General features: G+C 45.1%; 48 protein-coding genes and 3 pseudogenes (2 of these 51 only partly in view). 25 read left to right on the top strand and 26 right to left on the bottom strand.

Features of this window, described 5'->3' with window-relative positions; translation table 11 throughout:
* From L3V36_RS05380 to L3V36_RS05355, 6 genes are all read right to left on the bottom strand, one after another.
* On the bottom strand, nt 1-513 hold the 5' portion of the coding sequence (locus L3V36_RS05380; protein WP_102575705.1) for an ATP-binding protein. 1,461 nt of this gene lie to the left of the window's left edge; the window shows 513 of its 1,974 coding nt (coding positions 1-513); its start codon is at nt 511-513; its stop codon lies beyond the left edge, outside the window.
* 382 nt (nt 514-895) lie between these two features.
* Nucleotides 896-1,882, bottom strand: a complete 987-nt coding sequence (gene dgcA, locus L3V36_RS05375) for an N-acetyl-D-Glu racemase DgcA (RefSeq protein ID WP_102575704.1) — start codon at nt 1,880-1,882, stop codon at nt 896-898.
* Nucleotides 1,883-1,939: 57 nt separating this feature from the next.
* The gene (gene dgcN, locus L3V36_RS05370; protein WP_102575703.1) at nt 1,940-2,947 is read right to left on the bottom strand and encodes an N-acetyltransferase DgcN; all 1,008 of its coding nucleotides are present in this window, start codon (nt 2,945-2,947) and stop codon (nt 1,940-1,942) included.
* Between the two features lie 91 nt (nt 2,948-3,038).
* Complete coding sequence (locus L3V36_RS05365) at nt 3,039-3,944, bottom strand: LysR family transcriptional regulator (RefSeq protein ID WP_102575702.1); 906 nt, start codon at nt 3,942-3,944, stop codon at nt 3,039-3,041.
* 103 nt (nt 3,945-4,047) lie between these two features.
* The gene (locus L3V36_RS05360) at nt 4,048-4,884 is read right to left on the bottom strand and encodes an SGNH/GDSL hydrolase family protein (protein WP_208774313.1); all 837 of its coding nucleotides are present in this window, start codon (nt 4,882-4,884) and stop codon (nt 4,048-4,050) included.
* An 87-nt stretch (nt 4,885-4,971) separates the two neighbouring features.
* Complete coding sequence (locus tag L3V36_RS05355) at nt 4,972-5,484, bottom strand: RNA methyltransferase (RefSeq protein ID WP_017076901.1); 513 nt, start codon at nt 5,482-5,484, stop codon at nt 4,972-4,974.
* A gap of 275 nt (nt 5,485-5,759) precedes the next feature.
* Here L3V36_RS05355 and L3V36_RS05350 point away from each other — a divergent pair, with 275 nt between their 5' ends.
* A complete protein-coding gene (locus L3V36_RS05350) occupies nt 5,760-7,421 on the top strand; it encodes a methyl-accepting chemotaxis protein (protein WP_017088291.1) in 1,662 nt (553 codons plus the stop codon).
* A gap of 194 nt (nt 7,422-7,615) precedes the next feature.
* Here L3V36_RS05350 and L3V36_RS05345 read toward each other — a convergent pair whose 3' ends face one another.
* Nucleotides 7,616-8,293, bottom strand: coding sequence for an endonuclease (locus L3V36_RS05345; protein WP_108189430.1), 678 nt, complete (start codon nt 8,291-8,293; stop codon nt 7,616-7,618).
* A gap of 4 nt (nt 8,294-8,297) precedes the next feature.
* Nucleotides 8,298-9,167, bottom strand: coding sequence for a LysR family transcriptional regulator (locus L3V36_RS05340; RefSeq protein WP_017076903.1), 870 nt, complete (start codon nt 9,165-9,167; stop codon nt 8,298-8,300).
* Nucleotides 9,168-9,429: 262 nt separating this feature from the next.
* Between L3V36_RS05340 and L3V36_RS05335 the strand changes: the two genes are divergently transcribed.
* Nucleotides 9,430-9,777 carry a DUF3316 domain-containing protein gene (locus L3V36_RS05335; protein ID WP_017076504.1) on the top strand — a complete coding sequence of 116 codons (348 nt, stop codon included), beginning with the start codon at nt 9,430-9,432 and terminating at the stop codon, nt 9,775-9,777.
* A 191-nt stretch (nt 9,778-9,968) separates the two neighbouring features.
* Here L3V36_RS05335 and L3V36_RS05330 read toward each other — a convergent pair whose 3' ends face one another.
* On the bottom strand, nt 9,969-11,606 hold the full coding sequence (locus L3V36_RS05330; RefSeq protein WP_102547584.1) for a methyl-accepting chemotaxis protein: 1,638 nt from the start codon (nt 11,604-11,606) through the stop codon (nt 9,969-9,971).
* Nucleotides 11,607-11,867: 261 nt separating this feature from the next.
* Between L3V36_RS05330 and L3V36_RS05325 the strand changes: the two genes are divergently transcribed.
* On the top strand, nt 11,868-12,293 hold the full coding sequence (locus L3V36_RS05325) for a DUF3010 family protein (protein ID WP_010432976.1): 426 nt from the start codon (nt 11,868-11,870) through the stop codon (nt 12,291-12,293).
* Nucleotides 12,294-12,399: 106 nt separating this feature from the next.
* Here the strand turns inward: L3V36_RS05325 and L3V36_RS05320 are convergent, their stop codons facing one another.
* The gene (locus L3V36_RS05320) at nt 12,400-13,299 is read right to left on the bottom strand and encodes a DMT family transporter (protein ID WP_102547583.1); all 900 of its coding nucleotides are present in this window, start codon (nt 13,297-13,299) and stop codon (nt 12,400-12,402) included.
* 124 nt (nt 13,300-13,423) lie between these two features.
* Here L3V36_RS05320 and L3V36_RS05315 point away from each other — a divergent pair, with 124 nt between their 5' ends.
* Nucleotides 13,424-14,851, top strand: coding sequence for a PLP-dependent aminotransferase family protein (locus tag L3V36_RS05315; protein WP_108116908.1), 1,428 nt, complete (start codon nt 13,424-13,426; stop codon nt 14,849-14,851).
* Nucleotides 14,852-14,941: 90 nt separating this feature from the next.
* Here L3V36_RS05315 and L3V36_RS05310 read toward each other — a convergent pair whose 3' ends face one another.
* The 3 genes from L3V36_RS05310 to L3V36_RS05300 form a co-directional block, all read right to left on the bottom strand.
* A complete protein-coding gene (locus L3V36_RS05310) occupies nt 14,942-15,490 on the bottom strand; it encodes a carboxymuconolactone decarboxylase family protein (protein WP_004732957.1) in 549 nt (182 codons plus the stop codon).
* Between the two features lie 332 nt (nt 15,491-15,822).
* Nucleotides 15,823-16,791, bottom strand: a complete 969-nt coding sequence (yidZ, locus tag L3V36_RS05305) for an HTH-type transcriptional regulator YidZ (protein ID WP_004732954.1) — start codon at nt 16,789-16,791, stop codon at nt 15,823-15,825.
* Nucleotides 16,766-18,004, bottom strand: coding sequence for an MFS transporter (locus L3V36_RS05300; RefSeq protein WP_108161053.1), 1,239 nt, complete (start codon nt 18,002-18,004; stop codon nt 16,766-16,768). Before L3V36_RS05300 ends, yidZ begins: the two co-directional genes overlap by 26 nt.
* A 480-nt stretch (nt 18,005-18,484) precedes the next feature.
* Here L3V36_RS05300 and L3V36_RS05295 point away from each other — a divergent pair, with 480 nt between their 5' ends.
* Nucleotides 18,485-19,648, top strand: coding sequence for an aromatic amino acid transport family protein (locus L3V36_RS05295; RefSeq protein WP_017087078.1), 1,164 nt, complete (start codon nt 18,485-18,487; stop codon nt 19,646-19,648).
* Between the two features lie 156 nt (nt 19,649-19,804).
* On the opposite strand, the gene L3V36_RS05290 is transcribed toward L3V36_RS05295, so the two are convergent.
* Entirely contained in the window at nt 19,805-20,242 is a 438-nt protein-coding gene (locus L3V36_RS05290; protein WP_102450450.1) for a MarR family transcriptional regulator, read from the bottom strand.
* A 128-nt stretch (nt 20,243-20,370) separates the two neighbouring features.
* Here L3V36_RS05290 and L3V36_RS05285 point away from each other — a divergent pair, with 128 nt between their 5' ends.
* From L3V36_RS05285 to L3V36_RS05270, 4 genes are all read left to right on the top strand, one after another.
* Entirely contained in the window at nt 20,371-20,793 is a 423-nt protein-coding gene (locus L3V36_RS05285; protein ID WP_065681095.1) for an organic hydroperoxide resistance protein, read from the top strand.
* A 285-nt stretch (nt 20,794-21,078) separates the two neighbouring features.
* Nucleotides 21,079-21,387, top strand: coding sequence for a helix-turn-helix transcriptional regulator (locus L3V36_RS05280; RefSeq protein WP_004732945.1), 309 nt, complete (start codon nt 21,079-21,081; stop codon nt 21,385-21,387).
* Nucleotides 21,388-21,572: 185 nt separating this feature from the next.
* Entirely contained in the window at nt 21,573-22,913 is a 1,341-nt protein-coding gene (locus L3V36_RS05275; RefSeq protein WP_208774316.1) for an aldehyde dehydrogenase family protein, read from the top strand.
* Nucleotides 22,914-22,922: 9 nt separating this feature from the next.
* A complete protein-coding gene (locus L3V36_RS05270) occupies nt 22,923-23,702 on the top strand; it encodes a 2OG-Fe(II) oxygenase (RefSeq protein ID WP_102499931.1) in 780 nt (259 codons plus the stop codon).
* A 92-nt stretch (nt 23,703-23,794) separates the two neighbouring features.
* Here L3V36_RS05270 and L3V36_RS05265 read toward each other — a convergent pair whose 3' ends face one another.
* Entirely contained in the window at nt 23,795-25,774 is a 1,980-nt protein-coding gene (locus L3V36_RS05265; protein ID WP_054541504.1) for a methyl-accepting chemotaxis protein, read from the bottom strand.
* Between the two features lie 497 nt (nt 25,775-26,271).
* On the opposite strand from L3V36_RS05265, the gene L3V36_RS05260 reads away from it, so the two are divergent.
* A complete protein-coding gene (locus L3V36_RS05260; RefSeq protein ID WP_004732938.1) occupies nt 26,272-26,445 on the top strand; it encodes a hypothetical protein in 174 nt (57 codons plus the stop codon).
* On the opposite strand, the gene L3V36_RS05255 is transcribed toward L3V36_RS05260, so the two are convergent.
* The gene (locus tag L3V36_RS05255; RefSeq protein ID WP_208774318.1) at nt 26,442-27,326 is read right to left on the bottom strand and encodes an SDR family oxidoreductase; all 885 of its coding nucleotides are present in this window, start codon (nt 27,324-27,326) and stop codon (nt 26,442-26,444) included. The genes L3V36_RS05260 and L3V36_RS05255 overlap by 4 nt on opposite strands.
* Nucleotides 27,327-27,345: 19 nt before the next feature.
* A complete protein-coding gene (locus L3V36_RS05250) occupies nt 27,346-27,945 on the bottom strand; it encodes a hypothetical protein (protein ID WP_017090440.1) in 600 nt (199 codons plus the stop codon).
* Nucleotides 27,946-28,142: 197 nt separating this feature from the next.
* Here L3V36_RS05250 and L3V36_RS05245 point away from each other — a divergent pair, with 197 nt between their 5' ends.
* Complete coding sequence (locus L3V36_RS05245; protein WP_029405971.1) at nt 28,143-28,691, top strand: TetR/AcrR family transcriptional regulator; 549 nt, start codon at nt 28,143-28,145, stop codon at nt 28,689-28,691.
* A gap of 163 nt (nt 28,692-28,854) precedes the next feature.
* Complete coding sequence (locus L3V36_RS05240; RefSeq protein WP_017090438.1) at nt 28,855-29,439, top strand: TetR/AcrR family transcriptional regulator; 585 nt, start codon at nt 28,855-28,857, stop codon at nt 29,437-29,439.
* 124 nt (nt 29,440-29,563) lie between these two features.
* On the opposite strand, the gene L3V36_RS05235 is transcribed toward L3V36_RS05240, so the two are convergent.
* A complete protein-coding gene (locus L3V36_RS05235; RefSeq protein ID WP_208774320.1) occupies nt 29,564-31,429 on the bottom strand; it encodes a fructose-specific PTS transporter subunit EIIC in 1,866 nt (621 codons plus the stop codon).
* Between the two features lie 342 nt (nt 31,430-31,771).
* On the opposite strand from L3V36_RS05235, the gene L3V36_RS05230 reads away from it, so the two are divergent.
* Nucleotides 31,772-32,074 carry a PTS fructose transporter subunit IIB gene (locus L3V36_RS05230; protein ID WP_017070485.1) on the top strand — a complete coding sequence of 101 codons (303 nt, stop codon included), beginning with the start codon at nt 31,772-31,774 and terminating at the stop codon, nt 32,072-32,074.
* Nucleotides 32,075-32,081: 7 nt separating this feature from the next.
* Complete coding sequence (locus L3V36_RS05225; RefSeq protein WP_102447039.1) at nt 32,082-32,855, top strand: PTS sugar transporter subunit IIA; 774 nt, start codon at nt 32,082-32,084, stop codon at nt 32,853-32,855.
* A gap of 149 nt (nt 32,856-33,004) precedes the next feature.
* Here L3V36_RS05225 and L3V36_RS05220 read toward each other — a convergent pair.
* A pseudogene (locus tag L3V36_RS05220) lies at nt 33,005-33,859 on the bottom strand (transporter); the annotation flags it as partial.
* A 13-nt stretch (nt 33,860-33,872) separates the two neighbouring features.
* Nucleotides 33,873-34,712 carry an AraC family transcriptional regulator gene (locus L3V36_RS05215; protein ID WP_102447038.1) on the bottom strand — a complete coding sequence of 280 codons (840 nt, stop codon included), beginning with the start codon at nt 34,710-34,712 and terminating at the stop codon, nt 33,873-33,875.
* Nucleotides 34,713-35,090: 378 nt separating this feature from the next.
* Between L3V36_RS05215 and L3V36_RS05210 the strand changes: the two genes are divergently transcribed.
* From L3V36_RS05210 to L3V36_RS05195, 4 genes and pseudogenes are all read left to right on the top strand, one after another.
* A complete protein-coding gene (locus L3V36_RS05210) occupies nt 35,091-36,995 on the top strand; it encodes a fructose-specific PTS transporter subunit EIIC (protein WP_208774322.1) in 1,905 nt (634 codons plus the stop codon).
* Nucleotides 36,996-37,105: 110 nt separating this feature from the next.
* Nucleotides 37,106-38,323, top strand: a complete 1,218-nt coding sequence (gene manA / locus L3V36_RS05205) for a mannose-6-phosphate isomerase, class I (protein WP_208774324.1) — start codon at nt 37,106-37,108, stop codon at nt 38,321-38,323.
* 266 nt (nt 38,324-38,589) lie between these two features.
* Nucleotides 38,590-39,030 (top strand): annotated as a pseudogene (locus L3V36_RS05200) (PTS sugar transporter subunit IIA).
* Between the two features lie 13 nt (nt 39,031-39,043).
* A complete protein-coding gene (locus tag L3V36_RS05195; RefSeq protein ID WP_208774325.1) occupies nt 39,044-40,456 on the top strand; it encodes a fructose-specific PTS transporter subunit EIIC in 1,413 nt (470 codons plus the stop codon).
* Between the two features lie 204 nt (nt 40,457-40,660).
* Here the strand turns inward: L3V36_RS05195 and L3V36_RS05190 are convergent, their stop codons facing one another.
* Nucleotides 40,661-42,166 carry a GGDEF domain-containing phosphodiesterase gene (locus L3V36_RS05190; protein WP_017095116.1) on the bottom strand — a complete coding sequence of 502 codons (1,506 nt, stop codon included), beginning with the start codon at nt 42,164-42,166 and terminating at the stop codon, nt 40,661-40,663.
* 239 nt (nt 42,167-42,405) lie between these two features.
* On the opposite strand from L3V36_RS05190, the pseudogene L3V36_RS05185 reads away from it, so the two are divergent.
* Nucleotides 42,406-42,755, top strand: a pseudogene (locus L3V36_RS05185) (transposase); the annotation flags it as partial.
* 420 nt (nt 42,756-43,175) lie between these two features.
* On the opposite strand, the gene L3V36_RS05180 reads toward L3V36_RS05185, so the two are convergent.
* Nucleotides 43,176-44,801 (bottom strand): ABC transporter substrate-binding protein, encoded by a 1,626-nt coding sequence (locus tag L3V36_RS05180; protein ID WP_208774327.1) that lies wholly within the window; start codon nt 44,799-44,801, stop codon nt 43,176-43,178.
* Nucleotides 44,802-44,974: 173 nt separating this feature from the next.
* On the opposite strand from L3V36_RS05180, the gene mpaA reads away from it, so the two are divergent.
* Entirely contained in the window at nt 44,975-45,682 is a 708-nt protein-coding gene (mpaA, locus tag L3V36_RS05175; RefSeq protein WP_102447033.1) for a murein tripeptide amidase MpaA, read from the top strand.
* Between the two features lie 339 nt (nt 45,683-46,021).
* On the opposite strand, the gene L3V36_RS23920 is transcribed toward mpaA, so the two are convergent.
* The 3 genes from L3V36_RS23920 to L3V36_RS05135 all read right to left on the bottom strand — a co-directional run bounded on the left by L3V36_RS23920 (nt 46,022) and on the right by L3V36_RS05135 (nt 52,034).
* A complete protein-coding gene (locus tag L3V36_RS23920) occupies nt 46,022-48,850 on the bottom strand; it encodes a tetratricopeptide repeat protein (RefSeq protein WP_208774329.1) in 2,829 nt (942 codons plus the stop codon).
* 458 nt (nt 48,851-49,308) lie between these two features.
* Nucleotides 49,309-49,653 carry an SMR family transporter gene (locus tag L3V36_RS05140; RefSeq protein ID WP_208774331.1) on the bottom strand — a complete coding sequence of 115 codons (345 nt, stop codon included), beginning with the start codon at nt 49,651-49,653 and terminating at the stop codon, nt 49,309-49,311.
* Between the two features lie 209 nt (nt 49,654-49,862).
* Entirely contained in the window at nt 49,863-52,034 is a 2,172-nt protein-coding gene (locus L3V36_RS05135) for a metallophosphoesterase (RefSeq protein WP_102448168.1), read from the bottom strand.
* Between the two features lie 510 nt (nt 52,035-52,544).
* On the opposite strand from L3V36_RS05135, the gene L3V36_RS05130 reads away from it, so the two are divergent.
* From L3V36_RS05130 to L3V36_RS05110, 5 genes are all read left to right on the top strand, one after another.
* Nucleotides 52,545-53,693 (top strand): S-(hydroxymethyl)glutathione dehydrogenase/class III alcohol dehydrogenase, encoded by a 1,149-nt coding sequence (locus L3V36_RS05130; protein ID WP_102448167.1) that lies wholly within the window; start codon nt 52,545-52,547, stop codon nt 53,691-53,693.
* Nucleotides 53,694-54,009: 316 nt separating this feature from the next.
* The gene (gene fghA, locus L3V36_RS05125; protein ID WP_102448166.1) at nt 54,010-54,849 is read left to right on the top strand and encodes an S-formylglutathione hydrolase; all 840 of its coding nucleotides are present in this window, start codon (nt 54,010-54,012) and stop codon (nt 54,847-54,849) included.
* Between the two features lie 160 nt (nt 54,850-55,009).
* Entirely contained in the window at nt 55,010-55,342 is a 333-nt protein-coding gene (locus L3V36_RS05120; protein ID WP_009846216.1) for a multidrug efflux SMR transporter, read from the top strand.
* 145 nt (nt 55,343-55,487) lie between these two features.
* Nucleotides 55,488-55,889, top strand: coding sequence for a hypothetical protein (locus L3V36_RS05115; protein WP_017083094.1), 402 nt, complete (start codon nt 55,488-55,490; stop codon nt 55,887-55,889).
* Nucleotides 55,890-56,107: 218 nt separating this feature from the next.
* Nucleotides 56,108-56,845, top strand: a complete 738-nt coding sequence (locus tag L3V36_RS05110; RefSeq protein WP_208774333.1) for an NUDIX domain-containing protein — start codon at nt 56,108-56,110, stop codon at nt 56,843-56,845.
* Nucleotides 56,846-56,985: 140 nt separating this feature from the next.
* On the opposite strand, the gene L3V36_RS05105 is transcribed toward L3V36_RS05110, so the two are convergent.
* Nucleotides 56,986-57,671, bottom strand: partial view of an aldehyde dehydrogenase family protein gene (locus L3V36_RS05105; protein WP_016785531.1) — the end only. Its footprint extends 835 nt past the window's final position; the window shows 686 of its 1,521 coding nt (coding positions 836-1,521); the start codon falls outside the window, past its right edge — the gene reads right to left on this strand; the stop codon is at nt 56,986-56,988.

Genomic DNA, 57,671 nt, shown 5'->3' with positions numbered 1-57,671 from the left:
TTCGAGCAAATTACGAAGCTCTTGGTTGAGCTGTTCTGACTCAATTTCACTTTGATACAACAAGCTAAGGCTGTTATTAACTTGGGCGATAAGATCTTTAAAATAGGAGTGATAATCCGGAAATTGAACCATTACGCTATTCATCACAGAAATAGCGTCTTCGATTTTTAGCATCGCCTGTTTGCGCTCTAAATTCGATTCAGCGTCACTGAGCTGAGAAGATGTTGTGATAATCACTCGCACCATATCATTAAGGCGTGCGGCATTATCTAAGGCAGGGATTTCACTCTCCTTTAGCTCAACAAGACGTTGGTTTAAATCATCGAAGGTAAAGCTAGAGACAACCGAGAGGAAGATAGTGGTCATCGATAGCATGGCCAACGCAAGCACCAAGCGCAGCTCAATACCTTTCCAACCAAACCACTTACGACGTGGAATTTTGATCGAGAACGGGCGCTCGAAACTATCCTTATTTTCTACAACCTCGGAGACATGACTACTCACTCGCCCCACCTTCTTCTCATCAAATAATCAACAGGAACTGTCAATGATTCAATCAGTTAGGGTGTGAGCCTTACTTAGGTTTGCATCGAATAGCTTTAGTGAAGCTATTAAATGAAGAGTAATCATTAACATTTCACATAAGATATCATAACAATTGTTTTATAAAGCTTGAGCTGTCTGTTTTGCGATAATAGAAAGTGACCGCACCGACAGAAACGTGATTACTTTATCAATACGCCCGTAAATCATACGAATAGCGCGCTCAATCAAGCAGTAAAAACCTTTGATTATTTAATAAGTTAAGGACTATAGATCTAAAAAATCGCACAAGCGTTCACTCATGAGATTTCATTTATGTCATGTCCATCGGCTAACCCGAGGCTCAGCGAACTTAGAGAATAATCATCCCATCTCGATAAGTCAGCGAAGGCGAAACATCTTGGCCAAGTAAGACTGGGCCATCAAGGTCGACAATTTCAGATTGAACGGCGATAGGCAAAGCTGCACGCATCGCCAAAGAAGTTCCGAGCATACAACCAGACATCAGCGTAAATCCTAGCCTTTGGGCTTCTTCTGCAAGAACCAGTGCTTCAGTCAAACCGCCCGTTTTATCGAGTTTGATGTTGACCATTTCATACTTACCCAACAGCGATGAGAGCTGTGAAGTGGTATGACAGCTTTCATCAGCACACAGTGGGATCGGGTGATTGATGTGTGCCAGTGACGCATCGTGCTGCTGTGGAAGAGGTTGTTCGATCATCGCAATATCAAATTCTGTCAGTTGATTAAACAACTCTTCGAGATTCAGCCCCGTCCACGCTTCATTGGCATCCAGTACAATCTGAACATCTGCCGCCGCTTCCCGTACCGCGCGAACACGCTCTACCACTTGCTCGCCATCAAGCTTCACTTTTAAGAGTTTTGCTCCATTTACGACATAGTCTCGAGCCTGAGTCGCCATCGCTTCTGGAGTGCCAATCGAGACGGTCATTGCTGTCACGATTTGATTCGGTAACTCAAACAGGCTATTTGGGAAGACCTGGTCATGTTGTTTGGCTTCAAGCTCCCAAAGCGCACAATCGACCGCATTTCGCGCTGCCCCTCCGGTCAATAAAGACTGAAGATGATCTCTTAGCTCTGCCGGATCGGTAACGCCTCGCTCAAACATACCTTCAAGTGCGCTAGACGCTTGTTGGATTTGCGCTAACACAGACTCCGATGACTCGCCGTATCGTGGGTAAGGGGTGCACTCTCCCTGGGCTTGTTTGCCATCATGTTCAATATAAACACGAACAACGTGACACTCAGTTCGACTGCCACGAGAGATGCGAAAAGCCGTTTGCATCGCGATAGTAATGGGTTCTGCTGTAATCTTCATAATTTCACTCGGTTGATGTTCGCTTTAACAAATGGAAACGTAGAAATGATGAAGTCGTTAAAGTGAATGTCGCAAATGATCAGTAATGTGTTGTACACCAAAACGCACAGGGTCCGTCACGGGCACTTGATAGAGTGTGGTCCATTCTTGGCATAATGTCTCAGCGTCTTCAATGCTAATTGCCGACGTGTTCAAGCAGATGCCAACCAATTTCACATCTGGATTCGTCAGTCGTGCCGCTTGTAAATTGGCTTCAATCGTCTGTTCTATGCTTGGCAATTGAGCGTGAGGAAGGTTACGAATATGTGGTCGCCCGACTTCATGGCACAACACCAAAGCATCGGCTTGTGCGCCATGTAATAACCCCAAACTCACGCCTGCAAACGAAGGGTTGAACAAAGAACCCTGCCCTTCAATGATGTCCCACTCGTGGTCGGTAAAATCAGGGCTAATCGCTTCAACCGCGCCAGAAATAAAATCCGCAACCACCGCATCAATCGAAATCCCGCTGCCTTCAATCAAAATACCGGTCTGCCCTGTCGCTTTAAACTGAGCTGATGTTCCCGCTTGTTTAAGCGATTTTTCAATTGCTAATGCCGAGAACATTTTGCCTACTGAGCAATCTGTTCCGACAGTAAGCAGGCGCTTACCCTGACGAGGCTTACCGTTACCAACCTTTAGAGAACCATCAAAATGGCGTACATCATGAAGCTTAGTCAATCCTTGTTGCTGCATGTCAGCAAGCGGTGAAAATTCACTCAATCGTTGGTGCATGCCAGATGCAATCTCAAATCCCATTTCTGCAGCGGCCATTATGGTTGACTGCCAAGAATCAGGAATGACGCCCCCCGGATTTGCGGTGCCAATCACTAGCGTTTTCGCCCCCTGCGCTTGCGCCTCTTGCAAGGTCATATCCATTAAGCCCAGTGAAACGGTATCGCCCGTTAAACGCAGCTGGCCTAAGCAGATTTCTGGTCGCCATTGGTAAATACCACGAGCTGTTTTTGCGGAGAGTGGGTCAGTAACATCCCCAAGAAAAAGAAGGTAAGGTTGAGCGATAGACATAAGTGTTCCTAATTAATAAATCCTTGTATGGATTTACTTTAATTAGGAATTAGGTAGCTGCCGAATACCTATTTATGGCGAGCCTATAACCTTAAGTTATAGGGTGGGTATGGCTCTTCAATGAAGCGATAAATTGCTTAACGGAAATCGACTGAGGGGTGAGCTCTGCGCAAAGCATCGATACCGAGAATGGGATGTCTGGTTGAAGTGGCAACACACAAACCGCATCGTCATTTTGATACTGCTCTGCCGTCCACGGGTCAACGATCGCAAACCCTGCTTGGTGCTTCACCAGTTCCGCCGCAGCGCTGTATCCACGCACCGATATAGGGTTGTGATAATGCTCATCTAGCGCCACAAGGTTTTGATTTAGCAGTAAGCCTAATGGATCGCGGAGATCGAGCCCGATGATTGGCAGCGGATAATTGATAAGATCATCTAGCGTTAATTCTGCCGGTAACTGCTCAACCGTATTGGATGGAACCAAAACCTTGAGTGATTCAGTTAATAGCGTTTCACTTAATATAGCCGGCGGCGCTTCATCGCCAAACGCGATAGCAATATCAAGCTCATGCTTTAATAGCCCAGCACACAGTTCATCACGGTTTGCTGTCAGCAACTCAAAAGAGAGCTCTTGTTTACTGGAATATTGTTCGCGAGACATTTGGGCTATTACCGGAGTCAGCAATTTAGTCGCCAGAATCGGTGGCGCGCCAATGCGTAAATGCTGATTGCCTTGCTTGACTTTGTTGGTCAAAGAACGAAATTGACCCAGTTGTTGGTAGACCTTCTCCGCTTCCGGTAACAACGTTTTCGCTTCAACCGTTGGCACTAAACGCCCTTTAACTCTTTCAAATAAACCAAAACCGAGTTGTTGCTCTGTGTGCGCCAGAATACGAGTCACATTAGGTTGTGACACATGCAGATTACGTGCGGCTCCAGATACGGTGCCGGTTTGCATGATGGCGTAAAAGACTTCCAACTGTCTTAGGTTCACATTGATGTCCTTATGGTTCGCGAAACAAATCTAGGGTTTGGCTTTTCTTGTATTAGCTAAGCTAGTTAACGGTCTAGCTAGCTTTTTAGCTTTTTGCGTGAGTCTATTTTAGTAGCTCAGCTACCGTAGGTTGAAGTACCTCAGCCCAAACTTGGTAAGCCTTCGCATTCAAATGCAAATCATCACATGAGTACTCATTCGACAAAAGCTGATTAGGTGACAATACAGAATTCACATCTAAGAACGCAATGCCTTGCTGAGAACAGTACTCGCTTATCTTGCTATTGAGCAGTTCCACTGAAGGGTTCAAACCTTGCAGTTTAGAGCCAACATAAAGCGTTGATTGCACCAAGATTCGAATATCGTTTTCTTGCCACACCTTAAGCATATCAATGTAGTTCTGGTAGATATATTCGACATCATAACCCTGAGCTAAATCGTTTACCCCTGCCATAAAACATACAAGCTTTGGTTTCACATTCAACGTGGTATCAATGCGGCGCAACATACCTGTTGTGGTATCGCCTGCTAAGCCGCGATTGACCATCGAGACATCGCGGAAAATATCCGCCCACGGAGCCCATTCAGTGATCGAGTCACCAAACATCACTAGGTCTGAATTTGGGGAAAAATGGCGGTGGTTGTCTGATGTCATGATGTAACGGCTCATGCTGTGGCCTCGTTGTTGAATCTCAGACTGAAGAGCAACCGCTTTGAGAATATCACTATCCGGCGTAGTGCCATCAAATTGAGCCAGTAACCCTTCGATGTGTGGCTTAAAAGGGCTAAGACGAGTACTCAGTTGGTGGTGTTCTTTAAGGGAAGATAACCTCTCTAATAGTGCGTATAGAGAGCTATTTTGACCAACTTCTTGGAATAACTGATACAGATCGAGGACAGGGTGTTGTTGCAGCGCGGCAAGTAATTGCTTGTCTTCCATGGTGTTATCTAACCCTTCAATTATCTAATGATGAACCAAAGATAATATCCGATTGCTTACGGGATAGATAACACTAGAAGCAGATCGTTACTTTTCTTTGATTAATAGATGATTACGATTATCACGACTTTTCTTAATCAGCTCGTTGCTCTCATCCATTTCATCTGACTTTGCAAGGCGATCATAAAGCAGCACATTCACTGTCGCAGCCAAGTTCATACAGCCAACCGTTGGTACATACACAACGTGATCAGCTCTATCCGCAACATCTTGAGAAATTGAGCCATCTTCAGGGCCAAAGATATAGATAGCATTTTCGGGGTGTTTAAAACGAGGCAGTGGTGTCGCACCTTCTGCTAGTTCTACACACACAATCTGAGTTTCCGCGTCAAGATTATCTAAAAATGACTCAGCGGCAGTAAGCGGGATCGTGCGCGCAGCACTCTTGGTATCGGTGTGAAATTTAGCGGCTTTTTCGTAGCGTTGCCCTGTGTATTTAACTTCGTCGACTTGGTAACAACCAGCCGCACGCATAACAGCGCCAACATTCGTCGGGCTCTTTGGGTTAGTTAAACCAATAATCACATGGCTTTTGTTCATGAATATTTCTCACTTAACGAATAAACATAGCAAGGTGCTACAAAGGGCCGCATTCTACCAAAACAACGTCGAATTCAAAAGCATCGATACAAACTCGCTTTTTCGCTCTTAAGCCTTTAGTTGCAAGGCTTCTCACATTAAAAACTTAACCGCCATCATGTTTATCAAACAAAAACATTCTAGGGTAACAATTAGACAACAAGCCCATTTACATTTTGAAACCACATTAATAATGTGTTGAAAATTGTATGAGAAAATCGCACAGGAAGCGTGAAATGACCCTAACCATCAAAAACCGCCTTTATATTCTCTCTTTCATTCCTTTGCTACTAATGGCAATTGGCATGATGAGCGTGACGTATATGAAGAGCACCGAGCTAACCGCACAGCAAGTAGAATCGACGCGTAGCAATATGATGGCGATGAAAGAAAAGGAACTCAAAGCGTACCTGCAAATGGCCTATTCTTCGATCAGCCCATTTTTAGATAAAGGGGCAACACTAGAAGAGGCTTTACCAACATTGAAAACCCTAGAATATGGCGAATCGGGCTATATTTTTGGTTACGACTCTAAAGGTGTCCGAGTTGTGGTTGGGCAAAGTAACGATGGTATTGGTAAAAACTACTATGACCTGCAAGACAAGCAAGGTAATTACCTAATCCGAGACCTGATCAAGAACTCAAAACTGGGTGAATTTACGACTTACTATTTCCCGAAACCGGGCCAATCTGTCGCGTTACCAAAACTTAGCTACTCAGTATTTGTTCCGCAATGGGACTTAATGCTTGGTACTGGATTCTACACCGATGACATCGACGCTGTTATTGCCGAGATGAAAGAAAGTTCGAATGTCGCGCTACAAAGTTCCCTGACTGCTATCGCGATTTTCTGCGGATTGATTGCCCTAGTGGTAGCCGTTTTCGCTGTTGCAGTGAACCGCACCATCATGCAACCTCTTGAGCAGTTCGACCGTTCAATTAGTGCCTTTGCAAGTGGCGAGGCCGATTTAACCGCTCGAATGGAAAAATTCAAAGCCCCTGAGTTCACTAAGCTCAGCGAGAACTTCAACGCCTTCGTTGCTAGCCTACAAACCATCATCCGCAGCGTGAGTGATGTTGGCCAGCAAGTCGTCGCTGAAACCAGCAGTATGTCTTCTCGCGCCGCTCAGGTTGATGAAATTGCCACTGGTCAGCGTGAAGAGACTGAACAAGTTGCAACAGCAATGACCGAAATGACAACAACAGCACAAGAAATCTCCAGTAACGCAAGCCAGGCGGCTGACTCAGCGAAGCTTGCAGAGGGTAATGCCAAAGAAGCTCAACAAATAGTGAACGCTGCTGCCAACTCTGTTGCTGGTCTTGCTAGCGAAGTATCCGAAGCCAACACAGTGGTATCTAGATTAGAAGGTGATGTACAAAACATTTCGTCGTCACTGACGGTCATTCAAGATATTGCCGAACAAACAAACTTATTAGCACTGAATGCAGCAATTGAAGCCGCTCGTGCAGGTGAGCAAGGGCGTGGATTTGCAGTGGTTGCGGACGAGGTGCGTAAACTGGCAAGCCGAACTCAAGAAAGCACTGGTGACATTCATAAAATGATTCAGCAGCTAAAAGCCGCCTCAGATGCTGCCGTGAAAGCGATGGATTCGAGCCAAAATAAAAGTGCTCAAACGGTGGAAGAAGCGAATGCCGCAGCCGCAGCACTGGCGAAAATCCAAGAGTCGATTGATACGATCATGGACATGAACTCATTGATTGCTACCGCGACAGAGCAGCAAAACATTGTTGGCCAAGAGATATCTCAACGCATTGTGGTGATTTCCGATCAAAGCTCACAATCAGCATCATTAGCGAATCAAAACCGTGCGGGTAGCCAGAACCTCAACAGCCGCGCAAATGAGCTGTACCACTTGGTGGATCGCTTCACGGTCTAGGACATTTACGGTCTATTAAATAGTAAATAAACGCTACTTATAAATAGTAAGTAAACGCTGCTTATAAATAACAAGTAAGCGCTACTTAACGTTAAGACTTTTCACAATAAATAAGAACGGGCTTCAGAATCTCTACTCTGAAGTCCGTTTTTAATTAAATGGGGCATTGATATAAGGGAGCATATTGCACGGCTCTAAGACCCAAATTCAGCCTCAACACAACTTTGATTCAGAGGACAATGTTCACACTTGGGCTTAGGGTTACAAAACTGCTGACCATGTTCGACTAGCAAACCATGATAGTGGCCGTACTTTTTAGTATCTAGAGGGATCACGCTTTCCATCAAGGTTCGAAATTTTTCATACGATTTAGGCACATCGAGCCCATTGCGAGTGAAGATCCTTCTTGCGTACGCATCAATCACAAAAGATGGCTTACCTATCGCATACACCAGAATCGCGTCAGCCGTTTCACCACCGATTCCTTTGACTTCCAATAGCTCATTTCGCAGCTTATCTTTGTCCTGTTCTCGCACCACAGACATATCGTATTGATACTTCGAAAACCACTCTGTCACGGCCTTCAACTTAATGGCTTTTTGATTGTAGTAGCCACTCGAACGAATCTTTTGGGCAAGGCCATCAAGATCCATCCCGGCTACTGAGCTTGGATCGCATTTATCGCCTAAGTTGGTGAGCGCTTTCTCTGCGTTCTTCCAGTTGGTGTTTTGAACCAGAATAGCGCCCAAAACTATCTCGTAAGGGTCTTCCCTTTGCCACCAATCAAAATAGCCATAGTGCTGCTCAAGGGTATCGAACACGCTAAGGATCAGCTCGGCTTGACCCTTTGAATTGTTGTGGCTTTGGGTCATAGAACTAATCCAATTGCTCAGACAGGAAGTCCACCAGCAAGCGAACCTTTGAAGACAGGTTACGGTTCTGAGGATAAAGCGCCCATATCCCTTCTTTGTCGTCTCGATAATCGGATAACACTTCGACCAACTCTCCCGACTCTAGATCTTCACTCACGTAATATTCTGGCAGTTGAACCAAGCCAATGCTCTGTTTAGCGGCGTCCAATAAGGCTAAGCCACTGTTACACCTAATTCGTCCATTAACACGAACCGAGCGAGGGCGTTTATTCTCTTTGAAGCGCCAATGTTCAAAGCCACCGACCAAACATTGATGGTGACTCAATTCAGAGAGCGTATGCGGCTCACCATAGCGTTCAATGTATTCAGGGCTTGCACATACATAAAGCTGTCGCTGCGATAACTTCTTTGCGACCAAGCTTGAATCTTCTAAGCGGCCAAGACGAATCGCCACATCAACACCAGAATCGATAAGATCGAGCTTTTGATTGGTCAGCATCAGCTCAAGTTCTACTTGTGGGTGAAGCTTTAAAAATTGATGAAGTATTGGAGCGAGTTGGCGTTCACCATAAGTCACAGGCGCAGTGACTTTCAGTAAGCCTTTTGGTGTGGATTGCATCTGCGTGACCGCAAGCTCAGCAATTTCTAAGCCTTCAACCAGCAACTTACACTGCTGATAATAGAGTTGCCCGGCCTCTGTTAGAGACACCTTACGCGTCGTTCGATTGAGCAGTTTCACCGCGAGTCGTTCTTCGAGGTTTGCTACTCTACGACTGATTTGAGCCACCGACGTAGCGAGCTTCTGAGCCGCACCGGTAAAGCTTTCACGCTCTGCCACTGCAACAAACTCACTTACCCCTTCCCAATTGGCCATGCTTTTACCTTATGCTAAACGATGGTTACCCAGACAGTGTATTGAAGATAGATATCAGTGTCACCTTGCTTGATATGCGCTGTTCATAAATGGTCTGCATCTACAATCGTTCAAAATCAATACAACCAACACCTGACATTTCTCCATATTCCTTACCTAATACTAACAAAATTGGCTTTTCCCCTGACACTCATCTTACCACTTCATTGGTATGTTGGTTCTGTACCGGAACACAGGTATTCCAACAAAGTAAGGTAATCCTATGAAAAAATTAATCATACTTGCATCAACTCTTGTTCTCAGCACCACAGCGTTTGCAGCAACTAAAACAACGATTCAAGAAACAACGCTAAAGTCTGATACATTTGTTACTGAAGCGGAAGCATACGATGCAGGCACAAACCTTATGGATGAGTTAAGCGCAAAAACACCTTTTGAGCTTTCAAGAGAACTGCCACAGTTCCAACAGACAACCAAATACGATTCGTTCAAGATTGATGACGCGAATATGGAAGTGAAGAAAATCACTAACATGAGCGGTGACATTCATTACCAAGCGAACGTAAAAGTTGACTACCGTTACACATACAAAGACGGTCGCAGCAGCTAACACCGAATGATTGATCAGGTCGAAAAACTGATCACGTAGTCAAAAAACTGATCACCTAGTCAAAAAGAAAGCCCGCACTCATAGAATGCGGGCTTTTTTGTCGTTCAGCTATGGTCAATGGGAACCAGAGCGAACAAGCATTATCAGATCATACTTATCTGCTTATCTGCTTATCTGCTTATCTTTAAAGATTAAACCTCAAACTGAGACACAAGGCTATCAAGCGCTTCACACTGTTCGGCCAATGCCATGCAAGCATTCTCAGCGCTGCTCGCCATTTCAACCATTTGCATGGTGCTTTCTGCGATGCGTTGAACATTCTTGTTCACTTCTTCAGACACTTGAGACTGCTGAGAAGCTGCCGTCGCGATTTGTGTGTTCATGTCATTCATCTTGCCGATTGAGTTACGAATCTCACTCAGTGAAGATGCCGCCGTTCCTGCCTGAACAATGGTTTTCTCGCCACTCACTTTGCTTTCGGTCATCACACCAACCGCATGTTTAGCACCCACTTCTAAGCGTTCAATCATTGATTGGATTTCGCCAGTGCTGTCCTGGGTTTTACTCGCCAACGCTCTTACTTCATCTGCGACTACGGCAAAACCACGGCCTTGCTCACCGGCACGAGCGGCTTCAATTGCCGCATTCAATGCAAGCAGGTTCGTTTGCTCTGCAATGCCTTTGATCACGCCAAGAATTGAAGCAATGTTCTTCACATCGGTATCCAGCTCTTGAACCACCCCACCCGCGTTCTCGATATCTCGCGCAAGGCGTTCAATAGAAGTCACGGTTAAACCCAGCGTCGTATCAGCCGATTCCACTTCATGATTGGCAACGTTACTTGCAGTTGCGGCATCCAGTGCGTTACCACTGACCACTTCGCTAGTTGCTTGCATTTCATGAACCGCTGCCGCGACGACTTCACTTTCTCTCTGTTGGTTCGATGAAAACTCAGCAACACTTTGCGTGAGTGATTTGATGTTTTCCATCTCGCCACGTACTGCGTTCGATGTGAGAATAACTTGTTCCACGGTTACATGGATCTTGCCAACAAACTGGTTAAATGCGGAGCTTAAGCGAGCAATTTCGTCGTTGCCTTCAACCTTCATTCGTTGAGACAAGTTACCGTCGCCCGATGCGATCTCATTCATCGCTTTCTCTACGTTCTGGATTGGTTGGACGATAAAACGGTTAGATAACCACATCGCGAAAAGCGCAGCGAAAACAGCAACCGCCATACCCACTTCAATGATCAACTTACTTGATTCGATAGAGTCAGCCGCTTGCTGACGAAGCTCTTTCTGCTTTTGTTCAATCAGGGTTCTGATATCACGAAGCTGAACACGAATGATTGCAAACTCAGCGTCTAATGCTGGCGAGTAATTGATGTTGTATTGGTATGCGCTGGCAGGGTCTGCAAACATTGGTTCATGCAGCGCCACCCACTTGCTCATCGCGTTCACAAGCTTTGACAACTCACCGCGAGAAGAAGGATCCAGCACGCCCGCTGTATATAAAGTTTCCACACTTTCAAAACGAGGAACCGCTTTGTAAGCGTTGTCTTTAAACTCAAATTTTTGGTACTCAATCGCCGCTTGGTCTTTCGCGAGTAGTAGACCTTGAGCAGAAGCGATAACTTGGTAAATGTCACGATACCCATCTTCCAAATTGTCTAGCACGGGCTGAACCACATTATTCAGCTCATGGTTGATCGCAGCCTGAGCATTAGATCTAATGACATTAAGCACAGTAACAGTCGAGAAAACAATCACGATCACCATTAGTGGAATCGCAATTTTACTCTTAATAGATAGGTTGTTGATACTCATAAGGGGGTTAATAACCACACAGTAAATAGGGACGCGCGCATAATATACAGTATCAATATAAAAGCTAGCTAAAAGTTTGTGAACCTAGTCGCATAGCAAACGTTACCCCTGAATCGACTGTCTATTATTCAACCAAAGGTCAACTTTAAAAAGTAGAGCCAAAGACGTTTTTGCACTTATTTACCACAGACATGCTCAAATACTGGAGAAGTAATAGAAATAGCACCATAATGTACGGCTCAAAAGTAAATAGGTATGAACATGAAAATTTGTGGTGTTGAAATCAAAGGTAACGATGCTGTCATCTGTCTTCTTTCTCTGTCAGATGGTGTATTTAATATCCCTGATTGCCGAGTTTCAAAGGTTGCGATTAGCGACGCAAACGACACGCAGAATATGAAAGACTTTCAATTCTCTTTTGCAAAGTTAATGGAAGATTACCAAGTAGACAAAGTTGTGATTCGTCAACGCCAAACTAAAGGCAAATTTGCTGGCGGTGGCTTTGGTTTCAAACTAGAAGCAGCAATTCAACTGATCGACGGCCTAGACGTAACCGTTGTATCACCGGCTGACATCAAGGAGAGCCTTAAGCGCAACCCTCTTATGATGAAGTTCAAAGAAACTGGCCTTAAGCAATACCAAGAAGCACCGTTTACAACGGCTTACGCTTGTTTAATGCAGCGCTAATCAATAGTCGCTAGCCAATATTTGATACAGAAAGAGCCTGAACATTCAGGCTCTTTTTTGTTTCTATCACTCGGCTTTAAACCCAGTTAGTTTTGATGAAATACGCTTACCGCTCTAACGCTGTTCGCCTGCGAGCCTTAATCCATTCTGGCTTCCTCACCACCAAATAAACCGCGGCGGCAGACAAGGCGAAGCCCATTGCACCATAGATGTCGAACGACTCACCAAAAATAAGCCAGGCTTGAATTGCTGTCGTCGGTGGCACCAAGTAAAACACCGACGCCACACTTGAAGATGCACCGTGCTCTACCATGTAAAGCAGCAAAAGGATGGCAACACAAGACAGAACCACCACCAGCCAGGTTAGAGTCAACGTGAATTCTACAGTCCAGTTCACTTGCATCGTTTCGTAACGCATTGCGAACGGTAGAAACAGCGCAGCAGAAGCCAAGTATTGCACCATCGCACCGCCGACCATATCTGTCCCCTGACAGAAGCGCTTCTGATACAAAGTGCCGCAGGTAATACCCACCAAAGAAACCAAACACAATAATGTTGCCAAGCCTTTTTGGTCGTCTGACTGCCATTCAATATTGCCCATCAACACCAAGCTAATACCCGCAAAACCGAGCGCTAATCCTAGCCATTGTGCGAAGTTAAACCGCTGTGAAGTACAGCTGATCATAATCAAGGCAGTCAGAATCGGTTGTAAGCCAACCAGTAGAGAACTTAACCCGGCAGGCATACCCATATCAATCGCCAGATAGGTGCCACCAAGATAAAAACCATGAATCAAGATGCCAACCACACAAGCGTGGAAGAATGCGCGACCACGAGGGATACGACGCTTAAGGATTGCAATCAAAACCAAGAACAGCGCTACATTGGCCACCATCCTCAGTGAGAGTAACGTTGCGGGTTCGGCATATTCCACACCAAGACGTGCGCCAACAAAGCCTGACGACCACAATATTACAAACACGAACGGAATCATTTTAATCAGCATTACAAACCTCTGGTCAACTCTTCATCAATGCTGTTACCTTAGTTGGGTACAGATAACTAATAAAGACACAGATATAACACTTTAAATGGTTACAGATTGAGAGTGAGCAACGAGGGAGAAAAACGTGGAAGCAGAACTCAGCGGCAATAAATATCTTGCTACCGAACAACATATTAAGGCTCAAATTGATAAAGGGCTCTTTCACCCAGACGATCGTCTTCCCTCAATCCGTCAACTAAGCGAACAGCTTGGCGTGAGTAAAAATACCGTGATTCGCGCCTATCAAGAACTCGAAGCAACGGGTTGGGTTTACTCGGTACCTAAATCTGGCTATCGCGTGAAAGCGCCCAATACCACCAGCTGGGATTCATCGAGCCAACCTCAAAAAGTGGACCTCTTATCTGTCACCAAATCGGTACTCTCTCGCCCGAAAGGTCGTCTGAAACTGTTGGCAGGTTCTGCGCACCCGAACATAAACAACCCTGCGATTCGTAGCTTGTATGCCGAGATTGGCCGCCACAGTCGATTACAAACTCAATTGCCTGGGTATTACCAATTACCTCCCGGCGACGAGCAATTAGTAAAGCAATTATTAAAGATCACCCATGATTTAGGCGTGCCTGCGGGATCGAAAGAGATTGCGATTACTCACGGAGCACAACAGGCGATCAGTTTGGCATTACGTGCGCTCACCAAGCCCGGTGACATCGTGGCGGTCGAGTCACCGTGCTATTTCGGTAATCTACTTTTACTTGAATCACTTGGCTTGCAAGCCCTTGAAATCCCAAGCAGCGTTAGCCACGGTATTGATATCCCATCACTACAGAGTGCGTTGGACAAATGGGAAGTGAAAACCTTACTGCTAACGCCAAACTTTACTAATCCAACGGGATCACGGATGCCATTGGCTAATCGAAAAGCCCTGTTGGAGATCACCGGTTCTTTACCGATTATCGAAGACGATGTGTTCGGTAGCTTAGCATTCGACACACCAATCGCTAGTCTCAAAGAACTTGATGATCAAGATAGAGTTATATACGTCAACTCACTGTCTAAAACCTTAGATTCACGCTTACGAATCGGTTGGTTACTGTCGGGGCGCTACCAACCTTTGGTCGAAAAGTACCTTTTATGCGACAACATGGGCAGTTCAAACCTCATGCAATCCGCGGTGGGTCAATTCCTCACCACAGGCAAATACCGCAGTCACTTATCCAAAATGAAACGACTCTACCAAACCAATCAAAAGCAGTTTCAAAGCTTGTTAATACAAGCATTGGACAGCTATCCTCATCTTGAAGGGCGTTATCATTTATCGAAGCCAGAAGGCTCTTTTTTAAACTGGATAACGTTGCCAGAGTCGGTCGATAGTTATGCCGTCTACCAAGATTGTTTGAAGCATAAACTCGGGATCTTACCCGGAACAGTATTTGGCACCAATGACCAATATAAACACTGCTTGCGCTTCACTGTCGCCAACATTGAAGAGAGCAAAGAGTGGAAAGAAGGGGTTGTGACATTAGCGAAGATAATCGCTAAGCATACACCTTAACCAGATTAGGCCCACATAGCCCAAACAACAAAGCCCCACTCAACTGAGCGGGGCTTTCATCATTCTGATTCTTTAATTGCTTAAAGGCGATTAGCCTTGCCAAGCGAACTGTTCAAATACTTTGTCTACTGGCGTTTTGGCAACGCGGTTTACGTAGTTGCTGATCACTTTCTGAGACAAGCCAAGAATCACTTCTAACACCTGTTGCTGACCGTAGCCCGCTTCGAAAAATGCTGCCATTTCGCTTTCAGGTACATTACCGCGGTTGCGTACCATGCTCAGCGTAAAGTCATGAAGTGCTTGCAGCTTTTCAGTGGGTAGAGCCGTGCGATTACGAAGTGCTTCGGTGATTGCAGGATCAACCTTCATTGAATGTGCGATACCTGTGTGCGCAGGAACGCAGTAGTGGCATTCGTGTTCAACGTTGATGGTTTGCCAAACAACCGTCAGCTCTTCAGCATCGAAAGATGAGTCACTAAACGCCTGATGAAGCTGAGTGTAAGCCTTAAGTGTGTTTGGAGATTCAGCCAACACACCAAATAAGCCCGGTACTCTGCCCATCTGCTTTTTAGCACCTTCAAGAATAGGTTGGCTTTGCTCTGGCGCTGATTCTACTGAATGAATTTTGAAGTTGCTCATTGTTTTATCCCTATCAATTTATGATTCTAAAGTTATTCAATCACGGAGCAATTAATGACTGTTCTCCGTTGGTGTGAAAACAATATAGATCAAATTAGAACGATCGTTCAAGCGTTATTTTGAACACTCGTTCAATTTCATTCTATTTATCGAATCAACAATTAAGAAAAAACCGATTTTATTTCAGAGGGGTTAACCCTAACCCAATGATTAAAAACAGAAAACCCACCAGGCATCAACTGACGGGCTCGCTTATAAGTCTGCATTCTTATTTCAATCAACGATCGATGCTAATGGCACAAGCCTTCAGAACATCTAATCTCATCACAAGGTTAGACACTTTTCCCTTCAAATTGGTAAAGCTCTCTGAGCGTGTCTTTTAACCATAGAACGATCGGATTGTAGGCATTGCGTTTGTGCCAAATCATGGTGAACGGGATCAGCAGCTTTTTGACATTTTCTTCATCTAAAGGGATGGGTAGACAAGTAAGATTGGGGTGGAGTTGTTCAACGTAACGTCGACAGTAATTCGGCGCAACGGTAGTCATGGTGTGATTCGATTGAGCGGTCATAAATAACGACTGCTCAAAACCAGCTAAAGTCAGTACGATATTTCGGTCTAGTTGTAGGTCAGTAAGCACTTCATCTAGCGCCCATGTTTCACTTTTCTCCCACACAATATTGATGTGGGGGTATTTAAGGAAAGCCTCTAGATTCCACTCTTCTTTCAAGGCAGGATGATCTTTTCTCAAATACACAACCGGCAAGTCGTGAAACAGAACCTCGAAGTCGATGAAATAAGGTAGTGAGTCTAGAGATTCTTTCGAACGCGGATGGCTTTCTCTCCCTGAAAATCCAATATCCGATTCGCCACGTACGATGGAATCTATCGAATCGTAGTCCCAGTTACGCATTTTGATTTTCGCGTTGGGGTAACGTTGAGACACGCTTTGCGTCAACTCGTTAAGCATGATCAGAGATAAAGGAGACTCTGCCTCTAGATTCAAACGCACATCTTTTGGCGCTTCGTCACCACGAGTCGTCAGTATTTGGCTTCCAATCTGCAGCCAGTCTTGAAGATCTTTTACCATGCTCAGTGCAAGTGGCGTTGGCGTTAATCCCCTTGGCGTTTTCACAAACAAAGGATCATCAAACCAATCTCTAAGCTTGGTCAGTGATTTACTCACCGTAGAAGGCGTGACGTTCAGCTTTTTCGCAGCTTTTGAAACACTCTGCTCCTGCAGCAGCAATTGCAGAGTGAACAACAGGTTCAGATCAAGACGGGCTAGTGGCTTCTTCATAATCACTTTTAACTTGAGAGGGACCTACCCATAGTATTAGAGCAATACTGATAACTCCACCAACAGCTAATATAAATGCCAACATATTCAATGCACTTAGTCCAATAATGCCCATAAACCAGATAAACAATGCCGACGTACATATTTGAGAAACACCAAGAATCGAACTAGCCACACCTGCCCGCTGCGAATAACTGCTCAATGCTTGGCTCATCGCGACACCAAAGCCTAACGAGAATCCGCCACACACGAAAGCGAAGCCTATTAATGTCACGTAATGTCCTAATCCACCATCCATCGAGGCTATTAGCAAAATAGCAGCCACAATGAAGCACGTTTGAGAGGTCAGCATTAAGCTTTTCTGCTTAAACACATTCAATGCAAATGGGGCTGAAAATGACACCAACATGCTCACCAAGGCGGTTAATGCCATGGTGTAAGAGTACTGACCTCTATCGAAGCCAAGCTCTGTCATAATCAACAGTGGAGAGACATTCACATAAGTGAGAATTGTGGTCACGCCGAAACTGGTCATGATCACTCGGCTAATAAACAACGGCTCTTTAAACGTTTCGATTGAAGTCAAATGAAGGGTTACAGGTTTCTCAGGTAAGCGCGATTTCTCAGAGAGAGAGGCTTTGGCTAACCCATTATCTTTGATGTTGAACTTAGTCTCTTTTAGCACGAGCACCGACAATAAGCACACCACTACACCCATGCCCGCCATGGTCGTGAACAAACTCGGCCATGGATAAACAGTCATGATTAGATGACCAATCACAGGCGCGAGTACCGGAACGATGCAAGTAATGCCATTCAACATCGACAGCACCTTGGCACGCCTTTTATCGTCTAAGACATCTCGTAAGATGGCGAACGCCACCACATAACAAGATCCAGCACCAACACCTTGGAAAAAACGCACAATAAGAAACGGCTCAGCACTGCTCACCACCCCGCCCAAGGTCGACGAGAGAGTAAAAACAATTGCACCGAAAATGGCAACGGGCTTCCTCCCGACGCTATCGGCAAATTTACCCGCGAACAACATAGTCGTTGCCATACCGGCCAGATAGATAGAAAACGCGGCATGGAGCTGAGCCTCAGAAGCATTTAAGTCCGCGGCGATTTGAGGTAACCCAACCAAATACAGATCAATGGCCGTTGGATACAAAAGCACAAGTGCGAAACTACAAAATAGAAAACGATACATAACACCCCCACATAATTGGTGTGAGGATAATAAGAGCGAAATGCAAAACTACCGAGTGGCATCTACGACAACAGGTCTTTCCATTTACGACAAACCCCCATGCTCTCTCAAGAAGTCTATTGATTGGGGCTCATCAAATAGAGTGTGCTAGATATAAAAATCCGACAGAGGTTCACTAAATAAGCAAGATTTGGACTGAGTTTTGCTGAAATAAAGGCATCTCTTAATCAGAGGTGCAGTGCGAGTTATTGAACGTCGATTAATTTACAAAGGTTATCAAAAGGCTAAAACAATTCACCTTCTGAACACCTAATTCACCCAACCATACTCCTCGCAAATTGCTTCGTAACTTTTTTAGAAAAATTCAAAATTTATTAGAAATTAACCCCTAACTTTACTGAGTAATTTGTTAGTCTTGGCAACAAATATTTACAATCCAACTAAAAATTATTTGGATACTTCGAGGTTGTTTTCTTGAATATGAAATTATTCGGCAGTTCCCTAATCCTTTCAGGGACTGCATTAGGTGCAGGCATGCTGGCCATTCCGATGGTATTGGCTCAATTTGGTTTCATGATCAGCTCAGTACTGATGCTACTTATCTTTATCGGCACCACCTACTCTGCGCTTCTACTAGCGGAAGCGTGTACAAAAACGAAAGACAACAGTGGCATGAGCAGCGTTGCTTACTTAACGCTTGGCAGTAAAGGTAAACACTTTATCAATGCACTCTTTTACCTGTTGCTGGTATGCATGCTGATCGCTTATATATTGGGTGTCGGTGACATCATTCACAAGCTACTGCTCGACGTTGGCGTCGATGTGTCTACATCGGTTGCCTATACCATTTTCAGCCTATTGATGGGTGTGATTGTGGTGGCGGGTAAGTCGTATATCGACAAATTAAATCGTGGTTTATTCATCATGATGGTGGTGATGCTGCTGATTGTTATTGCCTCTTTGTTTAGTAATATTCGTCTTGATTACCTGACTCAAACCAGCAAATACACCGCTAATGATGTGGTGCAATACAGCGCGGTTATCTTTACCAGTTTTGCCTCTATGGTGGTGATCCCGTCACTGGTTATCTACAACCGTGAAGCGACTCAAAAACAGATCCGCAATATGATTCTGCTTGGTTCAGTGATTCCATTAATTTGCTACCTCACTTGGTTGTTCGCTATTATCGGTAACCTTGGCACAGACGCGATCAGTCAGTTCCACAATATCTCTGAGTTGATCTCTGCGTTCAGCGGCCAATCTGCTTGGTTGAAAGTGGTGATTGCTCTGTTCTCTGCTCTGGCCTTGGTGACTTCTTTCCTCGGCGTGTCGATGGCGCTTTACGACCAAAACAAAGATGCCGTCACCAACAACAAAGCGTTGGCTTATGCGTTGACCTTCATCTTACCTTTGGCATTAGCAGAGCTGTTCGCTAGCCAGTTCGTCAGCATGCTGGATTACGCAGGGATGGTATTGGTGTTCCTAGCTATCTGGGGACCACTTGCAATGGTGGTTAAGGTTCGTAGACCTGACTTCCCTCACCTACAAACCGAAGGCAGCTATACTGCAGCCGGTGGCGACACAGCACTAATGGCAACATTCGGCTTTGGGGCTTTGATTTTCGTATCTTGGTTTATGGGGTAAATCCCAATTGAATAGACTATCTGTTGTCATTTAGAAGACAGCAGATACAAAAAGCCCGTTAGTCTTACTTGAATTAGCAATCGTAACTAATTAACAGTAGGAGTAACGGGCTTTTTCGTTTTCTTATTATCATTGCCGAGAGCTAAAAGGGCTTTCTCACTTGGTCAAATTACCAAGCAATTGCTCACACTGTGCTTTTAGCGATTTAAGCTCATCTTCATCCATCTTAGAAAGACACAGCATTTCAATCGGCACGGTCTGCGCTTGCTCTTTGAGCTCTACCCCTGAAGGTGTCAACGTGATCACTCGAACTCGCTCATCTTCAATACTGCGAGTTCTAAGCACATAACCTTTCACTTCCAAACGCTTGAGTAGTGGCGTCAAGGTGCCTGAATCTAAATGCGTTTTTGCGCCTAGCGCTTTGACATTTATCTCTTTTGCTTCCCAAAGCACCATCATCACAATGTATTGCAAGTAAGTAAGATCAAGTGCTTTCAGCAAAGGTTGATACGCTCTACTCATTGCATTCGACGCACTATACAGCGCGAAACACACCTGATTATCCAGCTTTAGATAGTCATCTTGGTCGCTCATGATCGCCTCACCAATAATTTAAATTGTGCACAATATACTTGCGCGCTCAAATTTTATCAATTAAGCTAGCTTTAAAATTAAGTTGCACACAATTTAATTGTACAAAATCATAATTAAGGACGAAAACAATGACAACACTCTACACAACTTCTGCAACAGCAACGGCGGGTCGTAACGGCCAAGTTTCTACTGATGACAATCTGCTTTCAGTGGCGTTGAGCTACCCTAAAGAGATGGGCGGAACAGGTGAAGCGACCAACCCTGAGCAACTGTTTGCTGCGGGCTACTCTGCGTGTTTCTCAAATGCTCTACTTCACGTTGCGAAAGAGATGAAAATTAAAATCGTATCGGCGCCAACCACTGCAACAGTGGGTATCGGACCAAATGAAAACGGTGGCTTTGCTTTAACTGTTGCTCTATCGATTGAACTGGATCTAGAGCAAGAACAAGCTGTTACGCTTGTGAAAACGGCGCACCAAGTTTGCCCTTACTCAAACGCGGTTCGTGGCAACATTGATGTGAAATTGTCGGTTAACGGACAAGCGCTTTAGTCTCAAAGTTAAACCAGAAAGATACGCTTATAGAGATGTCAGTAGACGCCTAAAATTGAGCCTTATCCCTAAGTTACTTTGCTTTGAGCGAGTAACTTGGGGATTGTTCATTAGTTAATAGCGAACAAGCTTTACCAAAACAAATCGATACTCAGATCCCGCAACGTCGGATTGGCAGACACCGTAACGCCAGATTGGCAGACACCGAAAATAGATATCGACATATTGCGATATCTTAGTTTCAAGGGTATATTTCACTTAAATCGGAAATAGCAGTCAAACACCATGTCAGACGTGAACGAAATTTTAAAATCCATCAACAACCCTGTACGCAGAGATATTCTTCATTGGCTTAAGTCGCCTCAAGAGCACTTTAACTTAGAGAAACAACTCGTTGATACCGATGTTGAGGGGGTATGCGTTAGCATTATTCAGGAGAAGAGTGGCTTATCTCAATCTACCGTTTCTTCTTACCTCTCGAACCTGCAGCGTGCGAAGTTAGTGACATCAAAACGCATTGGCTCGTGGACTTACTACAAGCGTAATGACGAATACATCGAGAAATTCCTGAAAGCGCTGTCTGATTCCCTGTAGTTGAAAAGAACAAAAATCAACAGAACAGCAGTTAGATAGCAAGATGAAAACTGGATGGAATCACGCCATCCTTTATGAAGAATATCATTTTTAAAAATTAACATATCGAGATTTTTAGATATCTAGTTATCACACTATTCAATAATAATAATGCCGATACTAAAAATGCAGCGGAGCCGACAAACATGAGCAAGTCCATTCAATCCTTTGACCCAAGTAACGGTGAACTCCTTGGCGAGGTAAACCACACTTCGGCTGAAGAAGTAACTCAAACCATCCACAAAGCAAAAGCAGCACAAAAAGCATGGCGCAAACTTTCGATGAACGAGCGAGTGCTGACCATTATCAAAGCCTATCAACAACTAGATAAGTACGAAGAGTCCCTCTCACAGTTACTTGCTCGTGAAATGGGTAAAGACATTCGTCGCGCGACCGGAGAAGCAACCGGTGCGATCTACATGGGTCAGCACTATGCAAAAGATGCTCAACGTGCACTCAACACTCGAAAATTATCCGGCTCAACAGAACTTCAATACCGTCCACTAGGTGTTGTCGGAGTTATATCTCCTTGGAACTACCCGGTGATGATGGCAAACAACCTCATTGTGCCAGCACTGGTCGCCGGCAATAGCGTGATTCTAAAACCTTCAGAAGAGACCCCTCTCATCGCTGAAGCATTCTTTGGTGAACTGCAAAAGTACTTACCAGAGAATGTCTTGACCGTGATGCAAGGTGATGGTGAAACAGGCAAAGCATTAGTCGAAGGCGACATCCAAATGATCGCGTTCACTGGCTCAAAAGCAACAGGCCAAGACATCATGCGACGTGCAGCGAGCAAGGTAAAACGCTTGGTCATGGAGCTAGGTGGCAAAGACCCAATGATTGTGATGCGAGATGCCAACCTAGAACAGGCCGCTCGCTTTGCCGTCGCAGGCAGCTTTGAGAACTCAGGGCAAATGTGTACTTCGATTGAACGTATCTATGTTGATGATCGTATCGCTGAAAAATTTGAACAACGTGTCACCGAGATCGCCAACATGTACCAGATTGGCCCGTGGGATATGCCGAACGTCAATATCGGGCCAATCATCAACGCGACACAACATGGCAAGATTGTCGACCAGCTAAAAGACGCAAAACAGAAAGGAGCCACTTTTCTTTTAGGCGGTTCTGAGCAACCCGAGCGTTATATCCGCCCTACAGTAATCACCGGAATGACAGCAGAAATGAAACTGGAAACAGAAGAGACTTTCGGTCCAGTTGTCTCGATCAGTCGCTATTCCGACATTGAAGGTGCGATTGAGCGAGCCAACGCCAGTGAGTACGGCCTAGGTGCTGTGGTCTTTGGAAACCAAGGCGTCAATGACGTTGCTGACGAACTTGACGCTGGCATGGTTGGCATTAATCAAGGACAAGGCGGCAGTGGTGATGCTCCATGGGTTGGTGCGAAACAGAGTGGCCTTGGTTACCACGGCTCGGTTGACGGGCACCGTCAGTTTGCACAAGTAAAAGTGGTTTCAAGATAGAGGTTGATAATGAATAACAATGAAAATTTTTATGTCGTTCGACGCGAGTCAGGTACCCAGCGCAGTGACCTTCCTGTTTGGGCACCAAAATCTGCAAACCCATTTGCACTTGATAAGAACGTTAACGCGATATCACGCGTTGAAGTAGACAAGGTTCCCGGTGCTTTCCAGTTGCGAGATGTGCTGCTTCCCGAAGAAGTTCAGCGCATACTGGATGAAGCCAACAAGCTTGGATTTACAGAAGATGCTGCCGTGTCTCTACCAAGAGAAGTTCGCCACAATCAGAATCTCAACTTGATCGCAGATACTGAAACTCTTGACGTCATTTGGAAGCGTTGCCAAGATCATTTCGTCGATAAGTACAATCACTTTGCTGGTGTGAAACCTCTGGGTATTAACGGTCGTTTCCGCTTTTATCGTTACGACGAAGGGGATTTCTTTAAGATGCACACCGATGGATCATGGCCTGGCAGTCAGGTGGTGAATGAACAGTTAGTCGATGACGCGTATGGTGACCGTTGGAGCATGTATACCTTCTTGATTCTATTGAGTGATGACTTCGTTGGTGGCGAAACCCAATTTATGGTTAACCGTAATGACCCGAGTAAGCCTGCTCGTCGTCAAGGGCATCATCAGGAGAACGCGAATATAGAATCGGTTAGAACACCAAGCGGCAGCGTGCTTTGTTTTCCTCACGGTACGCACCCCGCCCATTGTATTCACGGTTCTGCGCCGATACTTTCTGGGACGAAATACATTATTCGCACAGATGTACTATTCGAGCTCTAAGCGACTCTACTGGTCGTTTCAACTCTTAAAAAAATGTCCCGCACTAGGCGGGACATTTTTATATAAGATAGAAAGCTTCTAGCTCTAAGCAGCTAACTCTTAAACGTATTCGAAAGCTCTTTCAGTGATGTTGCCAGTTCAGCTTGCTCTTTGGCTGTCGCCGCAATTTGCGTTGCACCCGTCGTAGATTCTGTCGACTTCTGCTCTACCGCCACAACGTTCTGAGCGATATCCTGAGTGACGACCGCTTGCTCTTCGGTCGCAGTTGCGATCTGCTCTGTCATGCTGAATATTTCGCTCACAGCACCTGAAATATCTTGCAGTGTCTGCTCTACTCCTCGTGAATCTTCAACCGCTCTTGAAGACATCTTCTTGCTGTTATCAATCACGTTAAACGCGGTTTGCACGTCTGATTGTAGAGAGCTAATGAAGCCTTCAATTTCCAAAGTAGACTCTTGAGTACGTTGTGCCAGAGTACGAACTTCATCGGCAACGACGGCAAAGCCACGACCTTGTTCACCTGCACGAGCCGCTTCGATCGCCGCGTTTAGTGCGAGTAAGTTGGTTTGGTCAGCAACCGACTTAATCACATCAATCACGCTGTTAATGTTATTGCTACTTTCGTGTAGATGAGTGATTTTTTCAGCGAGGCCGTTAATCTCAGAAGCCAAGGTCTCAATCGATTGGTAAGAGTGCTGAACCGTGCTCAAGCCTGCTTGTGATTGCTCGTCAGCCAGTTTAGCTGAACTTGCTGTTTGCTGTGTTTTAGCCGCAACTTCGCTCACCGTTGCCGAAAGCTCTTCTGTCGCTGTTGCAATCAAGCCGATTTGGTCTTGCTGCTCAACCAAAGTATTAGAGTTATATTGGCAAGTTTGCGCTGTCTCTTCGGCTGCTGAAGCGAGTGTTAGGCTAGATTGAGACAAGCTATCAATAACCCCAGAGAACTTCTCTAGTGTTTCATTAAGCGATGACGAAATTTGACCCAATTCGCTGTTACCTTCGTAAGTCGCACGAACGGTTAGATCATTGTCATGACGGACTTTAGAAAGTACACGCGTTAGATCTTTAACTCGAGTTGTTAAATCTGTAATGGCTTTAAAGCTAATAAAGGTCGCAAACAGGGTGATCACAACAAACATCGTGATACTGCCCATCATTGCTGATTGAGCTTGCTGAGTTTTCTGATCAGTCAATGCAATAAGAGAGTCTGCCAGTTGGTTCTCTGTCTTTTTCAGCTGAACAATGCGCGCCGTTGATTGCGCGAACCAGTACACAGGGTCGACATCAAATCCGCTCATTTTCGATTCAGCCACATCACGAAGCTTCTCGACTTCCGCGACCGAGCGGTCATTCAATTGTTGTTCAAAAAAGCGAACATTGTCTGGGTTACCCAGTACTTCAAAGTTCGAGAAATAGGTATTTTGCTCGGTCACCAAAGAGATGAATTTAACCAGCATACCTGGGCCAAATTCATTTTTGGAAAAAGTGTTGTTAAGGACCGCACGTTCGATACCCGCACGCTCTTTACCTTGAAGGAAGTTATAATAAGCGATGGTTTCAGTCGTGATGGTGGCGTCAGAACTTAGCTCAGCGATTAAGGCTGATACGCTAAGTAGCTTTGCGTTAAGTTTGGTGTAGTAACCCAAAGCTTCAGAAAGCGGGATCGACTGAGAATCGACGCGATTACGAATTGAAGTAATTTGATTGAGGCTTTGGCTAATTTCAGTATTCAAACGAGAGATTTGCGGCAAGTCGATTTCTGCAGACTGCCAGTATTCGGTTCTCTGATTGCGTCTGTTATCCGCACTGGTTCTTTGTGCTCGTAGCTCACTAACAAACTTAGTACCCTGTGAGCCGATAAAACCAGCCGTCATTCCGCGCTCTTTCTGCAACTCATGCACCAATTCACTGTATACAACCGACAAGCGTGTCAGTTGATTCAATGAAGACATTTCACTGGTGGTTTCTACGCCTTTGGATATCGCAGAAACACTAAGCCATAAAAACCCTAAGATCGGTAAAGTAAGCAAAGCGATGATTTTTTGCTTAAAAGACATATCGGTTAAATTCATTTTTATTTCCCTAGCGGCTAACAAATCTTTCTCGATCATCTCACTAGGCACATTTCTAGCGAATGCGACTCAATGGTGACCGTATAATTATTCAACTTAATCAATGCATTTCAATTACCGTGCCACGCAGATCGGTAGGCGGTAAAAGTAACATTTAACCTTATAAAATACATTGGTTTATCGATAAAACTGTTAGCTATGCAACTTTAGTGAACGAAAAAAACGTGCAACAACATATTATTGACGTAAGCGACTGAAAATTGACATGTTTTTTATGATCCAAAAGGGGTAGACCTGCACCAATTATGTGCTCACAGACAGCTGTATATTCAGAAATAACTATAGATTCAACACTCGCTAGCTATTAATTCACCGCTAACCAACTCCCTATTCTTCGCCAATTAACTGTCTATTCCTCGTTAACTAAATATGTATAATGCCGAGTTGTTAAAGTAGAGATTCGCAATAAATATGCGACAACAAATGAGAGATATTTTATGGAATGCCCCGCTTGCGAAGAACATATCGGATGGGAATGGGTAGAAGAAGCCGCTATCGAACCGAATGAAGAATTCGATTGCCCAGAGTGCCAAGAAACCTTGATGTATACCATCGATGAAGGCACCTATTACGGCGCGCAACATAAAACCGTAGAAGTAGTCGATCACTAACCTTTATTGGACTCCTTATTAAGCTGGGAAAAGTGATCACTTAAGTGATGCTTTCCTACACAAGGTGCAACGGCATCCCCTTCCATTGCACTCAAGAAAAACTCCGCAGGCCCAACTCGATTTTCCGGTAGTCGTCTTATCACGCTTAGAGCCAACTTTCTCACGCAATCGGGAATGTAAGTGATCCGCGTCATTTTACCCTGAGACTGAAACGCAAGTGCTGCGATTTGTGTAGCACTAAGGGCATCAGGACCGCCCACATCCAATTCTTTTTCGGCATTAGGCAATGATGCCAAAATAAAGTCTGCCAAATCTGCGCCATGAATCGGATTCAAACGCACATCACCCGAACCAAACAAGTACACCCTTCCCGACTGAGCCATGTTGTAGAACTCTTCGATATCTGCAAAAAATCCATTGGGACGAACCACACAAGGTGCTAACTGTTCAGATACCAATAAGCGGCATGCAAACCGTTCTTTGGCCTCGAGTAAGCGAACACTTTTGATGACATTGGCCCTAAACGCCGAGACATAAACAAACTTTTTAACGCCTGCTCGTTCAGCTTCTTCCAATAGGTTTAGGTTGGCTTGATAGTCGACATCCATGTAACTCAGTCCCTCTTTCTGACGTGTGATTCCAACACAAGAGATGACGATATCCACTCCATCGCAGCAACCTTTTAGGCTATAGGAATCGGTCACTTGTGCGATTTGAATTTGAGAGTCGTTTAGGCCGAGATCCTTCAATTTGTCAGCACTGCGAGCCTGCGCTTTGAAATCAGCATCACACGCTTGGAGCGCTTCAATAAGATGACGACCTAAGTATCCTGTCGCCCCTGCCAGCAAAATTCGGCTTTTGAGCTCATTCGTTACGTTCATTTATAGATAGCCTCATTGATTAGATAGCTTCGTTTTCCGGACGATAAGGTTCTTCTCGTAGAATATGGCTGATCAATAGCTTTAGATAAAACACTGGTAAGAACCACTCTAAGCCGACAGGTGATTCGACGACATAAAGCGATATGATTAAGCTAAGCGTGTATAGAGTCAAAGCAACTGGGCGCTGAAGGTAAAGCTCGGTTTTCAGTACCAAGGCACACGCCAACATCATGTAGCCACCCGTCACTGCTACCCACATTAGATTTAAATCCAAGAACAGCCAACTGAATACCGTTAACTGAATGAAGTGAATAGCGATAAAGGTCATGTGTTGCTCAAAGCCTTCCCCTTCTCTGTGAAACCAACGTTTAGCGCTTGATGTCGCATTGGTGATCACGCCACCTAGCATATCAATCGTTAACAAAACCGCTGCCAAGTATTGACCCCAAGACCAGCCCAACTCTGCGTGATTAGCATAAGCTGCAATAAGCGCACCCGCTATGAACGGAATGTACAGTTGCAGGTTCTTCTCTGCTGATGTGGCACCGGGGCCAATAAACTTATCAAGTCCGCCTAAGAAGCCCGCTCTGAATGAGGGTAGGTTCCAATCAATTCTCATAGTTACCTCGAATAGTCGTCTCATTTTTATTTGGAACACTTGGTCTTTTAAAATTAGATCAAAGTTTAACCACTGTAAAGAATTATTTTTGACCACTTGGACTAATTTAAACTAAGATGACATTCATCAGCTACATTAAGCTATTGATGATGCCTAAATTGACTGAACCTTCAACTATTGAATTCCGAGGAAGACTCATGCCAAAGATCGTCGATCATGACCAAAGACGCGAAGAGATCGCACTGAAAGCCGCTGGTGTGTTTTTGGAGTTTGGTTATAAAGAGTTGGGAATGAGACAACTCTGCTCACATCTCAACATGAGCAAGAGTGCGGTCTATCACTATTACAAAAGTAAAGACGAACTATTTAAGGCAGCAACCGAAGCCATTGTGCGACACGATGGTGGAAACCTCGCAGAACTGCCACTTGCAGTTGAGGCAACTACAGAACAGAAAATTGAAAACTTCGTTCAGATCTTCCAAGCGATAGAGTCGCGTCACTTCCAAGAAATGAAATTAGTTTTTGATTACATTGATGTGATCGGTCAGGACGCTGTCGCCCAGGATCCGAGCATGGCCATTGCCAACGAAAAGTATCAGCAATTGATTGCTCGATACGTTGATGAAAAGAACGCGCTACCGCTGTTCTCCATTCTTATCGGACTGCTCACTCACCAAACGCTGTGTGGTGGTACATTAGAAACCGATCACGTTCGCTCTGTGGTGAGAAAGCAAATAGACAAATAAGAACTTGAGCGCAAAGCCATTTAATCAATGAGTTTCAACCAATTAATGGGGATTTCATCCATATTGGTTTACCTTGGTTTGAGCGACAATAAACACACCTTTACTAGAACGGGCGTTCAGCATAAAATATTGAACATATGTTCAGATTAATGAAGTAGATGTTATGGCCAAGACAGCGAAGTTCGATAGACAAGATGTAGTAGATAAAGCAACGAACCTGTATTGGGAAAAGGGCTTTCATGCGACTTCTATGCGTAACCTGCAAGACGTGATTGATATGCGTCCGGGCAGCATCTACGCGACTTTTGGTAGCAAAGAAGGCTTGTTTAAAGAAACATTGGCTCGCTATACCGAACTTGGCATCCTTAATCTGAACCGCTTCCGCAGCGAAACGGATTCTCCAATCAAAGCGCTCGAAAATTTCGTAAAACGTGCGGTTGTCGAATCAAAACAAAGTTCGCCAAATGGCATGTGTATGCTGGCTAAAACGGTCGCTGAACTGACTGATGAGCACGCAGAGTTATTAGCAGAAGCGAAGAAGTCACTCAAGATAATGGAAGGTGAATTCGCCAAGCTGATTGCAGAATCACAAGAATTGGGTGAGATCAGCAAAGAGCGCGAGCCGACTCAACTTGCTCGTCATGTTCAGGTTCAGATCGCAGGCCTGCGTACTTACGCCAAAACCTGTGACGATATCGATTTGCTCAACTCAATGGTTGAAGACGTATTTAAGTACCACCCTTTTTAGCGTCTGACCTTATAGATTGGGAACAATACAAAAAGACTCCACTTTCGCCTTAACAGGTCTGAGCGGAGTCTTTTTAGTTTTGATCTAGTTAACTTTATAGATGATAAACTTTGCGGTTTAAGGATTACACCTTTCTCATGATCAACGCTTGTGCATTAAGCATCGCTTCCTTAGTACTGACATCTAAGGTTTTCACGTTCGCAAAGCGTTCTACTTCTTTAATCGCCACGTCGTGAGCAAAGATCACCAGCCTCGCCCTTTCAATATCTTTCTGCGTGATACGATTGCCTATTCCGTTGGCACCCTGCGTTTCGACTTTAATCCGAACCCCAAGATGATGCGCCGCCTTTTCTAAGGATTTCGCTGCTAAGAAAGTGTGGGCAACGCCTGACGGACAAGAAGTGATCGCCAATACCTCCGCTTGCCCTTCTTCCGTTACTGAGCCTCCCGTGAACTGATTAGAATTCGCTTCGCCTTCGACCACGTTCTTTTTCAGCAGTATCACAATTAAAGCCGTGGTAAGAGCCCCTGCCAGTGTGCCGACGATATAGCCAATCTTGCCATCAACCACAGGCAACACAATCCAGCCGCCCCATGGTGCATGATTCACTACATGGAACATAAAGCCGACCACGTTCCCGACAATACCACCAGCAACAACCGCAGGCAGAACACGTGCAGGGTCGGCTGCTGCAAATGGAATCGCACCTTCACTAATGCCGATCATTCCCATGATCCCTGCTGCTTTTCCAGCTTCGCGTTCGTCGCGTTTAAACTTCTTCGGCGATAGGAAAGTCGCCAATGCCATACCCAATGGTGGCGTACAAATCGCAATTCCCACACCACCCATCAGCCAAGGTTGGGTATTCACCTGCGTTTGAGCAAACAGTGTAGCGACCTTGTTGATTGGGCCACCCATATCAAAGGCTGTCATCGCGCCTAAAATACTACCGAGCACCATTTTTCCGGAGCCCGCCATACCCGTCAGCATTTGGTTCATCTCAAGCATTACTTGGGCTATCGGAGAGCCAATCACCCACATCACAGCGCCACAAGTGACGAAGGTGCCGACGAGTGGATAGATGAAGATAGAGCTCAACGAGATCATGCTGTCTGGCAGTTTGATCTTCTTGAGCAGATTCACCACAAAGCCAGCAAAGAAGCCGACCACAATCGCGCCAAGAAAGCCGGTGTTGTATTGATTCACCGCCACCCAAGAACCAATCATGCCCGGTGCTAAACCCGGTTTGTCGGCCATTGAATACGCGATGTAACCACCCAGCACGGCGGTAAACAGGGTTAACCCTGCGATGCCCATTTGTGCGATGTCAGCCAAAACGCCACTCTCAGGCACTGCGCCATGACCCGACATCATTACCGACAAAGACAAAAGCACACCACCCGCGACCACGAATGGAATCATGTGTGAGGTGCCGTATAACAAGTGTTCTTTAAGACGATTAAGAGATTGTGCCCAAGGGCTTAGTGGTTCGACATACACTTCATGATGGCTAGAGGCGTAACTATCGAACGATTCTAAATTGGCTTCGAGAAATAGCTCTTGAGCTTCCTCGACCGACTCCACCGCCTTTAATTTTGTAACAAAGCCATCTTCGATAAGTCTGGTCGAAATCTGAGCTAGTACCTCGATATGGTGGTCGTCGTGGTTGTCTGGCGAAGCGAGCATGAAGAACACGTCCGACAGTTCGCCGCCGTCTGCACCATAATCGATACCAGACCTGCTGATACCTACCGCCACAGCAGGTTTAGCTACGGCAGTACTTTTCGCGTGTGGAATCGCAATACCATCGTCAAAACCTGTATTACCGATGGCTTCACGCTTCCAGATATCATCAAGGAATTCACGTTTATTGGAGAGCTTACCGGCACGGTCGAGCAGTTCAACAAGCTCTTCAAATACCGCCTGTTTTGAGTCTGCTTGTAAATCCAAACAGATAATCTCGGGCTCGATAATGTTGGTGATATCCATATGCTGCTCTGCCTCGCCTGATTTCAGACTGAAGTAATTACGTAAGTGATAAGGTTAATAAGATGAAAAGATTAACGGTGTGAAGGCACTCAATATATAGGACGAAAGGTGCATTAACTGGATTATTGTAACCAAGAACTCAGAGTGTGACTTTCACCTTGGAATAAAAAACGCCAATTCATAAAATCCACAGAACCCATAACAATATCGTCCCTCTGTCATGCGAGCTTTCCATACTGAAGTTCCCATGCAAGATAGCTTTTCCAAGGTAGCTTCTGAAAGGTAGCTTCTGAAAGGTAGCTTTTGTAACGTAACAGGGACGAGATTAAGCCGAGAATAATAATGAGAATTGTAGCGGTAACTGCGTGCCCTACAGGCATTGCGCATACTTATATGGCAGCTGATGCTTTAAATAAAACAGCCCCTAAGTTCAACGTTTCAATCAAGGTTGAGACGCAAGGCGCTATGGGTATTGAAAACTTACTGACCGCCCAAGATATTACCCTCGCAGACAAAGTGTTGATCGTCTCTGATATCGACATCGAACAACCAAGCCGATTTGACCCAGCTAAAACCGTATTTGTTCCAATGGAAGAGGTACTGTTGAGTGTCGATAAAGTCTTTATTAAGCATTGTCGAACTTAAACTTTTCATGAACGAATACCAGATCACCTTCTTCGTTAACGATCCTTCCGCGAACTCACATGTCGCGCAGCCGCTGACTCGCTTAGCGAAGAAGTTCAAAAGCAACATCCGCATTATCAACATCACTCAGAATCGAACCGCCGATCTCTCCAAATCCGTCGCGATGCTGCAAGTAGGTTTACTTCGTGGTGATTTGTGTCAGATAACCGCGGTTGGTATTGATGCGGAGCTGGCCTGTTTCGTTCTCAAAGACGTCATTGCCGAGCATTACGACATGGTTGGGTCACAAGTGAACCATGAATTCTCTAAAGATTTAATCCAGCGAATGCCACAAATATGCCCGCCTTGTGACATCAAATGGCACCACGCTAAGGCGCAAACTCAACTGACCAAATTTGAGTGCTTGAAAGGCCTCGCTCACCTTGTTTATCCAGAAGACCCAGATGAACTAATTCTGGCATTCATTAAACGAGAAGAACGCTCTTCAACATGCGTGTCGCCAGGTATCGCACTGCCGCATGTGATGTTTGAATCGACCCAAGATCTCTCGATTGCGGTTATTGTCAGTGACGACCCGATTGACTGGGCATCACGTATCGGCGAAGTACATTTAGCCATTGCTCTTGTTCTGCCAACCAAGCCACAGCGAGAGCACATTGTGGCGGCGACCAACCTAACTCGAAACCTGCTTCACGATCAGGTCAATGAACGTCTGCAAAAGACTCGAAGCAGTGTCGACCTGCAAGCTCTGTTGATGTATATCTCTTCACGTCTGATTTAATTCATCTCACCCTTTTAAGTTCAATTTCTTAATCAGCTAAGTTACTCACTCCATTGGTTATAATCCCAATTGCTCACACAATAAAAAACGGCTGAGCAATTACGCTCAGCCGTTCTATTCTAAATGGCTTATCTTGTAGGTTTAGTTACTTAAGCTGTTGTTTTTGCTTGTTTCGTATCCTCAACCGAATCGTCTACAGCTTTCACTAACAGTAGACCAACGATAAACACGATACCGCCACACAGTACGAACATCATTCTTCCCCAGAATGGGTTTGGTAGAGCAAACATCGCCATCACAGCTACACCAGACACTGCGATCAATGAACCCAGCATGTGACGTTGTTTGTTATCCAGTTTCTTCTGCGCGGTTGATTCAGAGACCAAAGGCGTCGCAAGGTTAGTGAAGAAGGTATCAACATCTTTCTGACGAGACGCTTCCAGTGGTTTATAGAACAAAGTCGAAAGAATAAAGAAGCCGCCTGTAAACGTTAAGTGAGCAATCAGGCCTACCGCTACTTTCAAATCAGACCATTCACGACCTGTTAGCGGCTCTAGGTTGAACCAATTTTGTAGCATTTCAGCGGTAATCACGAAGCCTACGATGTAAGACACAATCGCGCCAACCACTAACGTGCCCCAACCTGCCCAGTCCGGAGTCTTCTTAATGAAGAAGCCACAGAATGCTGGAATCGTCATTGGGAAACCGATTAATGCACCGACGTACATCATGGTGTCGAACAGACTCAAGCCTTTCAGTGAATTGATAAACAGTGCGATAAGGATGATAGCGACACCGAAAACCGAAGACATCAACTTAGACACAACCATCAACTCTTTCTCTGTCGCGTTTGGACGAAGAATCGGTTGGTAGAAGTTGATTACAAAGATACCTGAGTTACGGTTTAAGCCTGAGTCCATAGAAGACATGGTTGCCGCAAACATCGCTGCGATTAGAAGCCCCACCATACCCGCAGGCATGTATTGCTCTACGAAGGAAAGGTAATTTGAAGGGGGATTAGATTGATCCACGATATTCGGTCGGCGTTCTACCGGTGCGATTCTTAAACACGCGGCAGAAGTAGTTCACATCTTTAAAGCCACAACGTAGTGCCACTTCATTGAGTTTGAAGTTGTACTTCTTAAGCATAAACTTAGCGCGATCGACCCGCACGCGGGTAATGTACTCTGCTAGCGTCATGTGGCCTTGCTGACGGAACATTCGCGACAAGTGATTGGATGAGATGCTAAAGCGTGAGGCAATGCTGTCTCGGGTGATTTGGCGGTGGAAGTTCTCTTGAATGTAGATACAAATCCCCTGATACACATCCTGCACTCGGCTGTGAGATTTTTCGACAGGCGCTTCCAACATGGTTTTACTGTATTGCAGTAGAGCTTGCAGCAATAACTCATCCATCGGCTGCTTGTTACTCTCTCTCGCTAACGAGCTGAGCGCCTCCAAGATGTTATCAATCGCAAACCCAGAGCGAGTCTGAATACTGTGCTTTTGAATATCGTAAAAGCTCTCTTCCCCTTTGCGCTTACTCACCAAACTTAAACCCAGCTGACGACGACCAAACAACATACTCAACACCGAGCAGTCAGTATCCCAGTTAGGTTTATTCCAGCAGTTGGGTGGGATGAAAATAGCGTCTCCGGCTTTGGCAATAACGTTAGTGATCTTGCGATCATGACTCTCCATTTCATTAATATACTCTCCGTCTAGCACCAGCTCTAAGCGCGGAAAGTTCACCTGATAACTGCACGCTGAAGGTGTATGAAAATCTCCAGCAAACCAGATGTTATGAAACGGTCCTCGCTCATTTAACACCGACGAGATTAAGTCATGAAATATCATTATTCGAACTCTTATAAGCAGCAATAAGGCTACCGGAATAGATATACCTGTAACTGAAACATAGCGCTATTGAGCAAAATCACAATTTGAGATCTAGGTTACAAAAATCCAGTCTTAGAAATAAATCTCCAGTGGAGAAATCGATTAGGCACGTAATTTCCCAGATAACAAAACACGCTGTAGCCCTTATAAATAAAAGCTTTAAAGCACGACAAATCTTGTCAACACAGGGCTAAAAACGCCCGTTCGACCGATCAAAATCACACTCCACTTATAACGCAACAATCATCCAGTAAATGCATTTTTTCTTCACTACAGAAGGCAAGCCGTAGATTCCAGAATACCCCTAACAAAATAAAAACAGAGTAGGGGTTCATTATGATCACGACATTGATCAATCAAGATTTGATTAAGCTTTCGCTTAGCGCTAATTCAAAAGAAGACGTATTTAAAGAGCTGATAGACGTGCTTTACGCACAAGGTAGAATCTCAGACAAAGCACAGTTTCTTGCCGACATTAAGGCTCGTGAAGAACAAGGTAATACCGGATTTGAAGAAGGTATTGCTCTGCCACACGCGAAAAGCAGCGCGGTGATCAAACCCGCGGTTGTTATCGGTGTCCATCAACAGGGTATCGAGTACGGCGCCGATGACGGCCAGCCATCAAAACTATTTTTCATGATTGCCTCTCCTGATGGCGGCGATAATCACCACATCGAAGTACTGGCAGAGCTTTCTTCAAAACTGATTGAAGAAGGCTTTATCGAAAGCTTCATGAATGCTGAATCTCAACAAGGCGCATTGGAGCTACTACTTCAGAAGCCTGAGCCATCAGAAACTGAAACCAACGCTGAGAAACAAGGTTTCATCATTGGTGTGACTGGCTGCCCAGCTGGCGTTGCACACACTTATTTAGCAGCTGAAGCGCTAGAGAAAGGCGCGGCGGCTCTTGGCTACGACATCAAGGTCGAAACCAACGGCTCTATCGGCGTAAAGAACAGCCCGACTCAAGAAGAGATCGAACGCGCAGATGCGATTGTCGTGGCTTGTGACAAACAGGTCGACATGGTTCGCTTTGCCGGAAAACGCGTTATCAGCACCAACGTGAAAGCGCCAATCAAAGACGCGCAAGGCTTGATTAAGCAGGCACTCAACGCGCCAAGCTATCAAGCAGAACAAGCACCGACCAACCAATCTGTTGCAGAGAAAGCCTCACAAGCACGTTCAGACCTTTATCGTTACTTGATGAATGGCGTATCTCACATGATCCCATTCGTGGTGACTGGCGGTCTTTTGATTGCGCTAGCACTGGCGATTGGCGGCGAGCCAAGTGAATCAGGCATGGCGATTCCTGCAGGCAGCATGTGGAACCAAATTCTAGAAGTCGGTGTGGTTGCGTTCACGCTGATGATCCCAATCTTGGCTGGCTACATTGCTTACGCGATTGCTGACCGCCCTGCTCTAACCCCAGGTTTGATTGGCGGCTGGATTGCCAACAACGGTTCTTTCTATGGCGCTGACGCAGGTACAGGCTTCATCGGCGCAATCATTGCCGGTCTATTAGTGGGTTACTTCGTTAAATGGATTACTTCTTTTAACTACCACAAGTTCGTTCAACCGCTTGTGCCTATCATGATCGCTCCGATCACTGGTTCTTTGTTCATCGCGGGTCTGTTCATCTTTGTTATCGGCGCACCTATCGCTGGGCTGATGGACGCTCTTACTGCACTACTAACGAGCATGAGCACAGGCAACGTGGTTCTGCTTGGCATCGTCCTTGGTGGTATGGCTGGTTTCGATATGGGCGGTCCATTCAACAAGGTGGCGTTCCTTTTCTCGGTCGGCATGATCGCCAGCGGTCAAACTCAATTCATGGGTGCGATGGCGTGTGCTATTCCTGTGGCTCCACTGGGTATGGCTATCGCAACCAGACTTGGCCGCAAGTTCGACCTGTTCGAATCTTCTGAAATTGAAGCAGGTAAAGCAGCAGGTGCGATGGGCTTGGTGGGTATCTCTGAAGGTGCGATTCCTTTCGCGGCTCAAGACCCGATGTCGGTTATCCCTGCCAACGTACTGGGTTCAATGACTGCAGCGGTTATGGCGTTCTCGTTTGGTATTACCAACAGTGTTGCTCACGGTGGTCCAGTGGTCGCTCTGCTCGGCGCAATGAACTACCCAATGCTGGCGCTGCTGTGCATGGCGTCTGGTGCGGGTGTGACGGCGGTTACATGTATCGCGCTTAAAAATCTACGCAAAGCCAAGCTAACTGCAGCAGCGGCTTAAGCCATTTCAACTCCAATGGCTTGAGCCCCTCTACCCTACTGTTTTTAGTAGCTAATAGTTTTTTAGGAACGAATAGAGCTCAAGCCATGTTTCCCTTCATGGTGATTTCGATGTCTGATTTTTCTTTAGCGAACGACTCGTTCGTACAACGCTTTTTCTACCCTATGACCAACGTGATTCAAAACTACGCATGGGGTAGCCCTTCTTCGTTCAGCCAACTGTTTGGTATTGATAACCAATCTGGTGAGCCACAAGCTGAGATCTGGATGGGTGCTCACCCTAATGGTTGTTCGATGGTGACCGACAATGGTCAGCAGACCACATTGTCTAGCTTGATTTCTAAGAACCTAAACCTGTTTTTAAGCGAGAAAGTCGCAAGTCGCTTTGGCGAACTGCCTTACCTTTTCAAGGTATTAGCGGCTGAGAAAGCGCTCTCGGTTCAAGTTCACCCAAACAAGCAACAAGCGGAATCTGGCTATGCGCTTGAAGAGCAGCAAGGCATTCCGATGACAGCTGGCAACCGCAACTACAAGGATCCCAATCACAAGCCAGAACTGGTGTATGCCCTAACCGACTACACCGCTATGAATGGTTTTAGATCTATCAGCGAGATCCTTGAGCACTTCTATTACCTTGATATTCCCGAACTGCATTCGATGGTTAATGACCTAGCGGGCGACCAAACGCCTAATGGATTAGCGAGCTTCTTCGCGAGCTTATTGTCTTTGCAAGGAGAACAAAAAGGCATGGCGCTGACCATGTTGCTGATGAAGGCCAAGCTTTCAGATGCCCCTGTGTTCCAGTTGATTTCAGAGTTGGAAGCTCAATACCCAGGAGATGTCGGCTTGTTCGCTCCGCTGCTATTGAACGTGATTACCTTAAAGCCGGGTCAAGCCATGTATCTGGATGCCGAGACACCGCACGCTTACATCAAAGGCACGGGCTTAGAAGTCATGGCGAATTCAGACAATGTACTCCGCGCAGGGTTGACGCCTAAGTACATGGATATCAATGAATTAGTCTCTTGTACTCAATTCAATGAAAAGCCTGCCGATAGATTGCTGCTAAGCCCGATAGAGCTAGGTGATGTGATGGAATACCAAATTCCAGTCGAGGATTTTAAGTTCTCTATCGTGCAGAATTCACATCAGAGAAAGATCACCACCGAAGGCGCCGAGATCCTACTACCACTCGACGAGTCCATGGTGCTCACTCATCAATGCGGTGAAACCTGCGTAATTGAGAAAGGCCAATCGGTGTTCATTCCCGCTTACGCTGAGAGTTACAAACTGGATTGCATTGGACGCGTGGCGCGTGCTTACAACTAGCTCTATCAAGTAAATCTAGCTCTCCCGAGTAGATACAAACACTGATCATGCCCTGCTTTGCGGGGCATTTTTCTTCCTACAGAAAGTTATTTCAACCCCGAAGTACACCATCAAATATGACTCATCTCACACTGGATGAATGATACAAATCACACTTAATTTTGCTTGGTACAAATGTACAGTGGAGGGCTTTTATTTGCTATTTCGCGAATCGGGTTAATCCATTAATTTTAATTCAAGAACTTCAATAGTGAATGAGTTAATAAATGATCACACAGCTAACTAACGTCAACTTAATTAATAACAACCTTCAAGCGAATAATAAAAAATAACTATTTGAAGAATTGGCAGGCATGTTATTTGAGAACAACCGAATCAGTAATAAAGAAGCCTTCTTGGCAGACATCGAAATTCGTGAATCTCAAAGCATTACCTCGATGGATGGCATCGCTTACCCACACTCAAAAAGCAAGGCTGTAACTGAGCCAGCGATTGCTATTGGTGTAAAGTGTGAAGGCATTGAGTATGGCGATGAAGACGGCATTAACCCAACCGTATTTTTTATGATTGCCTCACCAGATAACGGTGCTGACCATCATATTTATGTACTACAAGAACTATTTGGAAAATTCAGCGATGAATTTATTCAAGATATCCATAACGCAAAAGACGAACAACAAATCCTTAATATTTTAATTAATTCATAAGGCATAGAAAATTATGAGCACCCTAACAACTCAAGCTACGAATACCAATAATAAAAACAGTAGTAGCGACTTTAAAAAAATCCTTAGTACCATGAAAGGCCACCTGCTTTTCGGAACCTCACACATGCTACCTTTCATCGTAGCCGGTGGTGTTCTATTGGCGTTAGCGGTAATGGCATCAGGCAAAGGTGCGGTTCCTGCAGACGGCTTGCTGGCAGACATCTCTAATATCGGTATCAAAGGCCTTGTTCTTTTCCCAATCATTCTCGGCGGCTTTATTGGTTACTCCATTGCAGATAAACCAGCACTAGCACCTGCCATGATCTCTTCTGGCATCATGGCTGACATGGGCGGCGGTTTCCTTGGCTGTATCGTGGCAGGCTTTATCGCCGGTGGCGTGGTGTTCCAACTTAAGAAGATCCCACTTTCTGCAAACATGACGGCGCTGGGTGCTTACTTCATCTACCCGCTTCTAGGTACGTTAATCTCTGCAGGTGTCGTACTGTGGGGCATCGGTGAGCCAATCAAACTGTTCATGTCTTCAATGAACGAGTTCCTAGCTTCAATGGCTGGCGCATCTAAGATGGTTCTAGGCACAATCCTTGGCGGTATGACTGCGTTTGATATGGGCGGCCCTATCAACAAAGTAGCGACCCTATTTGCTCAAACTCAAGTAGACACGCAACCTTGGCTAATGGGCGGCGTAGGCATCGCGATTTGTACACCACCTCTAGGCATGGCTCTGGCGACTTTCCTTTTCAAAAACAAGTTCTCTAAACAAGAACAAGAAGCGGGTAAAGCAGCAGCAATTATGGGCTCTATCGGTATCTCTGAAGGTGCTATCCCATTCGCAGCGAATGACCCAATGCGCGTACTTCCTTCAATCGTTGCCGGTGGTATCGTTGGTTGTGTGTTTGGCTTCATGACAGACGTTCTACTGCACGCACCGTGGGGCGGCCTAATCACTGCGCCAGTATCAAGCAACATTCCAATGTACGTCGTCGGTATTGCGCTAGGTTCACTGACAACAGCGGTTATCGTTGGTTTCTGGAAACCTGTAGCGGTTGAAACCGAAGAAGACATGGTTGAAGCGCCAGTACAAGCTCAAGCAGCACCTGTAGCAGGCGAAGGCGAGTACGACATCGTAGCTGTAACATGTTGCCCTTCTGGTGTTGCACACACCTTCATGGCAGCGAAAGCACTGGAAAAAGCAGGCTTAGCCGCAGGCCTTAAGATTAAGGTAGAAACTCAAGGCCAAAACGGTATTCAGAACCGCATCACTGACCTAGATGTAGGGAACGCAAGACTGGTTATCTTGGCTCACGATATTCAAGTGAAAGACGCTCACCGCTTTGCTAACGCGAACGTGATTGAGTGTTCAACCAAAGAGGCAATGAAGAAAGCCGCGACTATGGTGGCTATTTAAAACCTAAAGTTATCTAAAGCCAAAGGCTATCTAATAGAATCAATAAATTAGTGAATGCTCACTATTGATAAAGTAACTACCCCCTAGTAACTAAAATCCCCATTCGTCTAGTCAACGAATGGGGATTTCTTATAGTTAGGCCAACAGCATCCTTCTCGATACAAGTCATCTGTATCTCTGTAGCCTAGATGAAAAAGTATTAAGTTATGTTGTTGAACATGGTTCTATTTCAGAGGTGAGACTTTCTTTCAACTGTTTATATGGCATCGGGTAGCCCAGATAATAACCTTGGGCTTGTTCGCAATTTAACGTTTTCAAAATTGACAGTTGTTGAGCATTTTCAACCCCTTCAGCCACAACACTAATGCCAAACCCTCGCGCTATATCAATGATACCAGACGTTATGGCTCTAGAACGATAATCATCTTCTAACCCATTGATGTAACTGCGATCGACTTTGATTTCATCTACATCCAATTTGCTAAATATACCAAAAGACGTGTAGCCAACACCAAAATCATCTATCGAAAAGGACACCCCTTGTTTTTTTAACTTCTGAACAGCGATTGCACACTGATCTATATCTTTCAAAATAGCGGTTTCAGTGATTTCCAGACAAAGTAAGCGAGCGAACTCGGGATCCTTTCGTAGATATTCGTCCAGATGGTTCATGTCATCAACGCTATTTAGCTCTACCGCTGAAATATTGACCGAGACACTATTAAGCGCATTCCCTAGCAAGCCATTAGCCCTAAGTTGTGACGCAGTCTTCTCTAGAACTAACGTAGTCAAATCACGACAAAAATAATTCTCTTCTGCTAGCGCGACAAAGATATCCGGTGAAACGACACCATAGCGCTCATGCGTCCAACGAGACAACACCTCCACACCTACGACGAGTCTACTTTCAATGTTGAATTTAGGCTGAAACACAATATCAATCGCTTTGTCATCAATCGCTTTACGTAATTCTTGCACCATTTCTTGACGTTGACGTTCAAGCTCAGTGAGTTTTGGGTCATGAAATTCAATCGTGTCCTTGCTTTTCTTTGCTTCAGTTAAGGCGTGGGTAGCAGATGCCATGAGTTGCTTGGCATTATTCCCATCCGAGGGGAATAGAGCAGCGCCAATACAGCAAGTGGCATTAATATTATAACGATAAGCACACTGGTTAAATCTACGATGTACGAGGGCAATGTAGGATTCAATATGTTCCGTATGGTTGAGTTTAACCAAGCACGCGAAACCATCTGAGTGCACTCGTGATGAAAGCGGTTGATGCTCTATAGGAAGTTCAATAGATCGTGCGATATCTTTTAAAAATGAATTAGTATTCTCGAATCCGATCTGGTCAGCGACAGATTTGAAGTTATCAATGTCTAATAAGAAGAGGACATAATGGTCACTGGCTTGAGAATTTTTCAGTCTTTTATTTAAATATCGATAAAAGACTGAAGGGCTATGAAGTCCAGTCACACTATCAAGATCGTTAGCGTCCTCTAAATCTCGATTATTTTTCTGGACCATTACCCATAATAAAATAGACGTTAGAATGATAAAGATCAGACCTTTGACTGTCTGAGCTAAGGCATGTTCGTGTAAATTATTTGATAGTGACTCAACTGCGAGATCAGAGAATAAAACCCATAATGATGACAGTATTAAGTAACTGAATACTATGTTGACCGGATATCGTTTTGTCTTGTTCATCGTTAACTGCTATCTCTCAGCCTAATGTGTCATGACTTATATGTTATAAATTGCTCATAACGTAGCACTAACATAATTAGCAATCTACTATTCACGCTTTTATTTTTAACCTTAGTTTATCAACTCTGGTCGTCATTCTGGGCGAAGGAAAGCTCATAAGGACTTGGTTACGTAATTCAGTGGAACTAAACGAAGAACCTACAATCTGATCAGCTACATTCATTCCCCCTCGTAGCCGTATACTTAAACCTCGAGACAAAACAACCAACTGGAAGCAATACAATCAACCAGTCATTAACCGTGGTTCTCTGGCCTTCTAGATTAATGAAGAAACGGTAAGTGACTGGACGCAAAGCAAACAGAATAAACGCGGGAGGTCACGTCGATTAACTGATTTATCTGTCGCGACAGTACTCATAGTGAAACGCGTGTTTTCTATGCAAATGAGAGCGCTGCGAAGATTTATAGGAAAGAGCGGTATGGACACCACAGACGTTCACTTTCAGAAACAGCGATGTATCGAGGTAAACCGTTGATAGGATGGCGATTGAACTAAAGAAATTACAATGTACAGGTGGGGAAATTTACATGATGATAGAAAGCGTTGAACAAGCTTACTGGGTTAGGTATGCCTGAAACTTGTCGTATTAACTAAAAAACACACGAAACGGGGGTGACTCTGTCTCTAAACCGAATTACGCAACAAAGCCTTCACTAGAATAATAGCTATGATATATCCCCCCTTAGTAGGTTTGAAAAAGGTGTTTATCGAAATAAAAATATCAAAGGGGATATTATACTTAACGTATCCAACGTCTATTTAACTCTATGAAAATGCATATCGCTAATTACCTGTTTCGATTCATAATAATTGAGTTAGGTTTCAACGCTTTTCTATTCTAGTGACCGATTAATGACGAAGGGACGTTGATCAGATATTTATGATCACCGTCCCTTTTCTTCTATCTCTTATATCTATGCGTTAGGCCTGAACTCGCATTTGGCCTATCTATTCTTTGATATAGAGGTCCTTAGAATAGATGCGCCCTTCAACGTTGTTCTTCGCAAAGCCACCAACACTTGGTCGCACTAGGCGAGCCTGCATGTAGTAGTAGATTGGCGCGATAGGCATATCTTCAGCCAGTAACTGTTCTGCTTTGTCATAGAAACCTTGGCGATCTTGCTCATTGGTTGCGGCCAATGCACTGTCCATCGCTGCGTCATACTTGTCATTGTTGTAACGCGCAAAGTTACCCGAAGACTCAGAGCGCAATAGGCTCAAGAAGGTCGATGCTTCATTGTAGTCACCACACCAAGACGCGCGCATCACATCAAAATCACCTTGGCGACGTGATACTAGGTAAGACTTCCATTCTTGGTTTTCCAACTCAACTTGCGCGCCTAGGTTGCCTTTGAGCATTGAAGCGATAGCCACTGCAATCGACTTGTTCGACTCACTGGTGTTGTAGAGCAATTTGAAGTCCAATGAGTTAGAAGCATCGTACCCCGCTTCTTTCAACAGTTCTTTTGCCTTTTGGTCACGCTCCTTTTGAGTCCATGTGCTGTATTCAGGCTGAGTCGCATCAAAGCCAGCCGTGTACTCATGAGCAAAGGTATAAGCCGGTAGGTTACCCACCTGAGTGACACCATTGGTGATGACGTCACGCATCATCGAATAAGACACCGCTTTACGCACTCTCGCGTCATCAAACGGAGGTCGTGTGGTATTGAATGCGTAGTAATAAGTACACAGTAGAGGGACGGCGGTATAAGCGTCTTGATACTTTGTTTTCAGCTGTTGTGCCATATGTGTTGGTACGTCAGAAGTGATATCCACCTCGCCCACCGCATAACGGTTAATCGAAGCGTTTTGGTTTTCGAACGGAATGTAAGTCACTTGGGTTAGATTGGTATCTGAACTAGCCCAATAGTTAGGGTTCTTCTTCAATTCAATACGTTCATTAATAACCCACTCGTCCAAAACAAACGCGCCATTACCGATAAACTGCTTAGGGTCACTCCATGGCTTATCGCTGTTTTCTAGCGTTGCCTTATGAACGGGCATCATCGATGTATGGCCTGTCATCGCCACAAAGTAAGGTACCTTGCTATCGAGCTCGAACTTCACCGTGTGCTTGTCGACAGCGGAAATACCGAGCTCTTCAACGGGCTTCTTACCTTCTGCTACGTCAGCAATGTTGTTGATTTTGGTAAGCTTGAGATACCACACGTTTGGCGAAGCGAGTTTCGGGTCGACCGCGCGTCTTAACGCATACACGAAATCATCGGCCGTCACCGGATCGCCATTCGACCATTTCGCGTCTTTACGCAGGTGGAATACAAACGTCTGGTTGTCTTCGGTTTCCCAAGATTCCGCGACACCTGGAGTAATATTGCCGTCGCGATCTTGAATCACTAAACCCTCGAATAGGTCGCGTAGAATGTGCATCTCCGGCAGGCCTTCTGCTTTTGCAGGATCAAGCGTCGCCGCTTCTGCATCATTAGCACGAACTAAGTGTTGGTCTTTTGCCAGCGAAACACCGGCAGGTAAGGTTTCAGCAACGGCAGTCACTGATATAAAAGGGGTCAATAAAGATGAAATGAGTAAAGCCGTTGAATGTTTTTTAAAATCCATGTTTGTTTGCTCTCCTAGCCTATCTTTGAAGCAAGTAATAAAATTAACAATGCGACGGTTGACGAGTTTTGACGCTATGGTTTATTTAAAGGGGTTCATCTAATGGACTTAGTTAATGATTAATATAGCCAATAGTGAATACTTGATAGTACTTGATCAATCAGGAGATTAAGGTGAGTTTAATTCCAAGAACGGAAAGAGCTGCGTTTTCAATAAAGCCGCTGTCATATGGAAAATCAGTGTTGGGTGCGCCTTTGCTCTACTTCCCCGCGCAAATAGAAAGCGAATCTCGCGGGCTGATTTTAGCAGGCACACACGGTGATGAAACGGCTTCAATCGCAGGTTTGTCTTGCGCCCTGAGAAGCTTGCCAGCCGCCAATTTACGACACGATGTGATCTTATCGATGAACCCAGATGGCAACCAGTTAGGCACTCGCGCCAACGCCAACCAAGTCGATCTGAACCGCGCCTTCCCAACTCAAAACTGGACAGAAAACGGTACCGTCTATCGCTGGAGTTCTCACACGCCGGTCAGAGACGTAAAAGTGAAAACGGGACAAGCCAACCAACTTGAACCTGAAGTGCAGTCACTCATCAACCTCATTGAGCAGCGCCAACCCAAGTTCGTCATCTCTTTCCACGAACCGCTCGCTATGGTCGACGACCCAACCCAATCTGAACTCGCCATTTGGCTAGGCAAGCAGTTCAACCTACCGCTCGTTGAAGACGTTGATTACGAAACCCCAGGCTCATTCGGCACATGGTGTCAGGAAAGAAACCTGCCGTGCATTACTGTAGAGCTGCCGCCAGTATCTGCGGATCTGACTATCGAACAGTATTTAGATGCGTTTGTGGCAGTGTTGGGGTGTGAGGAAGGGTAGACCTGCTCATTGTTGGACAAAAGTGTCTCAGGACTTACTCTAAATTAGCAATTCGTGGATAACTAAAGGTATGAATAAGTGAGTATTGGAGAGCGAGCGCGATGCGTAAAATCGCACTAATAAAAGGTTGGTTTAGATGCCGACTAAATGCGGTTCCGCTCAAACCACTATTATTGAGTAAAAAGCCTTTAGCGGGGGAGCTAGTAGAAATTCACCCTTCGAATTGACTTTGTAGTGTAAAAACGGCTCCCTATCGGGAGCCTGTCATATGTCTAAATCTCGGTGCGGATTAAGTGCAGTTAAGTTCAATCAACTATTGACGTTGCATGAAGGTTGTATTTAATTACATCGAATGTAATCAGATTCCAAACATATTTTAGCTCTTTTTTTCGCCTCATTGACATCGATTAATGTCATTCTTTTAGTCATTATATCAAAGTCGTTTTGCATCCCTTCCTTGCCATTATATTGAGCTAATTTTAACCACATGTAAGATGTTTTATCGTTTTTAGTCACACCTTTACCTTCTGCGTACATTGACCCAAGATTGTATTGAGCTGTCGCAAGTCCTTGCTCAGCTGCCTTTGTGTACAAAGACACCGCTTTTTTTTCATCTCGAGAAACACCGGTGCCCTTTGCGTACATAACACCTAGATTGTTTTGAGCATCTACATCACCCTGCTCCATGGCCTTTCTATACCAAGACACCGCCTCTTTATAGTCCTGAGAAACACCTCGACCTTCTGCGTACATAACGCCTAGATTGTTTTGAGCTGTCGCAAGTCCTTGCTTAGCGGCCTTTCCGTACCAAGACACCGCCTCTTTATCACCTTGAGAAACACCGATGCCTTCATCGTACATCCACCCTAAATGGTTTTGAGATCTCGCATGCCCCTGCTCTGCAGCCTTTTCATACCAATACACCGCTTCTTTATCGTCTTGAGAAACACCCGCACCTTGCTCGTAAGACATTCCAAGGTTATGTTGAGCATCTACAACCCCCTGCTCAGCGGCCTTTTTATACCAAAACACCGCTTCTTTATCATCTCGGGAAACACCTCGGCCTTCTCCGTACATAACGCCTAGATTGTTTTGAGCTAGCGCATGTCCTTGCTCGACAGCCTTTTTATACCAAGACACCGCTTCTTTATAGTCCTGAGAAACACCTAGGCCTTTTTCGTGCATAATGCCTAGATTGTTTTGAGCTAGCGCAAGTCCTTGCTCAGTGGCTTTTCTATACCAAGATACTGCTTCTTCATAATTTTGAGAGATACCTCGACCTTCTACGTACATGCTGCCTAGATTGTTTTGAGCTAGCGCATGCCCTTGCTCAGCGGCCTTTCTAAACCACAACACCGCTTCTTCATAATCTTGAATTACACCCACACCTCGTTCGTAAGACAATCCAAGATTATATTGAGCATCCATAGCACCCTGCTCAATGGCTTTTCTATACCAAGACACCGCTTCTTCATAATTTTGAGAAACACCTCGACCTTCTGAGTACATGGTGCCTAGATTGTTTTGAGCTAGCGCGTGTCCTTGCTCAGCGGCCTTTCTATACCAAGACACCGCCTCCTTATCATCTTGAGAAACACCTCGGCCTTCTCTGTACATAACGCCTAAATTGTTTTGAGCATCAACAGAACCCTGCTGAATGGCTTTTCTGAACCATGACACCGCTTCTTTGTCATCTTGAGAGACACCTCTGCCTTCTGCGTACATAACACCTAGATTGTTTTGAGCTAGCACATGCCCTTGCTCGGCAGCCTTTCTATACCAAGACACCGCCTCTTTATCATCTTGAGAAACACCTTGGCCTTTTTCGTACATCCATCCTAAATTGGTTTGAGCTCTCGTATAACCCTGCTCAGCGGCCTTTCTATACCAATACACCGCCTCCTTATCACCTTGAGAAACACCTCTGCCTTCGTCGTACATAATGCCTAGATTATTTTGGGCTCTCGCATACCCCTGCTCTGCGGCCTGTCTATACCAAGACACAGCCTCTTTATCACCTTGAGAAACGCCTGTGCCTTCGTCGTACATAATACCTAGATTGTTTTGGGCTCTCGCATACCCCTGCTCTGCGGCCTTTCTATACCAAGACACCGCCTCTTTATCATCTTGGGAAACACCTCTGCCTTCGTCGTACATCCACCCTAAGTTGGTTTGAGCTCTCGCGTACCCCTGCTCAGCGGCCTTTCTATACCAAGACACCGCCTCTTTATCATCTTGAGAAACACCTCGGCCTTCTTTATACATCCATCCTAAGTTAGTTTGAGCTCTCGCATGTCCTTGCTCAGCGGCCTTTCTATACCAAGACACCGCTTCTTTGTTATCTAAGGAAACACCGATGCCTTTTTCGTACATCCATCCTAAGTTAGTTTGAGCTCTTACATACCCCTGTTCAGCGGCCTTTCTATACCAAGACACCGCCTCTTTGTCATCTTGAGAGACACCTCGGCCATTTTCGTACATCCATCCTAAATTGGTTTGAGCTCTAGCGTACCCCTGCTCAGCGGCCTTTCTATACCAAGACACCGCCTCTTTATCATCTTGAGAGACACCTCGGCCTTCGTCGTACATCCATCCTAAATTGTTTTGAGCGCTCGCCTCCCCCTGCTCAGCTGCCTTTTTATACCAAGACACCGCCTCTTTATCATCTTGAGAAATACCTCGGCCTTCTTTATACATCCATCCTAAGTTAGTTTGAGCTCTCGCGTACCCCTGCTCTGCGGCCTTTCTATACCAAGACACTGATTCTTCATAATCTTGGGAAACACCTCGGCCTTCGTCGTACATCCATCCTAAATTGGTTTGAGCTCTTGCATACCCCTGCTCCGCGGCCTTTCTATACCAAGACACCGCCTCTTCATAATCTTGGGAAACACCTCTGCCTTTTTTGTACATCCGTCCTAAATTGGTTTGAGCTCTTGCATGCCCTTGCTCTGCGGCCTTTCTATACCAAGACACTGCTTGTGTATCGTCCTGAGATACACCTTTTCCGTCTTCATACATAACGCCTAGATTAAATTGACCATGAGCGTCCCCTTGCTCTGCCTGTTGAAAGTATGCAGCTTTTTTTGCTTCAATATCTTCTTGATGTCGATCTTGAGTGCACCCAGCCAAGCTAATAGAAACTATTAAGAAAATTAAAATTCGCATCTCTGACTCTGTTGTATAAGTAATAATTATTATTTATGTGTGTAACTTGTGATTTCCACAAAATCTATGACAAGTAGTAGCAAAGTCGCTATAGCGACCTTTAAATAGCAAGTAATAAAATAATGCGATCTTCTCTTTGTGACTTTTTATAAAATCAATAAGTTAGAAGAAAGTCAATCGAGTGGGTTGCTTATTGTTGCATATGTTGAATATTTACTGCGTTTGAGTGAATTCTAGTCGGGAAAGGCTCGTCGCTAAATTGTGTAGAGTATTCAATCTGTCAAATAAACGGGCAGGGATGTACCAGTCGAGAATCAACCAACTCGACTATTGAGAAGTTAACTAGGAATAAGTTCTTGAGGGTTAAACTTAACAAGTTCAGTAGCTGAAACTCCTGTGTTGCGTACATAACGAGTCACAAAGTTGTGCCCCCCTCACGCATAACACAACTAGCTCCCCTAATGACTCACCGACGTCGAAAACAAGTTAATAATCACAACACCTGCCAAAATCAAAGCGATACCGATGACCGCGAAGATATCGAGTTTTTGCCCGTAGACCAGCCAAGACAATGCTGCGACTAATACAATCCCTGCCCCACACCAAATCGCATACGCCACACCCAAAGACATGGTTTGCACCGTGAGAGACAACAGATAGAAAGCAAAGCCATAACCGACCAGCACTGCGGCAGTCGCGGGCAAAGAAGTAAACTTTTGCGTTTTAGGTAATAGAGAAGTTGCGACAACTTCAAGCACGATGGCAAGTGACAGCATCACTGGAGGTGGGAGAGATAAAAGCATGTTTGAGTCCACAACAATAAAATACGGCGCTCAGAATATTGTAGTTTTATTTCCGATTCATGCGATTTTCAGCAAGTAATTATCATGATGCACCTTAAAAATTCTTAGGTGTAATTCTCGATTAAACCTACGCTCAGACAAACAAAAGAGCCCACTAACTCATGGCAAGCAGGCTCTTCATCAATCTAATCATCTAATCGGTAAGACACTTAATTTGCTGACGTTGAGCCTCTTAGAATATTGCGTTTAACTTCACCTTTAAGATCGGTCAGGGTTTGCTGGTCGACATCAATCAAGAAGTGATCACTCGCTTGGCCTGTTGCGAATTTTTCAAGAATCACGAACAAGCTACCAAAACGAGAGCGGAATACCTCTCCCACGGTATATTGGCCAAGATCACCTAGCTCTGAATCCACCGTGCCATCAAAGTCGGCAAGCTCGCGGCTTAGCAGTTCGTATTGGCGCAGTTGTGTTTCACCGATATCACGGAACGCCAGTTCGTCTGCGTTACGTAGTCGATAGAAATCTGTCGCTAGTAGCTCACCGCTCCACTCTGCAAAGTCAGCTAAGCTTAACCCCTCAGTAGATGCCAAAAACTCAGCTTCTACTTTGGCTGCCTGCCAATCTTTCTGGAACTGTTCCTCATCAACGACACCATTTGCAGTACAGCCTTCAACTGGAGAACCCAACTTGTCGGCTAATTGACAAACCGTGAACTGCGTTTCTAGTTGAGACATGATCATCATCTCTTCACCGTTCATGTGCATGATCATTTCACGCATTTCGATTGGCCAATCACTAGGAAGGAAACGTAAGCGCGTTAATTCACGGATATGCCAGTCAGTCAGTTCGTAGTAGCTCTCTGAATCCAGAATATCTTTGTTCCAGATCTTAGCTTCTGCATCAGGATCTCCATTTGCAGCTTGAGTAAGGTATGCATGCTCTTCTTCGTAGTGACTAAACAGTTCGTTGTAACGTTCGACTTGATCGATAACCACAGTCTCGACCTCAATTTGGTTATCAGGGCGAATATTCAACAGCTTATAGGCTGGAATATAGCCCGCTAACGATGGCGCTTGGATATTAAAGAGCGTGTGCTGAACACCATCGATATTGAAGCTTTTCTTACCAGTATCGTTAAAGTGCATATGACCGCCAACGTGGATATTCAATCCTGTTGCAGCAAGTGCACGACTGGTATTGTCATCTGGTTCACGAGCCAGTTGATGGCTTCCTTCACCAAACAGATCTTCAATCTCTTCAGAGGCACCGTTGTAGAAATCTGTCATTGGGAAGTGCGAGAAGGAAACAAGCGTCTTATTCTGCTCTTTCGCTGCTTTTACTACATCAGAGATCCAATCGATCACATGTTCTTTGTGAGTCAGCATCATGTTGTAGCCAGCGCTGCTTGATCCATCAAACGTGTTTCCGTCTACAGAGCTATCAGACGAATTTTCTTTAGGGCGATAAACATTCGCGTCAATGGCCAACAGCCACAAGCCTTTAACTGGCTCGACTAAGTAACTGGTATCCGGCACTTCAGAACAACTAGAGTAGCCATTCTCTTTATAACTACCACCTGTTCCTTCATAACAGATCTCGTACATGCGCTTATCAAAAGCTGCTTCTTCTTTCGCTAATTCATAGCTGTAATTGGTACGAGCTTGCGCACTGCTATAAGGGGTTTCAAAGTAGAGATAATCTTGCTGAGGGTAGAAGCCGTGAGTGCCAAGGATACTCATGATCTCTTCATAGCCCCACTCACGCACTTCTTCAGTACATATGGTTGCTAGGTTATCGCCGTCACCGGGAATAGTTGTCCACTCAGCTTCATAGCCAACACACTCTTCTTTACCGCGACTATAAATACGTTGGTTCTTACCCCCTTCACCTAAAAAGTCGGACTTACCCGCAGGGATAGTAAATGGCCTCACTGGATCGTGGTTGCCTGGGGCTGCAAAAAATTCAAGGCCGTACGTGTCGCGGTAGTGATCAAAAATGCTTACTAAACCACGCATATGAATGGGTTGGCCGTCATCACTGAAGTCACCCGGCAGGGCTACGTACTTCACGCCACGCTCAACCACATCATCTAGCGCCGCAATCATCGCGAAGTAGTTTTCGTTGAATAGACGAGTAGAGTTCATCTGAGACTCCATCGTTCTGATCGTTGCATTCTTACCACTGATTGCATTCGGCAACCCTGCGAACGAGCCGTCCTGAAAATCACCGTAAACATCATGGAAATGGATATCAGGCATGAACGCCACTTGCACTGCGCTGTCCATATTGCCGCTGTCATCACTTGGTGAACTTGAATTGCAACCAACCAGAGCTGCTGCTATCAAGCCTGAAAGTACGGTCAATGTACTCTTTTTCATTTTCTCTTCCCAAAAAGTTAGAACTCAAAATTTGGCGAGGAGATTAGGTGAGAAAAATGACACTATTGTTTCTGATATCTTACAAAACGTCGCATACAGAGTGCTTATGCGATATTGCTTCAATCCTCATAATTCAATTGGTTAGTAACGATTATGAGTATTAATGACTCTATCGTACGAATCAGTTATTAATATATAAGCCGCCATAAGATAACCACTAAAACATCAATGAAAGATATATATTCAGACGATTTGGATAAGTAGCCCGCTATCAAAAACCGACTCGATCCGAATAAAGTAATCACTGGGAAAACAGATCAGCTTTCCACACCAATTATTACAAATACGTAATAATCATTTTCCATTTCGAGGGATTATCAAAACATGCACTCACACCTATACTAGCTCCAACAAAACGAGAGAGCGGAAACAATTAAGCTCAACTACTCTTAACGGGTTGAAGCTAATTGCACAGTTATCCGCTGTACTGACATATATAGGAAACATCCAATGACAATCGAAATTAAACCTGGTCAAACGCATATCAAATCAAAAGCAATGGTTGCATGGGCAGCTGGCGAGCCACTAAAAATGGAAGAAGTTGATGTACAACTTCCTAAAGCTGGTGAGGTTCTAGTTCGCATCGTTGCTACTGGTGTTTGTCACACTGACGCATTCACATTATCAGGTGACGATCCAGAAGGTATCTTCCCTTCAATTCTTGGTCACGAAGGTGGCGGCATCGTTGAGATGATCGGCGAAGGCGTTACAAGTGTTGAGATTGGCGACCACGTTATTCCACTTTACACAGCTGAATGTGGCGAATGTAAGTTCTGTACATCTGGCAAAACTAACCTATGCCAAGCCGTTCGTGAAACGCAAGGTAAAGGCCTGATGCCAGACGGTACAAGCCGCTTCTCTATCAATGGCGAAACAATTTTCCATTACATGGGTTGCTCTACTTTCTCTGAGTACACAGTACTTCCAGAAATCTCTCTAGCGAAAGTAAGCAAAGAAGCACCACTTGAAGAAGTTTGTCTTCTAGGTTGTGGGGTAACAACAGGTATGGGCGCTGTACTGAACACAGCCAAAGTTGAAAAAGGCGACAACGTTGCTGTATTCGGCCTAGGTGGTATCGGTCTTTCTGCAATCATTGGTGCTCGTATGGCTGGTGCTGACCGCATCATCGGTGTAGATATCAACGAGAGCAAATTCGAGCTAGCAAAACAGCTTGGCGCGACTGACTGCATCAACCCAACTAAATTCGACAAGCCAATCCAAGACGTTATCGTTGAGATGACAGACGGCGGTGTTGAGTACTCGTTCGAGTGTATCGGTAACGTAAACGTGATGCGTCAAGCACTTGAGTGCTGTCACAAAGGTTGGGGCGAATCAGTAATCATTGGTGTTGCAGGTGCAGGCCAAGAGATCTCAACTCGTCCATTCCAACTAGTGACTGGTCGTGTATGGCGTGGTTCTGCTTTCGGTGGTGTTAAAGGCCGCTCTGAGCTTCCAGAAATCGTTAACCGTTACATGGCAGGTGAGTTTGGCCTGCAAGAGTTCATTACTCACACTATGGGTCTGCAAGACGTAAACGAAGCATTCGACCTAATGCACAAAGGTGAATCTATCCGTACTGTTCTACATATGGATAAATAATACTAATCGTAGTAAATAACTGGTCATTCTAGCTTGTTAAAACACTCGATAACGGCGTTAGAAATTTTGATTGTAGAATAACTACTTATCGAAAATTTCTGCCTTGTTCTCAAGCCTTTTTCCTGCGCTATTTATGACCATCTACTTACTGTGATTGGTATAACACCTCTTGGTCTCGATACTTAGGTGTCGAGGCCAAAGTTATAAATAAAAAGCAACAAACTGTCTTCACCACCTCCTGCCCGGTGGGTGGTGAAACTTTAAATGATATAGACATGTTATTCCCCAAAACCATCAACCTAACGGAGCACAATAGATGACAATCGAAAACATTAGCCAAGCAAAGGTTGCTGGTGGTTGGCACAAACAATACACCCACTTTTCTGCAACGCTTGACTGCAACATGCGTTTTGCGATTTTCTTGCCGCCAAATGCAAGCAAAGAAAACCCAGTTCCTGTTTTGTATTGGTTATCAGGCTTAACCTGTACCGATGAAAATTTCATGCAAAAAGCCGGCGCATTCAAAGCTGCGGCTGAGCAAGGTATTGCGATTGTCGCACCCGATACTAGCCCACGTGGCGAAGGCGTTGCCGACAATGAAAGCTACGATCTAGGCCAAGGCGCAGGCTTCTATGTGAATGCCACTCAAGCACCATGGGACAGCCATTACCATATGTACGATTACGTGGTAACAGAGCTCCCAGCTTTGATTGAGTCTTTCTTCCCTGTGACTTCAGTGAAATCTATTTCTGGTCACAGCATGGGCGGACACGGTGCCCTAACGATTGGCATCAAGAACGAAGATAGCTACCGTTCTATCTCTGCATTCAGCCCAATCACTAACCCAATGCAATGCCCTTGGGGACAAAAAGCATTCAACCAATATCTAGGCTTAGATATTGAAGAGTGGAAGCACTACGATGCCTCTGAACTTCTAAAAACCAAAGGCACGAAGCTGCCAATGTTGGTTGACCAAGGTGAAGCCGATAACTTCTTGATTGAGCAGCTTAAGCCTGAGCAATTAGTTGAAGCCGCTAAGGTAACCAATGCCGATTTAGAGCTACGTATGCAGCCAGGTTACGACCACAGCTACTACTTCATCTCTAGCTTTATTCATGAGCATATTGAGTTCCACGCTGCTTACCTAAACAAGTAGTCACACCGATTTAGCCCACACCTTGCAAAAGCGTGAGGTGTGGGCTTTTTTGTGCCTGCTATTTGGGCGAGCCCGCTGTTACTTGATAGCAGCAACAACGATTCACACTTTCAAGCACCCCGCTATACCAACAAAAACAATACGAACAAAAGGTACGATTATGAGCTGGTTTTTCTTAATGATGGGCGTGATGGCAGAAGCACTTTCTCACGTAGCACTTAAAGCAACCGACGGTTTCAGCTTGTCTAAACCTATCCCTGCTTTATTGGTGATTTCAGGACACTTGGCGGCATTTCTATTTTTGAGCCAAGCTATGAAAGGGATGCCAGTTGGTGTGGTTCACTCTTTGTGGGCAGGTTTAGCTATCGTGACAGTGAGTCTGATTTCTACGTTCGTTTACCGCCAGCACCTCGATACCATGGTGTGGATCGGCATGTTATTCGTTGCGGCTGGTGTTGTGATGATCAACCTGTCGCAAGGTCACTCGCACTAGTGTAGATAGTGACTTATGAACAGTGTATCAATTCGTTCAAACTTCCTAACAGACAGGAGTCGCCTTCACTTATTCATACTCTTACAATCAACAAATCAAACCTGTTACCATAGCGTCTTCAACATCACCTATTTTGAAGGTTGCTATGAAAGCAATTAAGACTCTTTTCTTCCTGATGGTTTTATTGAGCGGTCTGTTTACCGCTTGGCTGTTTATCCCGATTCCAGCGACCATGGACAAGCAAACGCTCGACGTTCCATTAACGGAACCGTTCAAGCTTGTGGCGTACCGCAGCAACCCGAATGATGCGAGCAAGCCGCTGACTTACCACTACTATGTGATTTCAGATGTGGTTGGCGTGGACGACATGGACCCGTTCCTAGTTACCACGGACCAGTTCGTCAAGCTTGGTGAATTCGACGAGAACACGTTCAATTTAACGGTTAACGGTAAGATTGAGAGCTATACCAACGATTTATGGATCAAAAAGGCCGACGGCAAACTGCAACACTGGTACGTAAGTGTTGACGCTAACTATGTTCGCTAAGATCGAGCTGCCATAGACCCTATTCCAAGACTGCGCTTTGGCTTCCAAGCGCAGTTTTTGTTTCTAGCCGCCCGCTTTACGCTCTCCCTCACTTTTTACCCACCACTGCCGTGCTCTTAAAAATACTACAAGCAGAGCAGGTTTTATAAGCCCTTAAGATGTTATAAGCTCCACCTATGCTCGACTCCCTATAAATCAAAAATAATAAAGGATCACTAGTGGAATTTACGCTCGACAAATTTAACGGCATCATCATTGACCCAGCAACAGCCCCTCACGATGCTGACTCTTTCAATGCCGAACTCAGCGAGATCACCGAATTTTCAAAGCAGAATAACAAAGGCATCATTTGGATTAGTTTACCTATTTCACTCTCGCACCTTATTCCGGTGGCGACTGAGCTTGGCTTTGTGTTTCACAACTGTCTAGAAGACGAAATTACGCTGATCCACAAATCCGAGATTGTAGAGTTTGTGCCTTTCATCCCTACCCACACCTTGGGTGCTGGCGCGTTGATCACCAACGAACACAACCAAGTGCTGATGATTAAAGAGCACGGTATGACTGGCTACAAGTTACCTGGCGGCCATATTGAGTTGGGTGAAGGTATTGAGGAATCGGTTGTTCGAGAAACCTTGGAAGAAACCGGTATCGAAGCCACATTCGTTTCGGTGGTTGGCATGGCGACAAGACACCCGTATCAGTTTGGCAAATCAAACCTCTACTTTATTTGTCACCTTATCGCTCAAACTAAAGATATCGCGATTCAAGACACTGATGAAATTGAAGAAGCTAAATGGATAGATGTTGAAGAGTATATTAGCAACCCCGACAGCTACCCGTTTAACCGCCAATTGGTCGGCTCTCTGATAGGAAAGCAAGGTTTGGAACTCACTCAGCTAGAAGGCAACTATGGCCCTGTCCACAAGCCCGAGATCTTCTTTTCGAAAAGCTAGACCAATTCAAACATAAAAACGCCCAACTCAATTGAATTGGGCGTTTTGGTTTCTAGCTTTTGTTCTTAATTAAGCCTACTGCGTTGTTCGTTGTTCTTTGTACCCATGATTCATTCTCATACTTTTAGAACGAACCTGTATCAGAAAAAACCTAGTGGATTGGTATCGTAGCTGATCAACAGGTTCTTCGTATTTTGGTAGTGATCGAGCATCATCTTGTGTGTCTCACGGCCAATGCCTGATTTCTTATAACCACCGAACGCGGCATGTGCTGGATAAGCGTGGTAACAGTTAACCCAGATACGGCCGGCTTCAATGTTGCGTCCCATGCGATACGCGAGGTTTGCATCACGAGTCCACACACCTGCACCCAAGCCATATTCGGTGTCATTGGCAATTTCTAGTGCTTCCGCTTCATCTTTAAAAGTGGTGACCGCGATAACTGGACCGAAAATCTCTTCTTGGAACACACGCATCTTGTTGTGCCCTTCCAGCATGGTTGGTTGAATGTAGTAACCATTACCGAGATCATCTGGTTGCTGCGCGATTTCACCACCTGTTAGCACTTTAGCGCCTTCTTGACGGCCGATCTCAAGATAGCTCAGAATCTTATCGAACTGCTCTTTAGAGGCTTGTGCACCCACCTGAGTATCAGTATCTAGCGGGTTACCTTGTTTAATAGTTTGAGCACGCTCGACCACCTTGGCGATGAACTTGTCGTACACCGATTCATGGATCAGCACACGTGACGGACACGTACACACTTCCCCCTGATTAAAAAACGCCAGCAACATACCTTCGACACACTTATCTAGGTATTCGTCTT

Source organism: Vibrio sp. G-C-1 (assembly GCF_021728015.1).
GTDB lineage: Bacteria > Pseudomonadota > Gammaproteobacteria > Enterobacterales > Vibrionaceae > Vibrio > Vibrio splendidus.
Note: the sequence above shows the minus strand (reverse complement) of the source record. Positions and strands in the feature narration are given on the sequence as shown.

What these genes read in the sequence shown, in the direction of transcription:
- dgcA (WP_102575704.1), bottom strand. Translation starts at nt 1,882, where the DNA reads ATGAAGATTACAGCAGAACCCATTACTATCGCGATGCAAACGGCTTTT.
- dgcN (WP_102575703.1), bottom strand. Translation starts at nt 2,947, where the DNA reads ATGTCTATCGCTCAACCTTACCTTCTTTTTCTTGGGGATGTTACTGAC.
- L3V36_RS05360 (WP_208774313.1), bottom strand. Translation starts at nt 4,884, where the DNA reads ATGGAAGACAAGCAATTACTTGCCGCGCTGCAACAACACCCTGTCCTC.
- L3V36_RS05355 (WP_017076901.1), bottom strand. Translation starts at nt 5,484, where the DNA reads ATGAACAAAAGCCATGTGATTATTGGTTTAACTAACCCAAAGAGCCCG.
- L3V36_RS05350 (WP_017088291.1), top strand. Translation starts at nt 5,760, where the DNA reads ATGACCCTAACCATCAAAAACCGCCTTTATATTCTCTCTTTCATTCCT.
- L3V36_RS05345 (WP_108189430.1), bottom strand. Translation starts at nt 8,293, where the DNA reads ATGACCCAAAGCCACAACAATTCAAAGGGTCAAGCCGAGCTGATCCTT.
- L3V36_RS05340 (WP_017076903.1), bottom strand. Translation starts at nt 9,167, where the DNA reads ATGGCCAATTGGGAAGGGGTAAGTGAGTTTGTTGCAGTGGCAGAGCGT.
- L3V36_RS05335 (WP_017076504.1), top strand. Translation starts at nt 9,430, where the DNA reads ATGAAAAAATTAATCATACTTGCATCAACTCTTGTTCTCAGCACCACA.
- L3V36_RS05330 (WP_102547584.1), bottom strand. Translation starts at nt 11,606, where the DNA reads ATGAGTATCAACAACCTATCTATTAAGAGTAAAATTGCGATTCCACTA.
- L3V36_RS05325 (WP_010432976.1), top strand. Translation starts at nt 11,868, where the DNA reads ATGAAAATTTGTGGTGTTGAAATCAAAGGTAACGATGCTGTCATCTGT.
- L3V36_RS05320 (WP_102547583.1), bottom strand. Translation starts at nt 13,299, where the DNA reads ATGCTGATTAAAATGATTCCGTTCGTGTTTGTAATATTGTGGTCGTCA.
- L3V36_RS05310 (WP_004732957.1), bottom strand. Translation starts at nt 15,490, where the DNA reads ATGAGCAACTTCAAAATTCATTCAGTAGAATCAGCGCCAGAGCAAAGC.
- yidZ (WP_004732954.1), bottom strand. Translation starts at nt 16,791, where the DNA reads ATGAAGAAGCCACTAGCCCGTCTTGATCTGAACCTGTTGTTCACTCTG.
- L3V36_RS05300 (WP_108161053.1), bottom strand. Translation starts at nt 18,004, where the DNA reads ATGTATCGTTTTCTATTTTGTAGTTTCGCACTTGTGCTTTTGTATCCA.
- L3V36_RS05295 (WP_017087078.1), top strand. Translation starts at nt 18,485, where the DNA reads ATGAAATTATTCGGCAGTTCCCTAATCCTTTCAGGGACTGCATTAGGT.
- L3V36_RS05290 (WP_102450450.1), bottom strand. Translation starts at nt 20,242, where the DNA reads ATGAGCGACCAAGATGACTATCTAAAGCTGGATAATCAGGTGTGTTTC.
- L3V36_RS05285 (WP_065681095.1), top strand. Translation starts at nt 20,371, where the DNA reads ATGACAACACTCTACACAACTTCTGCAACAGCAACGGCGGGTCGTAAC.
- L3V36_RS05280 (WP_004732945.1), top strand. Translation starts at nt 21,079, where the DNA reads ATGTCAGACGTGAACGAAATTTTAAAATCCATCAACAACCCTGTACGC.
- L3V36_RS05275 (WP_208774316.1), top strand. Translation starts at nt 21,573, where the DNA reads ATGAGCAAGTCCATTCAATCCTTTGACCCAAGTAACGGTGAACTCCTT.
- L3V36_RS05270 (WP_102499931.1), top strand. Translation starts at nt 22,923, where the DNA reads ATGAATAACAATGAAAATTTTTATGTCGTTCGACGCGAGTCAGGTACC.
- L3V36_RS05265 (WP_054541504.1), bottom strand. Translation starts at nt 25,774, where the DNA reads ATGAATTTAACCGATATGTCTTTTAAGCAAAAAATCATCGCTTTGCTT.
- L3V36_RS05260 (WP_004732938.1), top strand. Translation starts at nt 26,272, where the DNA reads ATGGAATGCCCCGCTTGCGAAGAACATATCGGATGGGAATGGGTAGAA.
- L3V36_RS05255 (WP_208774318.1), bottom strand. Translation starts at nt 27,326, where the DNA reads ATGAACGTAACGAATGAGCTCAAAAGCCGAATTTTGCTGGCAGGGGCG.
- L3V36_RS05250 (WP_017090440.1), bottom strand. Translation starts at nt 27,945, where the DNA reads ATGAGAATTGATTGGAACCTACCCTCATTCAGAGCGGGCTTCTTAGGC.
- L3V36_RS05245 (WP_029405971.1), top strand. Translation starts at nt 28,143, where the DNA reads ATGCCAAAGATCGTCGATCATGACCAAAGACGCGAAGAGATCGCACTG.
- L3V36_RS05240 (WP_017090438.1), top strand. Translation starts at nt 28,855, where the DNA reads ATGGCCAAGACAGCGAAGTTCGATAGACAAGATGTAGTAGATAAAGCA.
- L3V36_RS05235 (WP_208774320.1), bottom strand. Translation starts at nt 31,429, where the DNA reads ATGGATATCACCAACATTATCGAGCCCGAGATTATCTGTTTGGATTTA.
- L3V36_RS05230 (WP_017070485.1), top strand. Translation starts at nt 31,772, where the DNA reads ATGAGAATTGTAGCGGTAACTGCGTGCCCTACAGGCATTGCGCATACT.
- L3V36_RS05225 (WP_102447039.1), top strand. Translation starts at nt 32,082, where the DNA reads ATGAACGAATACCAGATCACCTTCTTCGTTAACGATCCTTCCGCGAAC.
- L3V36_RS05215 (WP_102447038.1), bottom strand. Translation starts at nt 34,712, where the DNA reads ATGATATTTCATGACTTAATCTCGTCGGTGTTAAATGAGCGAGGACCG.
- L3V36_RS05210 (WP_208774322.1), top strand. Translation starts at nt 35,091, where the DNA reads ATGATCACGACATTGATCAATCAAGATTTGATTAAGCTTTCGCTTAGC.
- manA (WP_208774324.1), top strand. Translation starts at nt 37,106, where the DNA reads ATGTCTGATTTTTCTTTAGCGAACGACTCGTTCGTACAACGCTTTTTC.
- L3V36_RS05195 (WP_208774325.1), top strand. Translation starts at nt 39,044, where the DNA reads ATGAGCACCCTAACAACTCAAGCTACGAATACCAATAATAAAAACAGT.
- L3V36_RS05190 (WP_017095116.1), bottom strand. Translation starts at nt 42,166, where the DNA reads ATGAACAAGACAAAACGATATCCGGTCAACATAGTATTCAGTTACTTA.
- L3V36_RS05180 (WP_208774327.1), bottom strand. Translation starts at nt 44,801, where the DNA reads ATGGATTTTAAAAAACATTCAACGGCTTTACTCATTTCATCTTTATTG.
- L3V36_RS23920 (WP_208774329.1), bottom strand. Translation starts at nt 48,850, where the DNA reads ATGCGAATTTTAATTTTCTTAATAGTTTCTATTAGCTTGGCTGGGTGC.
- L3V36_RS05140 (WP_208774331.1), bottom strand. Translation starts at nt 49,653, where the DNA reads ATGCTTTTATCTCTCCCACCTCCAGTGATGCTGTCACTTGCCATCGTG.
- L3V36_RS05135 (WP_102448168.1), bottom strand. Translation starts at nt 52,034, where the DNA reads ATGAAAAAGAGTACATTGACCGTACTTTCAGGCTTGATAGCAGCAGCT.
- L3V36_RS05130 (WP_102448167.1), top strand. Translation starts at nt 52,545, where the DNA reads ATGACAATCGAAATTAAACCTGGTCAAACGCATATCAAATCAAAAGCA.
- fghA (WP_102448166.1), top strand. Translation starts at nt 54,010, where the DNA reads ATGACAATCGAAAACATTAGCCAAGCAAAGGTTGCTGGTGGTTGGCAC.
- L3V36_RS05120 (WP_009846216.1), top strand. Translation starts at nt 55,010, where the DNA reads ATGAGCTGGTTTTTCTTAATGATGGGCGTGATGGCAGAAGCACTTTCT.
- L3V36_RS05115 (WP_017083094.1), top strand. Translation starts at nt 55,488, where the DNA reads ATGAAAGCAATTAAGACTCTTTTCTTCCTGATGGTTTTATTGAGCGGT.